At 70.4% G+C, this 54380-nt stretch carries 61 protein-coding genes (2 of these 61 cut by a window edge); 30 read left to right on the forward strand and 31 right to left on the reverse strand.

What is annotated here, in order from left to right; genetic code table 11:
* The 6 genes from ACFOWZ_RS04840 to ACFOWZ_RS04865 form a co-directional block, all read right to left on the reverse strand.
* On the reverse strand, positions 1 to 389 hold the 5' portion of the coding sequence (locus ACFOWZ_RS04840; RefSeq protein ID WP_382369314.1) for a universal stress protein. The gene continues 67 nt to the left of window position 1, outside the view; 389 of the gene's 456 nt are visible here — the first part of the coding sequence; the start codon lies at positions 387 to 389; its stop codon lies off the left edge, out of view.
* The gene (locus ACFOWZ_RS04845; RefSeq protein WP_382369317.1) at positions 386 to 2980 is read right to left on the reverse strand and encodes a bifunctional acetate--CoA ligase family protein/GNAT family N-acetyltransferase; all 2595 of its coding nucleotides are present in this window, start codon (positions 2978 to 2980) and stop codon (positions 386 to 388) included. The genes ACFOWZ_RS04840 and ACFOWZ_RS04845 overlap by 4 nt, the downstream gene beginning before the upstream one ends.
* A gap of 12 nt (positions 2981 to 2992) precedes the next feature.
* Entirely contained in the window at positions 2993 to 5254 is a 2262-nt protein-coding gene (locus tag ACFOWZ_RS04850; protein ID WP_382369320.1) for a heavy metal translocating P-type ATPase, read from the reverse strand.
* Positions 5251 to 5757 (reverse strand): universal stress protein, encoded by a 507-nt coding sequence (locus ACFOWZ_RS04855; RefSeq protein WP_382369323.1) that lies wholly within the window; start codon positions 5755 to 5757, stop codon positions 5251 to 5253. Before ACFOWZ_RS04855 ends, ACFOWZ_RS04850 begins: the two co-directional genes overlap by 4 nt.
* A 71-nt stretch (positions 5758 to 5828) precedes the next feature.
* The gene (locus ACFOWZ_RS04860; RefSeq protein ID WP_382369326.1) at positions 5829 to 7034 is read right to left on the reverse strand and encodes an MgtC/SapB family protein; all 1206 of its coding nucleotides are present in this window, start codon (positions 7032 to 7034) and stop codon (positions 5829 to 5831) included.
* Positions 7035 to 7038: 4 nt separating this feature from the next.
* A complete protein-coding gene (locus ACFOWZ_RS04865; protein WP_030469857.1) occupies positions 7039 to 7230 on the reverse strand; it encodes a DUF1918 domain-containing protein in 192 nt (63 codons plus the stop codon).
* A gap of 147 nt (positions 7231 to 7377) precedes the next feature.
* On the opposite strand from ACFOWZ_RS04865, the gene ACFOWZ_RS04870 reads away from it, so the two are divergent.
* Entirely contained in the window at positions 7378 to 7827 is a 450-nt protein-coding gene (locus ACFOWZ_RS04870) for a universal stress protein (protein WP_382369330.1), read from the forward strand.
* A gap of 71 nt (positions 7828 to 7898) precedes the next feature.
* Here ACFOWZ_RS04870 and ACFOWZ_RS04875 read toward each other — a convergent pair whose 3' ends face one another.
* Genes ACFOWZ_RS04875 through ACFOWZ_RS04885 form a run of 3 tightly spaced genes read right to left on the reverse strand, consistent with a single transcriptional unit; the run spans position 7899 to position 10005 of the window.
* Positions 7899 to 8777 (reverse strand): universal stress protein, encoded by an 879-nt coding sequence (locus ACFOWZ_RS04875; protein ID WP_382369332.1) that lies wholly within the window; start codon positions 8775 to 8777, stop codon positions 7899 to 7901.
* Positions 8774 to 9346, reverse strand: a complete 573-nt coding sequence (locus ACFOWZ_RS04880; protein WP_382369335.1) for a CBS domain-containing protein — start codon at positions 9344 to 9346, stop codon at positions 8774 to 8776. The genes ACFOWZ_RS04875 and ACFOWZ_RS04880 overlap by 4 nt, the downstream gene beginning before the upstream one ends.
* Entirely contained in the window at positions 9325 to 10005 is a 681-nt protein-coding gene (locus tag ACFOWZ_RS04885; protein WP_382369338.1) for a hypothetical protein, read from the reverse strand. The genes ACFOWZ_RS04880 and ACFOWZ_RS04885 overlap by 22 nt, the downstream gene beginning before the upstream one ends.
* A 127-nt stretch (positions 10006 to 10132) precedes the next feature.
* Here ACFOWZ_RS04885 and ACFOWZ_RS04890 point away from each other — a divergent pair, with 127 nt between their 5' ends.
* The 3 genes from ACFOWZ_RS04890 to ACFOWZ_RS04900 all read left to right on the forward strand — a co-directional run bounded on the left by ACFOWZ_RS04890 (position 10133) and on the right by ACFOWZ_RS04900 (position 11365).
* On the forward strand, positions 10133 to 10402 hold the full coding sequence (locus ACFOWZ_RS04890) for a DUF1876 domain-containing protein (protein ID WP_382369341.1): 270 nt from the start codon (positions 10133 to 10135) through the stop codon (positions 10400 to 10402).
* A 10-nt stretch (positions 10403 to 10412) separates the two neighbouring features.
* On the forward strand, positions 10413 to 10631 hold the full coding sequence (locus ACFOWZ_RS04895; RefSeq protein ID WP_382369344.1) for an SHOCT domain-containing protein: 219 nt from the start codon (positions 10413 to 10415) through the stop codon (positions 10629 to 10631).
* An 80-nt stretch (positions 10632 to 10711) separates the two neighbouring features.
* Positions 10712 to 11365 carry a response regulator gene (locus tag ACFOWZ_RS04900; protein WP_382369347.1) on the forward strand — a complete coding sequence of 218 codons (654 nt, stop codon included), beginning with the start codon at positions 10712 to 10714 and terminating at the stop codon, positions 11363 to 11365.
* Positions 11366 to 11510: 145 nt separating this feature from the next.
* On the opposite strand, the gene ACFOWZ_RS04905 is transcribed toward ACFOWZ_RS04900, so the two are convergent.
* Positions 11511 to 13190, reverse strand: a complete 1680-nt coding sequence (locus ACFOWZ_RS04905) for a GAF domain-containing sensor histidine kinase (protein ID WP_382369350.1) — start codon at positions 13188 to 13190, stop codon at positions 11511 to 11513.
* A 139-nt stretch (positions 13191 to 13329) separates the two neighbouring features.
* Between ACFOWZ_RS04905 and ACFOWZ_RS04910 the strand changes: the two genes are divergently transcribed.
* The gene (locus tag ACFOWZ_RS04910; protein WP_382369353.1) at positions 13330 to 14334 is read left to right on the forward strand and encodes an Acg family FMN-binding oxidoreductase; all 1005 of its coding nucleotides are present in this window, start codon (positions 13330 to 13332) and stop codon (positions 14332 to 14334) included.
* A 5-nt stretch (positions 14335 to 14339) separates the two neighbouring features.
* Here ACFOWZ_RS04910 and ACFOWZ_RS04915 read toward each other — a convergent pair whose 3' ends face one another.
* Positions 14340 to 15713, reverse strand: a complete 1374-nt coding sequence (locus ACFOWZ_RS04915) for an MBL fold metallo-hydrolase RNA specificity domain-containing protein (protein ID WP_382369356.1) — start codon at positions 15711 to 15713, stop codon at positions 14340 to 14342.
* A gap of 153 nt (positions 15714 to 15866) precedes the next feature.
* Here ACFOWZ_RS04915 and ACFOWZ_RS04920 point away from each other — a divergent pair, with 153 nt between their 5' ends.
* Genes ACFOWZ_RS04920 through ACFOWZ_RS04935 form a run of 4 tightly spaced genes read left to right on the forward strand, consistent with a single transcriptional unit; the run spans position 15867 to position 18777 of the window.
* Positions 15867 to 16559, forward strand: a complete 693-nt coding sequence (locus ACFOWZ_RS04920) for a universal stress protein (RefSeq protein WP_382369359.1) — start codon at positions 15867 to 15869, stop codon at positions 16557 to 16559.
* The gene (locus tag ACFOWZ_RS04925) at positions 16507 to 17100 is read left to right on the forward strand and encodes a hypothetical protein (RefSeq protein ID WP_382369362.1); all 594 of its coding nucleotides are present in this window, start codon (positions 16507 to 16509) and stop codon (positions 17098 to 17100) included. The genes ACFOWZ_RS04920 and ACFOWZ_RS04925 overlap by 53 nt, the downstream gene beginning before the upstream one ends.
* Positions 17097 to 17987, forward strand: coding sequence for an ABC transporter ATP-binding protein (locus ACFOWZ_RS04930; protein ID WP_382369365.1), 891 nt, complete (start codon positions 17097 to 17099; stop codon positions 17985 to 17987). The genes ACFOWZ_RS04925 and ACFOWZ_RS04930 overlap by 4 nt, the downstream gene beginning before the upstream one ends.
* The gene (locus ACFOWZ_RS04935; RefSeq protein ID WP_382369368.1) at positions 17977 to 18777 is read left to right on the forward strand and encodes an ABC transporter permease subunit; all 801 of its coding nucleotides are present in this window, start codon (positions 17977 to 17979) and stop codon (positions 18775 to 18777) included. Before ACFOWZ_RS04930 ends, ACFOWZ_RS04935 begins: the two co-directional genes overlap by 11 nt.
* Before the next feature lie 207 nt (positions 18778 to 18984).
* Here the strand turns inward: ACFOWZ_RS04935 and ACFOWZ_RS04940 are convergent, their stop codons facing one another.
* The 5 genes from ACFOWZ_RS04940 to acsA are packed head-to-tail and all read right to left on the reverse strand — an operon-like array spanning position 18985 to position 24289.
* Positions 18985 to 19227, reverse strand: a complete 243-nt coding sequence (locus tag ACFOWZ_RS04940; RefSeq protein WP_382369371.1) for a phosphopantetheine-binding protein — start codon at positions 19225 to 19227, stop codon at positions 18985 to 18987.
* Positions 19224 to 20633 carry a dihydrolipoamide acetyltransferase family protein gene (locus tag ACFOWZ_RS04945; protein ID WP_382369374.1) on the reverse strand — a complete coding sequence of 470 codons (1410 nt, stop codon included), beginning with the start codon at positions 20631 to 20633 and terminating at the stop codon, positions 19224 to 19226. The genes ACFOWZ_RS04940 and ACFOWZ_RS04945 overlap by 4 nt, the downstream gene beginning before the upstream one ends.
* The gene (locus ACFOWZ_RS04950; protein WP_382369377.1) at positions 20626 to 21603 is read right to left on the reverse strand and encodes an alpha-ketoacid dehydrogenase subunit beta; all 978 of its coding nucleotides are present in this window, start codon (positions 21601 to 21603) and stop codon (positions 20626 to 20628) included. Before ACFOWZ_RS04950 ends, ACFOWZ_RS04945 begins: the two co-directional genes overlap by 8 nt.
* On the reverse strand, positions 21600 to 22553 hold the full coding sequence (pdhA, locus tag ACFOWZ_RS04955) for a pyruvate dehydrogenase (acetyl-transferring) E1 component subunit alpha (protein WP_382369380.1): 954 nt from the start codon (positions 22551 to 22553) through the stop codon (positions 21600 to 21602). Before pdhA ends, ACFOWZ_RS04950 begins: the two co-directional genes overlap by 4 nt.
* Positions 22550 to 24289: an acetate--CoA ligase gene (acsA, locus tag ACFOWZ_RS04960; protein WP_382369383.1), complete on the reverse strand. Its 1740-nt coding sequence runs from the start codon at positions 24287 to 24289 to the stop codon at positions 22550 to 22552. Before acsA ends, pdhA begins: the two co-directional genes overlap by 4 nt.
* Positions 24290 to 24489: 200 nt before the next feature.
* Between acsA and ACFOWZ_RS04965 the strand changes: the two genes are divergently transcribed.
* Positions 24490 to 25371 (forward strand): AMIN-like domain-containing (lipo)protein, encoded by an 882-nt coding sequence (locus tag ACFOWZ_RS04965; RefSeq protein WP_382369386.1) that lies wholly within the window; start codon positions 24490 to 24492, stop codon positions 25369 to 25371.
* Between the two features lie 2 nt (positions 25372 to 25373).
* On the opposite strand, the gene ACFOWZ_RS04970 is transcribed toward ACFOWZ_RS04965, so the two are convergent.
* Positions 25374 to 25511: a hypothetical protein gene (locus ACFOWZ_RS04970; RefSeq protein WP_382369389.1), complete on the reverse strand. Its 138-nt coding sequence runs from the start codon at positions 25509 to 25511 to the stop codon at positions 25374 to 25376.
* Between the two features lie 26 nt (positions 25512 to 25537).
* A complete protein-coding gene (locus tag ACFOWZ_RS04975) occupies positions 25538 to 28105 on the reverse strand; it encodes a cation-translocating P-type ATPase (protein ID WP_382369392.1) in 2568 nt (855 codons plus the stop codon).
* A gap of 152 nt (positions 28106 to 28257) precedes the next feature.
* Between ACFOWZ_RS04975 and ACFOWZ_RS04980 the strand changes: the two genes are divergently transcribed.
* On the forward strand, positions 28258 to 28737 hold the full coding sequence (locus ACFOWZ_RS04980; RefSeq protein ID WP_382369395.1) for an adenosine-specific kinase: 480 nt from the start codon (positions 28258 to 28260) through the stop codon (positions 28735 to 28737).
* Positions 28738 to 29021: 284 nt separating this feature from the next.
* On the opposite strand, the gene ACFOWZ_RS04985 is transcribed toward ACFOWZ_RS04980, so the two are convergent.
* On the reverse strand, positions 29022 to 29207 hold the full coding sequence (locus ACFOWZ_RS04985) for a hypothetical protein (protein ID WP_382369398.1): 186 nt from the start codon (positions 29205 to 29207) through the stop codon (positions 29022 to 29024).
* A gap of 95 nt (positions 29208 to 29302) precedes the next feature.
* Between ACFOWZ_RS04985 and ACFOWZ_RS04990 the strand changes: the two genes are divergently transcribed.
* From ACFOWZ_RS04990 to hypE (ACFOWZ_RS05015), 6 genes are all read left to right on the forward strand, one after another.
* Complete coding sequence (locus ACFOWZ_RS04990) at positions 29303 to 29728, forward strand: hypothetical protein (protein ID WP_382369401.1); 426 nt, start codon at positions 29303 to 29305, stop codon at positions 29726 to 29728.
* Positions 29729 to 29737: 9 nt separating this feature from the next.
* Complete coding sequence (locus tag ACFOWZ_RS04995) at positions 29738 to 29971, forward strand: hypothetical protein (RefSeq protein ID WP_382369404.1); 234 nt, start codon at positions 29738 to 29740, stop codon at positions 29969 to 29971.
* A 64-nt stretch (positions 29972 to 30035) separates the two neighbouring features.
* The gene (gene hypF / locus ACFOWZ_RS05000) at positions 30036 to 32228 is read left to right on the forward strand and encodes a carbamoyltransferase HypF (RefSeq protein ID WP_382369406.1); all 2193 of its coding nucleotides are present in this window, start codon (positions 30036 to 30038) and stop codon (positions 32226 to 32228) included.
* Entirely contained in the window at positions 32228 to 32473 is a 246-nt protein-coding gene (locus ACFOWZ_RS05005; RefSeq protein WP_030474213.1) for a HypC/HybG/HupF family hydrogenase formation chaperone, read from the forward strand. The genes hypF (ACFOWZ_RS05000) and ACFOWZ_RS05005 overlap by 1 nt, the downstream gene beginning before the upstream one ends.
* Positions 32470 to 33567 carry a hydrogenase formation protein HypD gene (gene hypD / locus ACFOWZ_RS05010; RefSeq protein WP_382369410.1) on the forward strand — a complete coding sequence of 366 codons (1098 nt, stop codon included), beginning with the start codon at positions 32470 to 32472 and terminating at the stop codon, positions 33565 to 33567. Before ACFOWZ_RS05005 ends, hypD (ACFOWZ_RS05010) begins: the two co-directional genes overlap by 4 nt.
* 23 nt (positions 33568 to 33590) lie before the next feature.
* A complete protein-coding gene (gene hypE, locus ACFOWZ_RS05015) occupies positions 33591 to 34589 on the forward strand; it encodes a hydrogenase expression/formation protein HypE (protein ID WP_382369413.1) in 999 nt (332 codons plus the stop codon).
* A 60-nt stretch (positions 34590 to 34649) separates the two neighbouring features.
* Here the strand turns inward: hypE (ACFOWZ_RS05015) and ACFOWZ_RS05020 are convergent, their stop codons facing one another.
* The gene (locus ACFOWZ_RS05020; RefSeq protein WP_382369416.1) at positions 34650 to 35060 is read right to left on the reverse strand and encodes an Hsp20/alpha crystallin family protein; all 411 of its coding nucleotides are present in this window, start codon (positions 35058 to 35060) and stop codon (positions 34650 to 34652) included.
* Between the two features lie 152 nt (positions 35061 to 35212).
* Here ACFOWZ_RS05020 and ACFOWZ_RS05025 point away from each other — a divergent pair, with 152 nt between their 5' ends.
* The 7 genes from ACFOWZ_RS05025 (at position 35213) to ACFOWZ_RS05055 (ending at position 41199) form a co-directional block, all read left to right on the forward strand.
* Positions 35213 to 36271: a 4Fe-4S dicluster domain-containing protein gene (locus ACFOWZ_RS05025; protein WP_382369419.1), complete on the forward strand. Its 1059-nt coding sequence runs from the start codon at positions 35213 to 35215 to the stop codon at positions 36269 to 36271.
* Entirely contained in the window at positions 36268 to 36729 is a 462-nt protein-coding gene (locus ACFOWZ_RS05030; protein ID WP_382369422.1) for a Crp/Fnr family transcriptional regulator, read from the forward strand. The genes ACFOWZ_RS05025 and ACFOWZ_RS05030 overlap by 4 nt, the downstream gene beginning before the upstream one ends.
* Complete coding sequence (locus ACFOWZ_RS05035; RefSeq protein WP_382369425.1) at positions 36726 to 37511, forward strand: FAD/NAD(P)-binding protein; 786 nt, start codon at positions 36726 to 36728, stop codon at positions 37509 to 37511. Before ACFOWZ_RS05030 ends, ACFOWZ_RS05035 begins: the two co-directional genes overlap by 4 nt.
* Positions 37511 to 38248: an NADH-quinone oxidoreductase subunit B family protein gene (locus ACFOWZ_RS05040; RefSeq protein ID WP_382369428.1), complete on the forward strand. Its 738-nt coding sequence runs from the start codon at positions 37511 to 37513 to the stop codon at positions 38246 to 38248. The genes ACFOWZ_RS05035 and ACFOWZ_RS05040 overlap by 1 nt, the downstream gene beginning before the upstream one ends.
* Complete coding sequence (locus ACFOWZ_RS05045; protein ID WP_382369431.1) at positions 38245 to 39540, forward strand: Ni/Fe hydrogenase subunit alpha; 1296 nt, start codon at positions 38245 to 38247, stop codon at positions 39538 to 39540. The genes ACFOWZ_RS05040 and ACFOWZ_RS05045 overlap by 4 nt, the downstream gene beginning before the upstream one ends.
* The gene (locus ACFOWZ_RS05050; RefSeq protein WP_382369434.1) at positions 39537 to 39986 is read left to right on the forward strand and encodes a hydrogenase maturation protease; all 450 of its coding nucleotides are present in this window, start codon (positions 39537 to 39539) and stop codon (positions 39984 to 39986) included. Before ACFOWZ_RS05045 ends, ACFOWZ_RS05050 begins: the two co-directional genes overlap by 4 nt.
* 208 nt (positions 39987 to 40194) lie before the next feature.
* Positions 40195 to 41199 (forward strand): anti-sigma factor RsbA family regulatory protein, encoded by a 1005-nt coding sequence (locus tag ACFOWZ_RS05055; RefSeq protein WP_382369437.1) that lies wholly within the window; start codon positions 40195 to 40197, stop codon positions 41197 to 41199.
* A gap of 4 nt (positions 41200 to 41203) precedes the next feature.
* Here ACFOWZ_RS05055 and hypB read toward each other — a convergent pair whose 3' ends face one another.
* From hypB to ACFOWZ_RS05110, 11 genes are all read right to left on the reverse strand, one after another.
* Positions 41204 to 41881, reverse strand: a complete 678-nt coding sequence (gene hypB, locus ACFOWZ_RS05060) for a hydrogenase nickel incorporation protein HypB (protein ID WP_382369440.1) — start codon at positions 41879 to 41881, stop codon at positions 41204 to 41206.
* Positions 41845 to 42216, reverse strand: coding sequence for a hydrogenase maturation nickel metallochaperone HypA (gene hypA, locus ACFOWZ_RS05065; protein ID WP_382369443.1), 372 nt, complete (start codon positions 42214 to 42216; stop codon positions 41845 to 41847). The genes hypB and hypA overlap by 37 nt, the downstream gene beginning before the upstream one ends.
* Positions 42217 to 43293, reverse strand: coding sequence for a hydrogenase expression/formation protein HypE (gene hypE, locus ACFOWZ_RS05070; RefSeq protein ID WP_382369446.1), 1077 nt, complete (start codon positions 43291 to 43293; stop codon positions 42217 to 42219). It abuts the gene before it with no gap.
* The gene (gene hypD / locus ACFOWZ_RS05075; protein ID WP_382369449.1) at positions 43290 to 44417 is read right to left on the reverse strand and encodes a hydrogenase formation protein HypD; all 1128 of its coding nucleotides are present in this window, start codon (positions 44415 to 44417) and stop codon (positions 43290 to 43292) included. The genes hypE (ACFOWZ_RS05070) and hypD (ACFOWZ_RS05075) overlap by 4 nt, the downstream gene beginning before the upstream one ends.
* Positions 44418 to 44600: 183 nt before the next feature.
* Positions 44601 to 44873: a HypC/HybG/HupF family hydrogenase formation chaperone gene (locus ACFOWZ_RS05080; protein ID WP_382369452.1), complete on the reverse strand. Its 273-nt coding sequence runs from the start codon at positions 44871 to 44873 to the stop codon at positions 44601 to 44603.
* Positions 44874 to 44877: 4 nt separating this feature from the next.
* A complete protein-coding gene (locus ACFOWZ_RS05085; protein WP_382369455.1) occupies positions 44878 to 45345 on the reverse strand; it encodes a hydrogenase maturation protease in 468 nt (155 codons plus the stop codon).
* Positions 45342 to 46682, reverse strand: a complete 1341-nt coding sequence (locus ACFOWZ_RS05090; protein WP_382369458.1) for a hypothetical protein — start codon at positions 46680 to 46682, stop codon at positions 45342 to 45344. Before ACFOWZ_RS05090 ends, ACFOWZ_RS05085 begins: the two co-directional genes overlap by 4 nt.
* Entirely contained in the window at positions 46679 to 47299 is a 621-nt protein-coding gene (locus ACFOWZ_RS05095; protein WP_382369461.1) for a D-sedoheptulose-7-phosphate isomerase, read from the reverse strand. Before ACFOWZ_RS05095 ends, ACFOWZ_RS05090 begins: the two co-directional genes overlap by 4 nt.
* Entirely contained in the window at positions 47296 to 47514 is a 219-nt protein-coding gene (locus tag ACFOWZ_RS05100) for a HypC/HybG/HupF family hydrogenase formation chaperone (RefSeq protein ID WP_382369464.1), read from the reverse strand. Before ACFOWZ_RS05100 ends, ACFOWZ_RS05095 begins: the two co-directional genes overlap by 4 nt.
* Positions 47511 to 48101 (reverse strand): D-sedoheptulose-7-phosphate isomerase, encoded by a 591-nt coding sequence (locus tag ACFOWZ_RS05105; protein ID WP_382369467.1) that lies wholly within the window; start codon positions 48099 to 48101, stop codon positions 47511 to 47513. Before ACFOWZ_RS05105 ends, ACFOWZ_RS05100 begins: the two co-directional genes overlap by 4 nt.
* 135 nt (positions 48102 to 48236) lie before the next feature.
* Entirely contained in the window at positions 48237 to 48767 is a 531-nt protein-coding gene (locus ACFOWZ_RS05110; RefSeq protein WP_382369471.1) for a helix-turn-helix domain-containing protein, read from the reverse strand.
* 181 nt (positions 48768 to 48948) lie between these two features.
* Between ACFOWZ_RS05110 and ACFOWZ_RS05115 the strand changes: the two genes are divergently transcribed.
* The 6 genes in view from ACFOWZ_RS05115 to hypF (ACFOWZ_RS05140) are tightly spaced (each overlapping or abutting the next) and all read left to right on the forward strand, a layout consistent with a single transcriptional unit that may run on beyond the window.
* Entirely contained in the window at positions 48949 to 49980 is a 1032-nt protein-coding gene (locus tag ACFOWZ_RS05115; RefSeq protein ID WP_382369474.1) for an NADH-quinone oxidoreductase subunit B family protein, read from the forward strand.
* Positions 49977 to 51740 carry a nickel-dependent hydrogenase large subunit gene (locus tag ACFOWZ_RS05120; protein ID WP_382369477.1) on the forward strand — a complete coding sequence of 588 codons (1764 nt, stop codon included), beginning with the start codon at positions 49977 to 49979 and terminating at the stop codon, positions 51738 to 51740. The genes ACFOWZ_RS05115 and ACFOWZ_RS05120 overlap by 4 nt, the downstream gene beginning before the upstream one ends.
* Entirely contained in the window at positions 51737 to 52219 is a 483-nt protein-coding gene (locus ACFOWZ_RS05125; RefSeq protein WP_382369480.1) for a NifU family protein, read from the forward strand. The genes ACFOWZ_RS05120 and ACFOWZ_RS05125 overlap by 4 nt, the downstream gene beginning before the upstream one ends.
* Positions 52216 to 52842: a DUF5947 family protein gene (locus ACFOWZ_RS05130; RefSeq protein WP_382369483.1), complete on the forward strand. Its 627-nt coding sequence runs from the start codon at positions 52216 to 52218 to the stop codon at positions 52840 to 52842. Before ACFOWZ_RS05125 ends, ACFOWZ_RS05130 begins: the two co-directional genes overlap by 4 nt.
* The gene (locus ACFOWZ_RS05135; protein ID WP_382369486.1) at positions 52839 to 53480 is read left to right on the forward strand and encodes a DUF6084 family protein; all 642 of its coding nucleotides are present in this window, start codon (positions 52839 to 52841) and stop codon (positions 53478 to 53480) included. Before ACFOWZ_RS05130 ends, ACFOWZ_RS05135 begins: the two co-directional genes overlap by 4 nt.
* On the forward strand, positions 53477 to 54380 hold the 5' end (the start) of the coding sequence (gene hypF, locus ACFOWZ_RS05140; protein WP_382369489.1) for a carbamoyltransferase HypF. 1298 nt of this gene lie beyond the right edge of the window; only the first 904 of its 2202 coding nucleotides appear in the window; its start codon is at positions 53477 to 53479; the stop codon falls past the right edge of the window. The genes ACFOWZ_RS05135 and hypF (ACFOWZ_RS05140) overlap by 4 nt, the downstream gene beginning before the upstream one ends.

A 54380-nucleotide genomic window follows, 5' to 3' on the forward strand; every position in this document is an offset into this window, starting at 1 on the left:
CGCACCACGTGCATGCTCGTCGAACCCAGCACGATCTGACGCATCCAGTGGCCGGTGTGCGAGGCGACGACCAGGAGTGCGGCGCCCTCCGACGCCTTCTCGAGCACCTCCGCCGCGTAGCCCCGCAGGCTGCGCCGGACGATCTCGGGCAGCTCGGTGAGTCCCTCCGACGCCGCACGCACCGCCTCGTCGATCAGGGCCTCCGACTCGGCCTCGGCCTGCTGCACGGTGTTCTCCCGCCAGTCGGCCATGGGCTCGTAGTTCCAGGCGTTGACGACGTGCAGCGGGCAGCCGCGCACGACCGCCTCGTCCATCGCCCACCGGAGTGCGTTGTTCGACGCCGGGGTTCCGTCCACTCCCACCACGACGGGGTTTGTTGTCGTGCTCATGTCGTCCTCCTCAGTTGCCGCAGAAACGGGTCGGTCGGTCGTGCGGGGGCGACGCGAACCCTGGCGTCGACCACCACGCAGCCGGTGCTCGTCACGACGAGCGGGTTGATGTCGAGCTCGGTGATCTCGGGCAGTGCAGCCGCGAGATCCGCCACGCGCAGCAGCACGTCTCGCACTGCGGCTTCATCGGTCTCCGCGAGCACCGCTCCGGCGGCTCGGTAGCCGCGCATCAGGTCATCAGCGTCCGCAGTCGACAGTGGAGCGAGCGCGGCGGCACGGTCGTCGATCAGGTCGGTTTCGACGCCACCCAGCCCGGTGACGACGAGCGGACCGAACTTGTCGTCGGTGACGACTCCGACGAGGAGTTCCCGCTCACCCGCCGCCATCGGCTGCACGAACACACCGCGCAGACGGTCGCCGAAGCGGTCCTGGAAGGCGCGGAACACCTCCGCCACCGAGGCCTCGCCGTCGACGCCGAGCACCACTCCGCCGCCTTTGCTCTTGTGCAGCAGGTCGTCCGCCACCGCTTTCATCGCAACCGGGCCGTCGTAGGCGCGTTGTGCTGCCACCGCGTGCTCCTCCGTGGTCGTCAGGGTTCCGCCCAGCACGGGCAGCCCGAACGCCTTGAGCAGGCGCACGACCTCGTCCGGTGGCAGCCAGCCCTCCTGGTTGCGGGCGACGACGCCCTGCGCGGTCTGCAGGTCGGCATCGCCGGCTCGCGTGAACTCCTGCGGCCGGTCGAGCCACTCGGCGCGGTCCGCCAGGCGGGCCAGCGCGGCGGCGGCGCGGGCAGGTTCGGCGTAACAGGGCACGTCGTCCGCGAGCCGTTCGGTCTGACCGGTGCGCACGGCGAGCACCGGCTTGCCGGTGAGCCTGTGCACGCCACCGGTGGGGTCGCCGAGCGCGGTCGGCACGGTCACGGTGATCACCGCTCCGACGGCGGGGTCGGCGCCGACCACGTCGAGGCAGCGGGCGAACGTCTCCTCGTCCACGACCGCGGTCGTGTCGACCGGGTTGTGCGTGCTCGCCACCGCTGGGAGCAAGCGCCTCAACAAGTCCGTGGTCGCAGGGGACAGCTCGGCCATCCGCAGACCGTTGCGGACGCACGCGTCCGCGGCCAGCACACCGAGGCCGCCCGCGTTGCTCAGCACGGCGACCGACCTGCCGCCCGGTACGGGTTGCCGCAACGCCAGCACGACGTCGACCAGTTCCGGCACGCCGTCGACCGTGATCACGCCCGCCTGCCGGAACAACGCGTCCCTGGTGACCGAGGGCGTCGCCGTCGACGCGGTGTGCGAGGCGGCGGCCCGTTGCCCGGCCTCGCTGCTCGCCGCCCGAATCGCGATCACCGGCTTGTCCTGCGCGAGCTCCCGTGCCAGCCGGGAGAACTTGCGCGGGTTGCCGAACGACTCCAGGTACAGCGCGACGACCCGCGTCTCCGGGTCCTTCTTCCACCACATCAGCAGGTCGTTGCTGCTGATGTCGAGCTTGTCGCCGGTGGAGACCAGTCCGGACAATCCGAGGCCGAGCCTGCGCAGCTCCTCCTGGACGGCGATCGCGACACCGCCGGACTGGGTGACCAGCCCGATGTCGCCCGCGAGCGTGTCGTGCGCGGCGAACGTGGCGTTCATCCGCACTGCGGGCGAGCTCGTCGACACACCGAGGCAGTTCGGACCCACGAGACGCATCCCATGTGCGCGAACGGGTTTCATGAGCTCCTCGGCGTCGACTCCGGACGAGATGACGACCAATGCGCGGACGCCTCGGCGACCACACTCCTCAGCGACACCGGGCACGGCCTTCGCCGGCACGCAGAGCACCGCGAGCTCCGGGGTCTCCGGCAGAGCGGTCACCGAGCTGTAGCAGTCCACGTGCGCGACCGAACTGGCATGCGGGTTGACCGCGTACAGGTCTCCGGTGAAGTTGCCGTCGACGAGGTTGCGCAGCACGGCGTGGCCCACCGAGTCCGGTGACCGGCTCGCTCCCACCACGGCGATCGACCCCGGCCGCAGGACGTGGGTCAGGCTCGCCACGTCCGCCTTCGCCTCGCGTTCGGCGACCGCGTCGAGGTAGCGCTCGCAGGGTTCGAGGCCGAGGTCGACGTGGACGACGTCGCCGTCCGGAACGACCGTCCACACCAGACCCATGTCGGTGAACACCCTCAGCATCCGGAAGTTCATCGTGAGCACCTCGGCCGTGAACCGCCGGACGCCGCGACCTCGAGCCAGTGAAGCCAGGTGTTCGAGCAGCAGCGTGCCGACCCCGTGCGCCTGCTCGGCGTGCGACACGACCAGCGCGACCTCGGCAGACTCGGGATCGTCCGTCACCACGTAACTGGCCGCCCCGAGCAGTCGCCCCTCTCGCAACGCCCCCAGCACCACGTGCTGCGGCTCGTCGGGGGACACCATCCGCTGCACGAAGTCCTCGAGCTGCCGCGGCGAGGTGCTGAAGAACCTGAGGTACTTGTCCTCCGTCGGGAGCGACTGGTGCAGGTCCAGCAACGTCGTCACGTCACCCGGTCCGAGCTCGCGCACCTCGACGATCGAGCCGTCCGTGAGAAGCGCCCGAACTGGCGCCAGTTGCCGGTCCACGTCGATCCTTCCTCAGCGCGGGTCCGCGAGCACGAAGTAGCTTTCTTCTTCCTGCGCGAAGTGCAGGCGCAGCACGGCGTCCAGGCCGTAGAGGGTGGCGCGCAGATCGTCCACCTGGTCGGCGGTCATGCCGTCCTGCTCGGCGAGATGACGCCCGAGCCGGCGCGTCAGTCGTTCGATCTCGGCGTGGCCGCGGCTCATGGGGACCGTCGCGTGCTGATCGCGGAACTCCTCCGACAACGCCGGGTAGAGCTCGTGTTCTTCGGCGCGTTCGTGAGGCAGGAGCCGCTCGGTGACCAGCTGGTGAGCGTGCCGCGCGGCCTGTGCCGCCTCCGGCGTCATACCGCCGTGCAGCCCGTCCGCGGCCACGCGGACCGCGTCCCGCACGTCCTGCAGCACCGCGTGCTCCGCGTCGAACCGGGCCAGCAGCCTGGTCGTCTCCGGTCGCATCCTCCTGCGCCGCAACGGAAGAAGTGCGCGCAGCGAGTAGAGGATCACCGCGACGTCGATCCCCTCCTGAACGAACGCACCACCGACCGCGGGCAGGAACCCGAAGGCGGCGAACCCCATCGCGACGAGCGCCAGACCCATGCCGGCCGCCGCGCTCTGCAGGGCGATTCGCTTGGCGTGTGCGGCGATCTCCACTCCGTCGGCGAGCCGGTCGATGCGGTCGTCCAGGATGATCGCGTCCGCTGCCTGAGCCGCCGCCGCGCTACCGCGGTTTCCCAACGCCACTCCGACATCGGCGGCGGCGAGCGCTGGTGCGTCGTTGATGCCGTCACCGACCATCACGGTGACGCCGCCGGACCGTTCCTCCCGGACCCGCGCGACCTTGTCCTCGGGGGTGCACCGCGCCACCACGTCGTCGAGCCCGAGCATCCCGGAGACGTCGTGGGCGACTGCCGGACGGTCTCCCGTCAGCATGACCACTCGGCGCAGACCGGCCGCCCGCAGCCGTCGCACAGTCCTGCCGGCCTCGCGGCGCAACGGATCGCGGAGCAGCAGTGCGCCGACGAACTCGCCGTCGGCCTTCACCCACACCGGCGTCGCCGCATCCAGCCGGGCCTTCGCGGCGACCGCGCGTTCCCAGTCCTCGGCGGGTTCCTCGTCCCGAGCGCCGACGAAGACCGCCGACAGCCCGACGCGCCCGCCGACACCGTGACCGGGCCACTCGTGCACGTCCCGCGCCGGCTCCACGGGCAGTCCGGCCGTCCTCGCGGCCTCGACCACGGCCGATGCCAGGGCGTGGGCGGAGAGTTGCTCGACGGAGGCCGCGATGCCCAGAACCCCGGGGGCCGTCCAGCCGGGGGCCGGAACGACGTCCACCACCACGGGCCGGCCGACCGTCACGGTGCCGGTCTTGTCGAGCACCGCCACCTGCGCGCTGCCCAACGCCTCCAGCGCCTGGCCGTCCCGCAGCACGACACCGACGCGTGCGGCGCGCGACATGCCCGCGGTGATCGCGACCGGCACGGCGAGCAGCAACGGGCACGGGGTCGCGGTCACCAGCACCGCCACCGCCCGCGTCAGATCGCCGGTCAGGACGGTGGCCAGCCCGGCCACCAGCACGGCGACGGGCAGGAACACCGCGGCGATGCGGTCCGCGACCCGCACGACGGGCGCGCTCATGGCCGCCGCTTCCTCGGCCAGCCTGACGACTCCCGCGTAGGTGCTCTCCTGTGCGGTCGCGGTGGCCCGCACGTCGACCGCGGCTCCGACGACCAGAACGCCGCTGCGCACCCGTTCTCCGCGCAGCCGGTTGACCGGATCCGGCTCACCGGTCAGCGCGGACTCGTCGAACGTGGCGTCACCGAGCAGGACCCCGTCCACGGGCACGACCTCGCCGGGCCGCACCACGACCTCGTCGCCGGGCACGACTTCGTCCACCTCGACGGCACGCAGCCCGTCGAGCTGCCGCACGTGGGTCTGCCTCGGCGCCCGCTCCAGGAGCGCGCTCAGGTCGCGGCGAGCCCTGCGCCGCGCGTAATCGTCCAGCGCGTGCCCGGTCCCGACCATGACGGCCACGACCGCGCCCGCGAGGTACTCGCCGACCACGAGCGTGCCGACGAGAGCGAGGACCGCGAGCACGTCGGCGCCGAACCGCTTGGCGCGCAGGTCCTCGACGACCCACCACACGGCGGGCACGACGGCCGCCGCGGTCGCGACGGCCCACCAGATCCGCGCGCTCTGCGGATCCTGAAGCCACACCAGCCCGCCCGCGACGGCGGCGAGCACCACCGCGGTCAGGAAGATGTGGCCGGCTCGTGCTTTCACAGCAACGGGCCGGGGGTCAGCGGCACGGCGGCTTCGGCGGCAGGACGCTCTTCCTGCTCCGTTTCGGGCGCGCGGATCACGACCACCGGGCAGGAGGCGTGGTGCACGCAGTACGAACTGACCGAGCCGAGGATCGCCTCGACGATCGTGCTGTGGCCGCGGTTGCCGACCACGAGCAGCTCAGCGTCTTTCGAAGCCTCGACCAGCGCGGTTCGCGGATCGGCCTCGACGAGGACCGGGCGGACCTCGACGCCTTCGAAGCCTTCCACCGCCTGGTCCAGCCCGGCCTGGGCCGCCGCACGCATCGCCTCCGGCGACATCGAGATGACCACCTCGGCCGACACCGCACCGATGACGAACCCGTAGTCCGGGTGCCACGCGGTGACCGCGTCGACCCGGCACCCACGCCGCCGAGCGTCCTCCACGGCCCATTCCAACGCCGCCCGCGCGGCGGCCGATCCGTCCACGCCGACCACCACGGGCCGGGATTCGTTCTCGCTCATGCACTTGAGCCTCCCGGCCGGCGTGATCAGCAGTGAGTGGCCCGAGTCCCGTGCGGTGCGGGACCTTCGTCCTACCAGGCGACGCCGAGTGCCACTGCGACGACGACCGGCGCCAGCCACGCGGCGAGCTTCACCGCGAACCCCGGTCCACCGGCCACCGCGGCGAGCACGAGCTTCACGACCGTGTTCGTGGCGAGCGCGGCACCACAGGCCAGCACCGCCGTGTGCACGGGAATGGCCTGCGGCGCGAGGGACGCGGCGGCGATGGCAGCAGCGTCCGCCAGCCCGCCGAGCGCGCCTGCGGCCACCACTCCCCCGCCACCCAACCATTCGGCCGCCGCGCGGGTGATCACCAGGAACAACACCAGGATCCCGGCCAGCGTCAACGCCGCCCTGATCGACATCGGTCTGCTGACCACCGGTTCGTCGTCGGCTTCCGCAGGCTTGGTGCGCCACACGAGCCAGGCCACCTCCACCAGCAGCACCACTGCGCCGGCGCCGACCGCGGGCAGCAGCCGCAGGGCGACCGGCGGGCTCGCCACCGCCGTCACCGCGACGATCTGCGCGAGCGTGGCCAGGTTCACCGCCACGGCACCGGGAAACGCCGCCGCGCCGACGGCCCGGTACTTGCGGCCCATCACCGCCGTCGTCGCCGACCCGGACACGAAGCCCCCGGCGAACCCGGTGACCAGGAGGCCCCAGCGCTGCCCGAACGCCCGCGCGGACACGTACCCGGCCCAGCCGATCACCGTGACGGCGATGACGAGCCACCACACCCTCGTCGGGTTCAGCACGCCGTACGGCCCCAGCGGCCGATCCGGCAGCAACGGCAGCACCACGAACGCGACGACGAACAGGATCATCGCGTCGCGGACGTCCTGGTCGCTCACGACCTTGCGGGCGAAGCGGTGCAACGGCCGTTTCGCCGCGAGCAGCGCGGCCACCACCACACCGACAGGTACGGCGAGCTCGGGCCGCTGCCAGGCCAGCGCGCCCAGGAGAAAGGTCGTGATGGCCGCGATCTCGGTCGTCGCGCCGGGTTCCGCGGTCCGCAGGTACCAGGCGATCACCAGCGCGGCGACGGCCACGAGCGCGACGCCCAGGAGGACCGGTGACACCGCGGCGCTCACCGCACCGGCCAGGGCGATCAGCGGGAACGTCCGCGAGCCCGCCGGTCGCACCGAGTCGCGCGCGTTGTCGTGCTCGCGTTCGACACCCAGCAGGAGGCCGATCGCGAGTGCCGTCGCGAGGTGCCCCAGCGCGACCGCCGTGTTCACGGGCTCAGCCCGCGGCCTTCACGACGTGCGCGTCCGGTCCCGGGAAGACCAGGGTCTCGTGCTCGGAGTCCAGCCACCGCACCAGGTACGGCGGCGTGCCGTCCTCGTGCCTGACCTCCGTGATCAGCCCACGCCGACCGCCGTGGTCGATCACCGGTCCCTCCACGACCAGCCAGTCACCGGCTTCGGCCTTCATGGCCCACCTCCTACTCGAGTTCCTTCGAGGGTTCGCCACGGCCGAGCGCACGAGCAGGGCGAATGGGCTCGCCCGAGTCATGACGTTGGTCCCTGCCAGCCGCCGTGGAGGGACGGTCACGCTCGTGATGAGCGATGGGAGGAGACGATGAGGACACCGGTGATCGTGGTCGGCGTGGACGGTTCCGGCCAGTCGAACGCCGCGCTGCGGTGGGCGCTGGAGGAGTCGGCGCGCCGCGGCGCCAGGGTGGAGGCGGTGCTGACCTACTTCCACGAGCCGGTGTTCGTGCCGGCGACCTTGATGGGTCTGAACCCGTACGGCGAAAGGCCGCAACGCCACCCCGCACAGGAACTGCACGCCAACGTGGAGCTCGTGCGCGCGTCGCTGCCCGACGCACCAACCGTCACCGAAGTCGTCGAGGTGGGCGACGCGGCGGACCACCTGATCGAGGCCTCCCGGCACGCCGACCTGCTCGTGATCGGGACCCGCGGCCACGGCAGGGTCGCCGGAGCGGTGCTGGGCGGGGTAGCCCAGAAGTGCCTGCACGGCGCTGAATGCCCGGTGGTGGTAATCCCACCGCGTGCCGCCACGAAATGAGGTCGATGAAGGGAACCTTCATCCACCTGAGGTGGAAGAAGGTTCCCTTCATCGACGTTGGGGCGTTGCTCTCACTCAGCGGGCCGGACGATGGCCAACGGGCAGGGCGCGTGGTACACGAGCGCCTGGCTCGTCGACCCGAGCAGCATGCCGGCGAACCCGCCGTGCCCGTGGCTGCCCACGACCACGAGCTGCGCCTCCGCGCCGTACCGCAGGAGAGCCCGCACCGGACGGTCCCGCAGCACCACGCGGTGAACGGCGACGTCCGGGTACTTCTCCTGCCACCCGGCCAGCCGTTGAGCCAGCAGCCGCTGTTCCTCGCCCTCGACCTGGCCCCAGTCCACCGTGAACCGCGACGCGCTGTACGCGCTCTCCACCATGAAGTCCTGCCAGCACATGATCGCGGTCAACGGGCAGCCGCGCATCGAGGCCGCCTCGAACGCGAACGCCAGCGCGGCCTCGCTCGTCGGCGAACCGTCCACACCGACCACCACCGGACCGTCCGGCACCGAGGTGCCGCGGACGACGACTGTCGGGCACTTCCCGTGCGCGGCGAGTGCCAGCGCGGTCGAGCCCACCAGCAGGCCGGTGACGTTGCCGAGGCCCTGGGAACCCAGCACCACCAGCCGGGCGTCGCGCGACTCCTGGATCAGCAGATGCGTCCCGCTGTCGTTGAGGACCTCGGTCGTCACCTCGACGTCCGGTGCGGCGGCGCGGGCTGCGGCGACCGCTTCGGCGAGCCAGCCCTGCGACTGGTCCTCGATGGCCTTCCGGATCTCGTTGCCGGTCATGATGATCTCCGGGTATCCCCTGACCGGCAGGGAGTACCCGTGCACGAGCCTCAGCGGCACGTGGTGGCGGGCGCATTCGTCGGCAGCCCACTTCACCGCCGCCAGCGCCGACGACGAGCCGTCGACACCGACCACGACGGGCGCGTCGGGTCCCTTCATCGCTTTCCCTCCGTCAGCACGCGTACACGCAGCACTCCGGGAACCGACCCGGCGAGTGCGCTGATCACGCGTTCGGTCTCGTCGTCGGCGGCTTCTCCGCCGACCACCGCTTCGCCGTCCTGCACCACTACCGTCCACTTGCGACTACCGCCGCTGTAGAGGTCCAGCATCCGCTGGGCTTCGGCCGACACGGTCGTGTCCGTGCGGGCGAGGACCCGCACGAGGTCGCGCCGGGTGACCACGCCGACGACCTGTGAGCCGTCGACGATCGGCACGCAGCGGATGCGGTCGTCCACGAACACGCGGGCGATCACGGCGCCCTGCGCGCCGGCGTCCATCGCGACGGCGGGAGAGGTCATCACCTCGCCCACCGTCTTGCCGCTCGCCTCGTCGACGTAGCCGTTGCGCAGCAGGTCCGCCTCGGTGACGATCCCGACGAGCCGCTTGTCGTCGTCGACCACCGGCAGAGCGGTGAACCCGTGCGACACGAGCAGCGCCGCGGCGCCGCGCACGGGCACGTCCGGTGTCACCGTGATGGCCGGACTGGTCATGATGTCGCTAGCACGCATGGCGCTTCTTCCTTCCGGTCCTTGGCACCCACGAGCAGCAACGCCTGGGGGAAGCCCGCCAGCTCGTGACGTTCGATCAGCCCGGCCCGCCACTCCTGCCGGTGCATCAGGTGGATCACCGGGCGGACCCGCAGTCCCGCGGACCGCGCCGCGAGAACCGCCGCCTGCAACGCGGCACCACCTCGCACGTGGTCCGGCCGACCGTCGCCGACCGTCACGACGACGAGGGTGTCGTCGTCGACCGGGTGCAGCTCGGTCCCCGCCCAGTGGTTGGCGGACACGAGATTCCTTGCTTCACCGTCCCCGGTGCCGTCGGACAGCCGTGTCGCCTGGTGCTGGGCGAGCTCACGGGGATCCGGCGGTTGCCGCCGGTCGGCCTTCACGACCGCGATCAGATCGGGGTTCGCGTGGTCGGACGGGAACACCACCTTGGCGTGCCAGCCGGCGGCCCGGACGGCGAGCACGATGTGCTCCAGCGCCGCGCCGCAGGTGAGCAACCTGTCCATGCCGAGCGGGTCGTGCGAGGACCTGTGCCGGACCTCGTAGAGGTACACCGACCGGTTGTGCAGCTCGAGCACCCAGGGTTTGCCCGGGCTGTACACGGGCGCACTCCTGGCCGCATCCACGATTTCCGCCGCCTCCGCGGCACTCCAGCGCATGCTTCGACGATCCGGTGCACGGCGGTGCGCCGGACAGAGCGGAGGGTCTCGCCCGGTGCGGGACGTTGGACTCTGCGAGCGGGTGCGGGCCGCGTTCCAAGCTGGGATCCCCGGACGAGGAGGTTCCATGAGCACCGCCAAGAAGTGGTCCGTCGAGATCCACATCGACGAGCACGAGTCGCGCACCAGGGCGGAGGCACGCCTGCACACCGCGGACAAGACGCACCTGGTCGGCACCGGACTGGCCCGGCTCAACCCCGCGGACCACGACGTTCCGGAGATCGGTGACGAGCTCGCGGCGTCGCGCGCGCTCTCCGACCTCGCGCACCAGCTGCTGGACGCGGCCGCGAACGACATCGAGGGCGTCACCCGCACCCCGGCACAGCTGAGCGAGTGAGGAGCGGACGATGTACTACGGCACCCCGATGGGCTGGGGCGGCTTCGTGGTGATGGCGCTGGGCATGGTCGTGTTCTGGAGCGTGCTGCTCACTGTCGTCGTGCTGCTGGTCCGCCGTCGTGACGAGCACGGTGGCTCGGCGCTGCGGATACTCGAGGATCGGCTGGCCAGAGGTGAGATCGACACCGACGAGTTCGACCGCGTCCGCAAGGCGCTGCGTTCTCGTTGATCAGAGTCTTTGGTCCCTGTGTCGGTTCGCTCGCGGAGAGGATCGTTCCATTCGACGTCGTTGAGCGAGAGGTGGTAGCGGTGGTCGCGCGTGTCTTCCTGGTGGACGACCACGAGGTGGTCCGCGTCGGCATCAGAGAACTGCTCAGCGCCTCGGAGGACCTCGATGTCGTCGGCGAGGCCTCCTCGGTCACCGAGGCGCTCACCAGGGTGCCCGCGGTGGCGCCCGATGTCGCCGTGCTCGACGTGCGGCTGCCGGACGGCAACGGCATCGAGCTGTGCCGGGAGCTGATGTCCCGGCTGCCCGACCTCAAGTGCCTGATGCTCACCTCGTTCACCGACGACGAGGCGTTGTTCGACGCGATCATGGCGGGCGCGTCCGGGTTCGTCCTCAAGCGGATCGTCGGCTCCGACCTGACCAACGCGGTCAAGACGGTCGCCGCCGGGCAGTCGTTGCTCGACGCGAGGTCGACCTCGGCCCTGCTGAACCGGATCCGCCGCGAACGCGAGAGCGGCGACCCGGTCCGGATGCTCACCGAACAGGAGCGCACGGTGCTCGACCTGATCGGCGAGGGTCTCACGAACAAGCAGATCGCGGACAAGATGTTCCTCGCCGAGAAGACGGTCAAGAACTACGTGTCACACCTGCTCGCCAAGCTCGGGCTGGAACGCCGCACCCAGGCCGCCGTGCTCGCGTCGAAGCTCGTCAAGCCCGCGCCGACCGAAGAGGGCTAGGTCCTGTGTCGTGAATCAACCGCCAAAGTCGTGTCCTGTTGTTTTGGCGCGAAAAGCACGTTCGGGCCGCTAGATGGCCCGAACGTGCTTTTCGCGCCAAAAAATATGTCCGGTATGTCTGACCCGCTTGGCTTCGATACAGGCGCTAGTCCAGCGGCACCCGCCACGTCACCCGCGTGCCGCCGCCGGGTTCGTCCGCGACGGTGCAGGAGCCGCCGCAGCCGACCGCACGCTGCTCGAGGTTGCGCAGACCGCTGCGGGCGACCTGCGGCGGCATGCCGACACCGTTGTCCACCATGCTGATGACCAACGCGTCACCAGCCTCGACGGTGAGGGTCAGGTCCGTCGCCCGCGAATGGCGCAGCGCGTTGCTGACCAGCTCCCTCACCACGGCTTCCGCGTGGTCACCGATGTGGTCCGGCACGAGGTTGTCGATCGTGCCGCTCATCCTCACGGCAGGCGTCAGCGCGGCACCCTCGGTCAGCTCGGCCACGATGTCGAGCAACCGCCGACGCAGCCCCAGGTCGTCGTCAGCGGCCTGCAGGTCGAAGATCGACGTGCGGATCTCCAACACCGTCTCGTCGAGGCTGTTGACGGCTTTCTGCACCCGCCGCCTGACCTCGGGGTGTGTCGCCCAGGTCAGTGAGCCCTGCAAGCTCATGCCGGTGGCGAACAGCCGTTGGATCACGTGGTCGTGCAGGTCGCGAGCGATCCGGTCGCGGTCCTCCAGCACGTCCACCAGACGTCTCGCCTTCTGGTTCTCCCCGAACTCCAGTGCCACCACCGTCTGGTCAGCCAGGGACGCGAGCAGCGGAACCAGGTCCGGTCCGAACGGCACCGCGCCCTTCTCCCGGACCGTCACCAGCAGGCCGGTCACCGCCGTGCCCGCGCGCATCGGGACGACCACACACGCGGCGAGCTCCGTGCCGGGCGAACCGAACAGCCCCTCGAGGTCCTCCACCAGCATCGGCGCACCCGAGGCGAGCACGTCGGCGAGAACCGTCTCCGAGGGATCGATCGCGCCCTCGACCAACGACGCCCCTGCCTGGGCAATGGCGCGCAGCCGCTGGTCAGGGCCGTCGGCGAGCAACACCGAGACGTTGTTCGCAGCCGCCAGCTCCAAGCACCGGTGGACGATGAGCTCAAGCGCGTCCTCGGCGGAGGCGCCGCCCAGCAGCAGCGAGTTGATCTCCGCGGTGGCTTCCAGCCACCGCTCGCGCAGCCGTGACCGTTCGAAGAGCCTGGCGTTCTCGACCGCAACGCCGGCAGCTGCCGCGAGTGCCTCCAGGACCACCTCGTCATCAGGGGTGAAGTCGGTTCCGTCGGTCTTCTCGGTCATGTAGAGGTTGCCGAACACCTCGTCGCGCACGCGCACCGGCACGCCGAGGAAGCTGTGCATCGGTGGGTGGTTGGGCGGGAAACCGACCGAGGCGGCGTGCTCGCTGAGGTCGTGCAGCCGGATCGCTCGCGGTTCCTTGATCAACAGGCCGAGCAGGCCCTTTCCCTCCGGCAGGTGGCCCATGTGAGCCCGCGTCTCCGGGTCGATGCCCACGTACACGAACTGGGAGAGGTTGTCCCGCTGGCCGAGCACGCCCAGCGCGCCGTAACGAGCCCCGACGAGCTCGACAGCAGCCTGGACGATGCGTTGCAGGGTCGAGTCGAGCTCCAGGCCGGCGCCGACCGCGAGCACCGCGTCGAGCAAGCCCTGCATCTTGTCCCGTGTCGAACCGATCTCGGCCAGCCGCTCGCGCATCTCGTCGAGCAGGTCGTCGAGCCTGAGCCCTCCCAGGAGGCTGCGTGACTGGTTCTCTGCTGCACCCGTCATGGGTCGAAGCCTGGCACGTGAGTTGTTGCGCCGCCAAGCATCCCTGCCAGGTAGGGACCTTCGGCGGTGGGGCCTGTTCGGCGATCGGGTGACAGTTGCGACACCGGGTTCAGCAAGCAGGGCAACGGGAGTGTGAGGAATGGTTCAGGTGATCGCGGCGTTGGGACTCGCACCGGAGCAGGTGGAGGCAGCGCTGCGATCCGCGTCGCTCGCCCCGTCCGTGCACAACAGCCAGCCGTGGCGGTTCCGGGTGCTGCCCGACCGCATCGAGCTGCACCCCGACCTCGGCCGCAGGCTTCCCGCCACGGATCCGGAGGATCGCGAGCTGCGCCTGTCCTGCGGCGCCGCGCTGTTCAACCTGCGACTTGCGCTGCAGGGATTCGGAGTGCGCCCGCTCGTCACGATCATGCCGGGCCACCCGGCGCCTGGCGCGCTGGCGATCGTCCGCCGCGTCGGTGGTCTCACACCCGACGACGAGATGCGGGCTCTGCTCAAGGCCGTTCCGCAGCGCCGCACCAACCGGCGGCCGTTCTTCGAGTCCGGGGTGGACGCGCGGCACGCGTACGCCATGGTGCGAGCGGCTCAACTCGAACGATCGTGGCTGCACATCGTCGGATCCCGCGAGGAGGTCGCCCGGATGAAGGACTTCGTGCGCCGCGCTCACCGGACCCAGCAGAACAACCCCGACGTGCAGGCCGAACTCGGCGCCTTCACCGGGCACAGGCCCGACGCCACCGACGGTGTGCCGCCCGCGTCGGCGGGCTTCCACCCCGAGGCGCAGGACGAGTGGGCGTTCCGCGACTTCCACCCCGGGCACAAGCACGAACGCCTGTCCGGAAAGGACTACGAGTCCAACCCTCTGGTCGCGGTCGTGTGCTCGCACCACGAAGGCCCGCTCGGCGAGATCCAGGCGGGCCAGGCGATGCAGCGGGTGCTGCTCACCGCCACCACGCTCGGCCTGTCCGCGTCCTTCATGTCCCAGCCGATCGAGGTCCGCACCGTGCGAGAGGAACTGCGCCGTGCGTTGGGCGGCGTGCTCGTGCCCCAGGCCGTGCTGCGCCTGGGCTTCAGCACGCCGGTCCCCGCCACGCCGCGACGACCGGTCGCTGAACTGCTGATGGAGCCGACGACCTCGACGAGCTGAGCGGGTCACACCAGGACCCGCTCACCGTCCTTCGGCACGACCGCGGTCCACCCGTGCTCGGTCTCCAGCCTGTCCGCCAGCAACGCGGCACTCTCCGGTTCGCCGTGCACGACGTAGGTGGTGGCCGGGGCGGGTCCGCTGGTCGCCCACGCCATCAGCTCGTCCGCGTCGGCGTGCGCGCTGAACGCGTCGAGCACCTGGACCTCGGCCTTCACCGGCACGTACCGGCCGTGGATCTTGATCTCGCGGGCGCCGTCGACCAGAGAGCGTGCCCGCGTGCCGACCGCCGCGTAGCCGACGATCAGGACCGTGTGCCTGGTGTTGGGCAACATGTGCTTCAGGTGGTGGAGCACCCGGCCGCCGGTGGCCATGCCGGACGCGGAGATGATGATCGACGGCTTCTTCGGGTCGTTGGCCTGCATCGACTGGGCCGCGGTGTGCAGCTCCGCGAGCTGACCGGGGTCGAAGGCGTCCTCGCCGTTCATCAGCTCGGGACGGATCTCCGGCCAGCTCTTCGCCACGGCCTGCCGGTAGACCCGCAGCGAGGCCAGGGCCATCGGGCTGTCCACGAACACGGGCAGGTCGGGAATCTCCCCCGCCCGCACCAGCTTGGCGAGCTCGATGAGGATCACCTCGGTGCGGTCCACCGCGAACGCGGGGATCAGCACGCTGCCACCGCGTGCGGCCGTGCGCCGGATGGTCTCCGCGAACAACGCCGTCGCCGCGGCGTCGTCGTGCGGGCGGTCGCCATAGGTCGACTCGATCAGCAACGCGTCGCAGGCCGGTCTGGGCTGCGGTGACCGCAGCACCCGGTGCGCGGGCCTGCCGAGGTCACCGCTCACGACCACGCTCCGGTCGCCCAGCGTCAGATGAGCCCACGCGGAGCCGAGGATGTGGCCGGCGCGGCCGAACTCCAGGTCGACGCCGTCGGCGATGGACCGGGGCGCTTCGAAGTCGATCGGCCGGAACAGCTTGGTGGCGCGCTCCGCGTCGGCCGCGTCGTACAACGGCAGTGCGGGCTTGTGCTTGGACCAACCGGACTCGTTGGCCTGGCGTGCTTCCTCCACCATCAGGTGCGCGCTGTCGGCCAGCACGATCGCGGCCAGGTCGGCGGTGCCCTCGGTGGTGAACACGGGTCCACGCCACCCGTGCCGCACCAGCACCGGCAGGTAGCCGCTGTGGTCCAGGTGAGCGTGGGTGAGCACGACCGCGTCGAGCCGATCGAGGTCCAGCGGAGGCTGCTGCCAGTTGCGGCGCCGCAACGGTGCCAGCCCCTGGAACAACCCGCAGTCCACCAGGACCTGCGACCTGCCGGTGTCGAACAGGAACTTGCTTCCGGTGACCGTGCCGGTGCCGCCGAGAAACGTCAGCGTGCTCATCGTCGTGCCTCCTCGTGCTGGAGACCACACGGTCCTTCCTGAGGGGGCGGTCCACACAGCGGCGCGAGGCCCGCCGACAAGAGGACTTTCGTCCCTCACAGATGGCCACCCTTCGCACTGGGAACGACTTTCGCGCAAGGCGACCGTGAAGGCATGGAACCTGTCGTGGTGATCGCAGACGGCTCCCCGTGGACCGAGGAAGCCGAGCAGTGGGCGGCCGCCCACGCGAAGCTCGTGGACGCCGAAGTCGAAACGCACCTGCCGGGGGACGAATTCCACGCTCAGCTCGTGGTGCTCGCTTACCAGGGCCGCACCGGCTCGGCGCTCGCGCTCGGAAGCCACGTGCTTCCCTTCGTGTGCGCCGTGGGCTGCGACGCGGTGGTGGTGCGAGGTACGACCGCCGCCCGGCGCGGGCTGCACGGGCGCGTCACGGCTCTCGTCAGCGGTGGACCCGACGACGCCGGCGTCCTCGCCCGCGCTGTGGTCTTCGCCAGGAGCCACTGCGCGACGCTCCGGGTTCTCCACGCCGCGCCGCTGCCTGTGCTGCGCCAGGACCTCGACGAAGATCACAGCTGGGTCCTGGACCGCGCGAACGAGCTGCTCGCCGGGTTCCCCCACACCTCCGTGCTCGTGCGCCGGCAGCCGCACGAGGCCATCAGTCGCTGCGCGGACACCGACCTGCTCGTCGTAGGCCCTGGCGAGACCCGTGTGTGCGGCGCCGTGACCAGGGCCGCGCTCCACCACGCCCCTTGCCCCGTGCTCGTGGTGCACCGATCCGTTCAGGAGGAACACCGTGGCGTCCCTTCCCTTCCCGCTCCTCGCCGACCAGTTCGCGCCGAGGTCTGAGTTCGGCCGCACCGACCACGTCGTGGTGGACGCCGATCCGGCCTCGACGTACAAGGCGGTGCACGACCTCGACCTGACCGACCTGCACGGCTTTCTCGTCACTGCTGCCGTGCGTCTGCGCGAGCTGCCCGAACGATGGCGTCAGGACCGCTCTCCCCGGCAGCGCACGCGGTTGACGATCCAGGACCTCGACGCGGGCACCGACTGGGTCGTGCTCGGCGAGAACCCCGGCCACGAGATCGTGTTCGGTGCGATCGGCAAGGCCTGGAAACCCGTCGTGCAGTGGGTGCCCGTCGAGGCGCGGGACTTCATGGACTTCAACGAACCCGGCTACGCCAAGGTCGTCTGCTCGATCTCCGTGCTCCCCTACGGTCAGCGCCGCACGCTCGTCACCGCCGAGATGCGGGTGGTCCTCACCGACCCGCGCGCGTGGCTGCGCTTCCGCCGCTACTGGCGGATCAGCACACCGTTCGTGGGCGTCATCAGCCGCGCGATCCTGCGCACCGTCAAACACTCCGCGGAAACAGGCGGTCTGCGATGAACGTCATCAGCACACGACAGTTGAGCAAGTCCTACGGCACGACCGTCGCGTTGCGGGACCTGGACCTCGAGGTGCGTCCCGGCGAGGTGTACGGGTTGCTCGGGCCCAACGGCGCCGGCAAGACCACCACGCTGCGCCTGCTGATCGACGTCATCAGGCCCACCCGCGGCAGCATCAGGCTCTTCGGCGCGCACATGTCGCCCCGCCTGCGTGGCCGGATCGGCTACCTGCCCGGCGATCTCGTGCTCTACGACCGGTTGACCGGCGCCGACTACCTGGGCTTCTGCGGAGCGTTGCGGGAGCACCCCGACCTCTCCGAGGCGTTGCGGCTGGCCAAGCGCCTCGACCTCGACCTCGACCGGCGCACGGACGAGCTCTCCAAGGGCAACCGGCAGAAGCTCGGGATCGTGCAGGCCTTCGCACACCGGCCAGAGCTCGTGATCCTCGACGAGCCCGCGAGCGGCCTCGACCCGTTGGCGCAGCGGGAGTTCCACACCTACCTGCGCGAGTACGTCGACGGCGGCGGCACGGTGCTGTTCTCCTCGCACGTGCTGTCGGAGGTCGAGCACGTGGCCGACCGCGTCGGCATCCTGCTCGCCGGAAGGCTCGTCGTCGAGGACACCGTCACGTCTTTGAAGGCCAACGCCGTGCGGGAACTCACGTTCACCTTCGGCGAGGAGGTCGCGGCAGCGTCCTTCAGCGGGATTCCCGGTGTGCAGGCGGCGGTTCAGGTCAGCGGCACCGAAATCCGCTGCCGCGTCACCGGCGCGGTCGGCGAACTGGTGCGCACCGCGGCCAGGTTCCCGCTTCTCAACGTCACGAGCCACGAACCCGACCTCGAGGACATCTTCGTCCACTACACCGAGGAGCACTCCGATGACGACTGAGCTCATGACGAAGTCGTTGCGGGACAACCGCGGCAGCACCATCGGCTGGGGCATCGCACTCGTGGCGAGCGTGCTGCTGCAGCTCGCCGTGTACCCCGCCGTGCGGGACGCCGCAGGTGAGTTCGAGAAACTGCTCGAGTCGTACCCGGAGTCGTTCAAGGCGCTCTTCAACGTCGAGCAGTCGCTCGCCAGCGGGGTGGGCTACCTGCAGGGCGAGGTGTTCGGGTTCCTCGCGCCGCTGGTGCTGCTCGGCGTCGCCATCGGCCAGGCCTCCAGAGCGACGGCGGGCGAGGAGAAGGCCCACACGATGGACCTGTTGCTGGCCAATCCGATCTCCCGCACCCGCCTGCTGCTGGACAAGGCGCTCGCGGTGTTCACCTCGACCGCGATCGTCACGGTGGCGTTCGGCGTTGTGCTCGTGGTGGGAAGCAGTGTGGCCGGTCTCGGAGTGCCTTGGCCAGACCTGGTGTGGGCGGTCACGGCGAGTGCGGTGGTGGCGCTGCCGTTCGGCGCTCTGGCCCTGCTCATCGGCGCGCTCATCGGCCGGCCGGGCCTCGCGGTCGCGATCCCGGTCGGGCTCGCTCTGCTGACCTACCTCCTCGACGCCCTCTCCCCGCTGTCAGAAGGGTTGCGGCCGTGGCGGGTGCTCTCGCCGTTCCACCACGCGGCGGTGAACGACGCTCTGACCGGTGACCCGAACTGGCTCGGCCTGGCCGGACTGGTCGTGCTCACCGCGGTTCTCGTCGCGGGTGCGGCGATGGCGTTCGAGCGGCGGGACATCAGGGTCTGAGCTGTTTCCACCCCATGGCCCCGGCAAAGTAACTCGGCCATCGACCATGAACGGCGCTTTTGTGCACCTGACGTGCACAAAAGCGCCGTTCATGGCCTGAGTGCAGCCTGTGGAGGTGTCACTCGCCCAGGACGCGCTCGTGAGGGACTCGAAGAACGCGGGCGGCGACGTGCTCGCGTTCTCGGCCCCCGGCCTGGCGCGCGCTGGTCAGCCGGCTCGGCTGAGGAACGTCACTCCCGCCGCGAGCGTGGTGAGCCTGCGCTGGTCGTCCTCGGTGACCGGCAGGCCGCTGCGCCTGCTCAGCTCGGCCGCGTAGGCCTGGAAGTCGATGGAGTCGAGGTCGAGCTCCTCGCGCAGGTCCGCGTCCGCGGCGACGTCGCCGAGCTCCGCGTCCGGCGCGACGGTCAGCAGGGCGGCCTGGATCATGTCGCGGGCTTCGTCGGGTGTCATGGCTCCTCCGGTGTGGTCAGCAGTTTCTCGACGAACTCCAGGTAGCGGGCGCCGGTGTGCCCGTCGGTGGCGCGGTGGTCGGCCGACAGCGTCACGGTGACCACGGGACGCACACCGAGCATTCCGTCGACGGCCCACGGGCGTTCGAGCACCTTGCCGACGCCGACGAGAGCGACCTGTGGTGGGTGGATCACGCCGAAGACCGACTCGACGCCCCGGTCGCCCAGGTTGGTGACCGTGATGGTCGCCTCGGCCAGCTCGCTGCCGCGCAGCCGTCCGCCGCGGGCGCGGGTGACGAGGTCGCGCACCCGGTCCATCATCTCGACCGGCCCGAGCGCCGTGGCGTCCGCGATCACCGGCACGATCAGCCCGCCGCCGCGCAGCGAGACCGCCATCCCGAGCCGCACGCCCTCGCCGGGCTCGAACCCTTCGCTGTTCCAGAACCCGTTGAGCTGCGGCACCTTCTCCGCCGCACGTGCGCAGGCCCGCAGCACCAGGGCGACCGGCAGCACGCGGCGTTCCACCGGCAGGTCGCGGTTCAGCTCGGCCAGCCGCGTCATCGCGGTCGTCATGTCGATCGTGGTGCTCAGGTAGTAGTGCGGGATCTCGCGCTTCGACCGTGCCATCAGCCTCGCCGTGGCCTGCCGCGTGGCCGCGGTTCGGTCGACGACGGGCGCGGCCGGCTTCTCGGCCCGCGGTCCGGGTTTCACCGCACGGACGTCGGCCGCGCGAACGGTGCCGTCGCGCGCCACGACCTGAGCGAGATCGACGCCGAGCTCCTTCGCGAGACGCCGTGCGTACGGCGTCACTCTGGTGCGCACGGGCGACTCGGTCACCGCTCGGGACCGGGCGGCCCGTTGCACGTCGGCGCGGGTGATCGCGCCACCCCTGCCGGTGCCGCGGACTCCGGCCAGGTCGACGCCCAGCTCCGCGGCCTGCTTGCGCACCAGTGGCCCGGCGACGGGAGGTCGCGGCCTCGGGGGCGGCGCAGGTGCAGACGGCACGGCCGGAGCGGGCGCGGACTGCGCGGGTGCAGACGCCGCGGGTGCGGGCGGTGCGGGCGCGGCCGGTACTGCCGGAGCGGGCGCGGGCGCGGGCGCCGCAGGTGCCGACGGCGCAGCCAGAGCGGGCGCCGACCGTTTCGCCGCCGCGGGCTTCGCTGCCGCGCCGTCCGCCGTCCCGATGGTGGCGAGCGGCGTGCCGACCGGCACCGCTTTGCCCGGCTGCACCAGGATGTCCTCGATCACGCCGCCCTCGAAGCACTCGACGTCGACCGCGGCCTTCGCGGTGTCCACGACTGCGACGACGTCACCTCGCGCCACGGTGTCCCCCGGCTTCACCAGCCACTCGATCACCGTGCCCTCGTCCATGTCGGCGCCGAGCGAGGGCATCCTGAACTCAGCCACCTCGCACCACCTCGCGCGCCGCGGCGGCGATCGACGCCGGTTGTGGCAGCGCCGCCTCCTCCAGGTGCTTCGCGTACGGGATCGGCACCTCCGCGCTGCACACCCGCCGGACCGGCGCGTCGAGTTCGTACAGCGCCTCCTCGGCGATGCGCGCGGCGATCTCGGCCGACAGGCTGCCGCTGCGCCATCCCTCGTCCACGACCACCGCGCGGTGCGTGCGCCGCACGGACTCCAGGAACGTGTCCGCGTCCAGCGGCCGCAGCGTGCGCAGGTCGATCACCTCGGCGTCGATGCCGTCCGCCGCGAGCTCGTCGGCCGCGGTCAGCGTCTTGGCGAGGCTGCCGCCGTAGGTGATGAGCGTGACGTCCCTGCCCGGCCTGCGCACCGCGGCACGGGTGAGGTCCACCGGGCCGGCGTCGTCGGCCAGCTCGCCGGAGAGGTTGTAGAGGGCGTTGTGCTCGAAGATCAGCACCGGGTCGGGGTCGCACAGCGCCGGCCACAGCATGCCGCGCGCGTCCTCCAGCGTCGCGGGTGCGAGCACCCGCAGGCCGGGGATGTGCGCGTACCAGCCTTCGAGGCTGTGGGAGTGCTGCGCGGCCAGCTGGCGGCCCGCGCCCGTGGTCATCCTGATCACCAGCGGCACCGGGAACTGGCCGCCCGACATGTGCAGCAGCGTCGCGGCGTTGTTGAGAATCTGGTCGAGCGCGAGCAGGCTGAAGTTGACCGTCATGACCTCGACGATCGGGCGCATCCCGTTGAGCGCCGCACCGATGCCCGCGCCGACGAACGCCGACTCCGACAGCGGGGTGTCGCGAATCCGTTCCGGACCGAACTCCTCCAGCAGACCGAGGCTGACGGCGTAGCAGCCGCCGTAGCTGCCGACGTCCTCGCCCATCAGGAACACGCGGTCGTCGCGGTTCATCGCGTCGCGGATCGCCTCCCGAAGGGCTTCGCGGTAGGTGGTCTTCACGTACTCACCTCCGAGGTGACGAACCGGGTGAGGTCGGTGACCGGCTCGAGGTCGGCGGCCTCGGCGGTGGCGACGGCGTGGTCGATCTCCACCGACACCTCTGCCTCGATGGCCCCCAGTTCGTCGTCGGTGAACTCCGGTCGCATCACCTCGACGAGCCGGTCGATCGGGTCGAGATGGCGCCACCGGGTCACTTCCGCCTTGTCCCGGTAACGCTCCGGGTCGTACATCGAGTGCGCGCGGAACCGGTACGTCCGCAGCTCCAGCAGGCACGGCCCGCCGCCCGCCCGGATCGACTCGGTGGCCCGACGGGCCGACTCCTTCACGGCGAGCACGTCCATGCCGTCCACCGACCAGGCCGCCAGCCCGTACGACGAAGCGCGCAGCGCGAGGTCACCGGCGGCGTGCTCCTTCGCGAACGCCGTGCCCATCGCGTACATGTTGTTCTCACAGCAGAACAACACCGGCAGCCGCCACAGCGCGGCGAGGTTCAGCACCTCGTGGAACTCACCCTCGGCCGCAGCTCCCTCGCCGAAGAAGCACGCGACGACCCGGGGCTCGCCCCGCAGCACGTGCGCCAGCGCGAGGCCGGCGGCCACGGGCAGTCCCCCGCCGACGATGGCGTTGCCGCCGAAGAACCGGTGGCTCGCGTCGAACAGGTGCATCGACCCGCCCCTGCCCCGGCTGCACCCGGTCACCTTGCCGAACATCTCGGCCATCACGGCGTCCATCGGCACGCCGCGGGCGAGCGCGTGCCCGTGGTCGCGGTAGGTGGACACGACCGCGTCCTGCGGGTCCAGCTCGGACACCACCCCGGCGGCGACCGCCTCCTCGCCCACGTACAGGTGCAGGAAACCGCGGATCTGCGCCGAGCTGTACAGCTCGGCACACCGCTCCTCGAACCGGCGGATGCGCACCATCTCGCGCAACAGGTCCAGGTGTTCTTTCACCGTCCCACCTCCAGTGTGGACGTGTCGCCTTCCGGCAGCCCCAGCTCGCGCGCCTTCAGCAGCCGGCGCATCACCTTTCCGCTGCGGGTGTGCGGCAGGTGCTGGTCGAACGCGATCTCCTTCGGTGCCACCGCACCCAGCCGCCTGCGACCGAACGCGATCAGCTCGGTGCGCAGCTCGTCGGTCGGTTCGTGACCGGGGCGCAGAGTCACGAACGCCTTCACGACCTCGCCGACGACCGGGTCCGGTTTGCCGATCACACCGGACTCCGCGACGGCAGGGTGCTCCATCAGCGCGCTCTCGACCTCGAACGGCCCGACCAGGTGGCCTGCGGACTTGATGACGTCGTCGGCCCGTCCGATGAACCAGTAGTAGCCGTCGGGGTCGCGCCGGGCCAGGTCACCGGTGAGGTACCAGCCGTTCAGGAAGGACTTCGCGTAGCGCGCGTCGTCGTGCAGGTACCCGCGGAACATCGACGGCCAGCCCGGCCGCAGCGCCAGCTCGCCGACCGCCTCCGGGTCGGTCACCTCCACCACGCGTTCGCCGTCGCCCATCACGATCCCGGCCTCGACACCGGGCATCGGCAGTCCCATGGAACCCGGCCGGATGTCCTCTGCCGCGTAGTTGCTGATCATGATCGCGCCGGTCTCGGTCTGCCACCAGTTGTCGTGCACGGGCAGGCCGAGCGCTTCCTGGCCCCACACCACGACTTCGGGGTTCAGCGGCTCACCGACGCTCGCGACGAACCGCAACGCCGAGAGGTCGTACCGCTTGGCCAGTTCGGCGCCGGAGCGCATCAGCATGCGCAGCGCGGTCGGAGCGGTGTACCAGACCGTGACGTGTTCGTCCTGCAGCACCTCGTACCAGCCGTGCGCGTCGAAGTCCGACGCGTCCACGATCATCGTCACGCCGTGGGTGAGCGGGGCGATGATGCCGTAGGACGTTCCGGTCACCCAGCCTGGATCTGCCGTGCACCAGTACACGTCGTCGGTGTGCAGGTCGAGTGCGTACGCGGCGGTGACGTGATGTGCCAGCACGGCGCCGTGCACGTGCACCGCGCCTTTGGGCTTTCCGGTGGTGCCGCTGGTGAAGTGCAGCAGCGCCATGTCGTCCGGTGACGTCGGCGGGATGGTGAACTCGTCGCTCGCCAGCGCCATCTCCGCGGCGAACGACCGCGTACCGGGAGGCGGGTCACCGATCACCAGCACGTGTTCCAGCGCGGGCAACGACTCCCGCAGCTGCTCGACCCGCTTGCGGTACAGCTGCGGCGTGGTCACCAGCACCCGCACGTCGCCCAGACGCAGGCGTTCCCGCACCGGCTCCGGCCCGAACGCCGAGAACAGCGGCGCGTACACGCTCGTGTTCTTCACCGTGCCGATGGCGGTGACGTACAGCTCCGGCACGCGGCCGAGCAACGTCGCCACGCGATCGCCCTTGCCGATCCCGAGGCTCCGCAGCACGTTCGCGAACCTGTTGGTGGCACGACGGAGGTCGTCGTAGGTCAGCTCGGTGGCGTGCCCGCCGCGATCGCGGCAACGCAACGCGACCTTGTCGCGCAACGGACCGGCGGCGTGCCGGTCCACTGCCTCGTGCGCGATGTTGAGCCCGCCGCCCGGCAACCCGGCGAGCTGCCGCCGGGCGCTGTCCCAGCTGAACTCCGCACGCGACCGCGGGTAGTCGGCCAGGTTCGGCCTGACCGCCCCGGTGTGTCGTTTCCTGATCGGCTCCCAACCCATGACTCCAGGCTGGAACGGCGGGGGCCGTCGCAGCAGGGACGAAGGTCCCCGGTGTGAGCGCCGTTGGCACGCGTCCGATCCAGGCAGGCGTCCCTGGATTCGGGTGGGCTCCGGTGCGCGAGGGGATTTGGCCCCTGTCTCCGGCCCGCTCCGACGAGCTAAGTGTGTTCGGTCCAAACGATTCGCGAGAGGGTACCCCGATGAGCAGAATCCGCACAGTTCTCGCGCTGATCGCCTGCGTGGTCGCGATCGGCGGTACGACTCCGGCGGCGGTGGCCGCGCAGCAGACCTCCACCCTGGTGGCCGTCAGGGCCGCCCACCACCCCGACTACGACCGGGTCGTGTTCGAGTTCACGGGACCGGTTCCCGCACAACGGGACGTCGGCTACGTCCCCGAGCTCATCGGTGATCCGTCCGGCCTTCCCGTGCCTGTGGCGGGAGACGCGATTCTGCAGGTCCGCATGACACCCGCACGAGGCCACGACGACAACGGCAACGTCACCTACGGGCCGACCCGCCGCACCTATGCGCTGCCCAACGTCATCCAGGTGGTCAACTCGGGTGACTTCGAGGGCGTGCTGACCTTCGGCATCGGGCTCGCCCAGCGCACCGGCGTCACGGTGTTCACGCTGACCAACCCCAGCCGGGTCGTCGTCGACATCGCGACGCCGTTCCGGACCGTGCCGGTGAACGTCCACTTCCTCGACCTCTACCGGTTCGAGCAGGGCGTCGAGCCCTACACCCGAGCCGTTTCCCGGCAGGTGATCCCGCCGGCCACCGCGCGCGGCGCGCTGCAGCGGCTGTTCGCGGGCCCGACCCAGGAGGAGATCGCGCAACGGCTCCGGTTCGTCAACTCCGACGCCATCGGGTTCACCGATCTGTCCATCGTCGATGGAGTGGCCAGGGTGCGGCTCACCGGTGGCTGCTCCAGCCACGGCTCGACGTTCACCGTCGCCGGCGAGATCTTCCCGACGCTCAAGCAGTTCAGCTCGGTGCGGTGGGTGAAGATCTACGACCCGCAGGGGCGCACCGAACAGCCCACCGGGCAGAGCGACTCGATCCCGGAGTGCCTGGAGCCCTGACCTCACTCCAGGCGCCCGCTCAGCGGTTCGTCCTTCTCGTCGGCGCCGGGCCGTCCGGTCTGGGCGGGCATCTCGCCGGGGCTCGACCAGGTGGCGTCGAGCTCCTCGGCGAGTGCGTCGAAGATCGGTGTACCCGTCATGCCAGCCACCATGTGGCATGCCGTCGTCACGAAGTAAGGGGCCGTTCTGGCCGTGTGAAGTGCATTTTGCGGACGAGAAACGCCTTTGCGACAGCATCGGCCACCACTACGACCGGCACCGCCGCCAGCGCCAGTCCCCAGCCGAGAGCTGAAGGCGCGGAACCACCGAGCAGGTGCGGAAGTGGTGGCACGAACAGGAAGACCGCCAGCACGGCGAGCTCGAACGCCACCGCCCACAGCAGCAACCTGTTGCCGCGCAACCCGACGCGCGGCACGGACCGGGTCGCGCTGCGGCACGCGTAGGCGTTCGCGAGCTGACCGAGGACGATCGCGGTGAACGCGGTGCCGGACGCGGTCGCGAGCAACGCCGCGTCCGGCGTTGCGCCGAGACGCCAGCCGCCGGCCAGCAGCACCACGAGGAACGCGAGCATCGACATCGCCGCCTCCGCCGGACCGAGCACGAGGAACACCCGGCGCAGCACTCCTCCGTCGACGAGCGACCCGGTGCGCAGGCGTCCGCGCATGGTGCGCTTGTTCGGTGGCTCCGCACCCAACGCGAGCGCGGGCAGCAGGTCGGTGCCGATGTCCAGCGCCAGCACCTGCAGGACGGTGATCGCGAGCGGGATCGAGCCGCCGGACAACGCCCACACCACGAACGGCGTCAGCTCCGCGACGTTGTCGGTGAGGTGGTAGGTCAGGAAGCGGCGGATGTTCGCGAACGTCGCACGGCCCAGCTCCACCGCGGCCACGATGGTGCCGAAGTGGTCGTCGAGGAGCACGAGGTCGGCGGCCTCGCGGGCCACGTCCGTGCCGGAGGCGCCCATCGCGACGCCGATGTCGGCCGCCCGCAGCGCTGGGCCGTCGTTGACGCCGTCACCCGTCATGGCGACCACATGTCCCTTGGCCTGCAACGCCGTTGCGATCCGAAGCTTGTCCTCGGGCGTCACGCGGGCGACCACGACGCCGTCCCGGTCGAGCAGCGTGCCCAGCTCGTCCTGCTCGGACGGCAGGTCCTCGCCCTCCAGCACGAGGCCGTCGGAACCCAGCAGTCCGACCTGCTCGGCGATGGCTCGCGCGGTGGCGGGGTGATCGCCCGTGATCATCGCGATGCGGATGCCCGCCGACCGGCACGACGCGATGGCCTCCGCCACGTCGTCGCGCGGCGGGTCCTGCAGACCCACCAGGCCGAGCAGTTCGAGGTCCCGTTCGGCTTCCTGCCAGGTCTGCCCGGCGCCCGCCCTGCGCGCCACCGCCAGCACCCGCAGCCCCCGCTGAGCCAGATCGGCCAGCGCCTCGCCGGCACCGGGCACGGTCCCGCACAGCGGGAGAACCGAGTCGGGTGCGCCGGTCACGTGCACGCCGTCGGAGTCCACGACGGACGATCGCCGCCGCCTCGGGTCGAACGGAAACCGCACGGAGTCCTCCGAGGGTCCGTCGACGCCCAGACGTGCGGCGAGGACGTGCAGTGCGACCTCCATCGGGTCACCGACGGGGAGCCACCTGTCGTCGTGGTGGCGTGCGTGGGCAGCAGGTGAACAACGCTTGGCGGTCGACGCCAGCGCACGCACCTGTTCGACCGCCTCGGGACCACCGTTCACCGTGCCGGTCGGCTCGTACCCGCTGCCGCGCACGGTCACCTCGCCACGAGGCGTCCACACGCGCACGACCGACATCTCGTTGCGGGTCAACGTGCCGGTCTTGTCCGTGCAGATGAACGTCGTGGCTCCGAGCGTCTCCACCGCGTCGAGCCTGCGCACCAACGCCTTGCTGGCCGCCATGCTCTGCGCCGCCCGTGCCAGCGACAGCGTGACCGTCGGCAGCAGCCCTTCCGGCACGAGCGCGACCGTCACGCCGATCGCGAACAGAAAACCCTCCGCGGCCGGCAGCCCCAGCAGCACCGCGACACCGAAGAAGGCAGCACCCACGACGACCGCCATCACAGCGACGACCATCACGACCCTGTGCAGCTGCCCGGCGAGCGGGCTGCGCGGCGGTTTCGCCTCCTGGGTCAACGCGGCGATGCCCGCGAGCTTCGTGTGCGTGCCCGTGGCCACCACCAGCACCGACGCTTCACCCTCAGCGACATAGGTGCCCGCGTAGACGTGTTGTCCCGCTTCAGGTCTGGCCGGAACGCTCTCACCGGTCAACATCGACTCGTCGACCGCGAGCCCGGCCTCGGTCAGCACCTCGCCATCAGCGCAGACGCGCGCACCGGCCTCCAGCACCAGCTCGTCGCCGACGACCAGCTCGGCGGCGTCGACCTGGCGGAGGTGACCGTCCCTGCGCACCGTGGCGCGCACCGGCATCAGGTCGCGCAACCGCTGCGCCGCGCGGTCGGCCCGGTATTCCTGAGCGAACGCGAAGACACCGTTCAGCACGACCACGACGACGATGGCCACCGCCAGCGCGGGCATTCCCGCGACCATTGCGAGCACGGCGGCCGCCCACAGCATCAGTGCGAAGAAGTGGACCAGCTGCTCCGCCAACAGCAGCAACGGATGCCGCCGTCGCGCGACCGGCAGCGCGTTGGGCCCGTCGTGGTGCAGTCGCCTCGCCGCCTCGGCCGAGGAGAGTCCCGTTGTCGCGACAGTCATGACTGCATCTCAGCGCGACCGGAGGAGGGCAACCCAGGGCGTGACGTCCCACCTGATCGAGGACGATGTACCTCTGGCGCCAGGCGCGAGGGATCGATTCTGAGGACCTTGGCCACTGAACCGGACGATCGAGAACGGACCAGACTCGGATCATGTCCATCATCGCGGTCAGGATCGAGAAGCCCGACGACCTCAACGTCATCATCGGGCAGGCGCACTTCATCAAGTCAGTCGACGACCTGCACAACGCTCTCGCCGGCGCGAGCCCGCACCTCCGGTTCGGACTGGCCTTCTGCGAGGCCTCCGGGCCTCGGCTCGTCCGCCACTCCGGCAACGACCAGGACCTCGTCGAGCTCGCCATCAAGAACGCCCACGCCGTCGGAGCCGGTCACTCGTTCATCGTGTTCCTGCGCGAGGGCTACCCGGTCAACGTCCTCAACGCCATCAAGCAGGTGCCCGAGGTGTGCACGATCTTCTGCGCCACCGCCAACCCCGTGGACCTGCTCCTCGCGGGCACCGCGCAGGGCCGGGGCATCATCGGCGTGGTCGACGGCGGCGGGCCGCTCGGCGTCGAGACGGCCGACGACCAGGCCTCGCGCGCCGACCTGCTGCACCGGATCGGCTACCGGTAATGGTGGCCAGTGCGCCGGGCTTCAGCCTGGTGGTGAAGGCCTGGGCGGGAGGCCGGTCGCGGCCGAGCGTGTCCTAAGCACCTGGCCAGCAGTCTTGTCCGACACCATGAGGCTCGTTGGTGCCGAGTGCGTCTGCAAGTACCACCAACTCTTGATCGAATCCAACTCTTGATCGAATCGCCGCTACCTGCACCCAACCCGCTCGTCGCCGGCCGTGCGCCACGGCCCTGTTGGTTGTAGGTAGGTGCCTGTTGATGTTGAGTTGGTGGTACTTGCAGACGCCATCAGAGCCGGAGGCATGGTCGCCAGGCCAGACCCGGCCGCGTGACGAAGCCGTCGGTGAGCACCGCGGTGTGCCCGTCACTCAGCAACACCGAGCTCGTGCCCAGGAACCACGCGGTCACGTCACCGGCCCCGGCCGTCTGCACCGGGTAGCGCCCGAGATCCGGACGGCTCAACCACCACCTCACCGGCGAATCATCCCTGACCGGACGGCCAAAGGCCCGCTGCGGGGCGGGACTCAGGGCCCTGTCCCCGCGCCACCGCCGACTCGACGCTGGAGGGCATGGACACCAACAGCTACATCGCCTTCCTCGTCATCAGCGCGCTGCTGGTGGTGATCGACGCTGTGGTCGTCACGATCAGCGGGCGCAAGTACCTCAGCGACGACGACCACCCCGGCAGAAGCGTGGCGGCCAGCTGGCTCACCACCACGTTGTTCTCACTGATCGTGCTGGGCCTCGTCGCAGTGATCTCCACGGTCGACCTGCCCGTGGACGGCTCGTTGCAGAAGCTCGTGACGAAGCTCGGCCTGGTGCTGCTCCTGCTGGCCGTGGCCCACGCGATCACCATGGCGGTCCTGACCCGCTACCGGGGCGAGGAACGCCAGGAGCACCTCGCCGAGGAGTACGCGGAGCAGAGCCGGGGGCACTCGAGAAAGCCCCAGGTGTCGCGATCGATCGAGCGCGACGAACCGTACTCGACGACGTAGGTGGTCGTGATGATCTCCCGACCACTCGGATCGGCCGCGGCGGGACTGCTGACCGTACTGCTGTGTCTCGGCACGTCCGCCGGTCCGGTGCAGGCCGGTGAACCGTCCTCGGTCCATTCCGCGGTCGCGCCGGCCGGCGTCCCGCGGCCCGCGTTGAGCGGCCTGCTCACGCTGCTCATCGGCACCGGCCTGGCCCTGGTCGCACGGCGGGATCCCAACGGTCCCGGCTCGGGCAGGACCTAGGCCCCTCACGACGGGACGGCGCCGATGCGACGTTCGTGGGACAGCACACCGTCGAGGGAGAGCCGTGATCACGACCGAGCGCATCGAGGTGCACGGCGCCGTGCAGGGTGTCGGGTTCCGGCCGCACGTCCTGCGGCTCGCGACCGAGCTCGGTGTCCGGGGCGACGTGCGCAACGTCGGCGGTCACGTCGTGATCACCGCGTGCGGGTCACCGGACACGCTCAGCGCGTTCCGACGCGCCCTGCACGAGCGGGCGCCGCGCCACGCCCGGATCGACGACATCACCGTCACCCCGCACGAGAACGTCGGGCACGCCGGGTTCGTCGTGCTGGGCAGCGGGTTCGCGGCCGGTCCGCGCTCGATCGTCCCCGACCTCGCGACCTGCGACGCCTGCGTGGCGGAGCTGTTCGACCCCGGTGACCGGCGCTACCGGTACCCGTTCATCAACTGCACCGACTGCGGGCCGCGCGCGACCATCGTGGAGTCGCTGCCCTACGACCGGTCGCGCACGTCGATGAGCGCGTTTCCCCTGTGCGCCTCGTGTTCGGCCGAGTACCACGATCCGTCCGACCGCCGCTTCCACGCGGAACCGGTGGCCTGTCCGGACTGCGGGCCCCGGCTGCGGTGGGGGAAGGTCCTGGGCGGCGAAGCCCTGCACGCGGCGACCGGGGTGATCGCGCACGGCGGGATCGTCGCGGTCAAGGGTGTCGGGGGCTACCAGCTGATCTGTGATGCCGCGGACTCCGACGCGGTCGCCCGGTTGCGCAAGCTCAAGCTCCGGCCGCGCAAACCGTTGGCGGTGATGGTCCGCGGCGTCGCGGAAGCTCGGCTGTTCTCCGACCTGGACGACGAGGCGGCTGAGCTCCTGACGTCCCCCGCCGCCCCCATCGTCGTATCGCCCTCGCGTCTCGGCGGGCTGGACGTCGGGCTCTTCCTCCCGTACAGCCCGTTGCACCACCTCCTGTTGCGCGATCTCGCCCGTCCTCTCGTGGTGACCAGCGGCAACCGGTCCGGTGAGCCGATCGCGATCTGCGACGAGGAAGCGGAGGCGAAGCTCGGACCGGTGGTGGACGGCGTCCTCGCGCACAACAGGCCGATCCTCGCGCGCTACGACGACTCGGTGGTGCGCGCCGGGAGGATGGTGCGCAGGGCACGGGGATTCGCCCCGGCCCCCTTGTCGTTGCCGGTGCCGTCACCGGTACCGGTGCTGGCGCTGGGCGCACAGCTCAAGCACACCACGGCACTCGCGGTCGGCGACCGCGCGCTCGTCGGTCCGCACACCGGTGATCTCGAGAACGCACAGACCTTCACCGCGTTCGAGCGCACGGTGGAGACCTTGTGCCGGTGGCAGGGCACCACGCCGGAGTACTGCGCGCACGACCTGCACCCCCGCTACCTGTCGACCCGGTACGCCGAGCGGTGGTCGCGCGAGCGCCGGATCCCGGTCCAGCACCACCACGCCCACGTCGCGGCGACCGCGGCGGAACACGGCGTCGAAGGCCAGTTCGTCGGTGTCGCGTACGACGGTCTCGGGCTGGGCGACGACGGCACGTTGTGGGGTGGCGAGATCTTCCTGGCCACCTACCGGGACTACCGGCGGGTCGGCCGGTTCGGCCGCGCACCGCTGCCCGGTGGCGAAGTCGCGGTGCGGCGGCCCTCGCGCATGGCTCTCGGCTACCTGTACGGGGCCGAGGACTTCGGCGCACCGTCCATTCCGGACATCGGGCGGACGACGGAAGCCGGTCTCGTGCGGCGGATGGTCGAGCGGCAGGTCAACAGCCCACTCGCGTCCAGCGCCGGCAGGTTGTTCGACGCGGCCGCCGCGTTGCTCGGCCTGTGCGAGGAGAACACCTACGAAGGCGAAGCGGCCGTTCTCCTGGAAGCCTCGGCAGGCGGCCACACCGGGCCGTCGTTCGAGTGGAAGCTCCACCAGCGGGACGGGATGTGGGTGTACGACCCCGTACCCACCCTGCGCGACCTCGTCACGTGCGGCGACCCGGTCGGCGTGGCGGCGGCACGGTTCCACACCACGATCTGCGAGGTGACGGCGGCACTGGTGCGCGAGGTCGCGGGCGAGGTGCGGACCGTGTGCCTGGGCGGTGGGGTGTTCCAGAACCGCAGGCTCGTCGACGCCGTGACCCGTGAGCTGGACGGTTTCCGGGTGCTCGTCGGCGAGCGCGTGCCGGTCAACGACGGCGGGATCAGCTACGGACAGGCCGCTGTGGCGGCGGCACTGCTGGCGGGAGGGGACTGCTGATGTGCCTGGGGATTCCGGGACGGATCGTGACGCTGGACGACGCCGAGCCCCGCTCGGGAACCGTCGACTTCGACGGGCTGCGCCGGCCGGTCTGCCTCGCCTACACACCGGAAGCCGAAGTCGGCGACTACGTGATCGTGCACGTCGGCTTCGCGATCACGCTCGTCGACGAGGAGGAAGCCGCCAGGACCCTCGCGGTGCTGCGCGCGATGCCGGACGCGATCGAGACGGAGCTCGGACCGTGAAGCACCTGCAGGAGTACCGCGATCCCGAGCTCGCCCGGCGTCTGCTGGCCGAGCTGCGAACCACCGCGACGGCGCCGTGGACGATCATGGAGGTCTGCGGCGGCCAGACGCACACCATCGTGCGGCAGGGCATCGACGAGCTGCTGCCCGCGGGCATCCGGATGATCCACGGCCCCGGCTGCCCGGTGTGCGTGACGCCGCTGGAGATCATCGACAGGGCACTCGCGATCGCCGCCAGGCCGGACGTGATCTTCACGAGCTACGGCGACATGCTGCGCGTGCCCGGCACGTCCGGCGACCTGCTCTCCCTCAAGGCCCGCGGTGCGGACGTGCGGGTCGTCTACACGCCGCTCGACGCCGTGCGCGTCGCCCAGGACAACCCCGGCCGCGAAGTCGTGTTCCTCGCCGTCGGTTTCGAGACGACCGCGCCCGCCAACGCGATGGCCGTGCTGCACGCCGCGTCGACCGGCGTCCCGAACTTCAGCGTGCTGGTGAGCCACGTGCTGGTACCTCCCGCGATCACCGCGCTGATGGACGACCCGGACACGCAGGTGCAGGCCTTTCTCGCTGCCGGTCACGTGTGCGCGGTCATGGGCTGGACCGAGTACGAGCCGATCGCCGAGAAGTACGGCGTTCCGGTCGTGGTGACCGGGTTCGAACCGCTCGACCTGCTCGAAGGCATCCTGACGGCGGTGCGGCAGCTCGAACAGGGCCGTGCGGAGGTCGAGAACCAGTACGCCCGCGCCGTGCGCCGGACCGGCAACACCGCCGCACAGGACGCGATGCGGCGCGTGTTCCAGGTCTCCGACCGGACGTGGCGCGGCATCGGCCCGATCAAGGCCAGCGGCCTCGCGCTCAGTCCCGAGTTCGCCCGCTACGACGCCGAAACCAGGTTCGCCGTCGGTGACCTCGTGACGCGCGAGTCGCCCGACTGCATCGCCGGCGACATCCTGCGCGGCACCCGTGTGCCGACCGACTGCGCCGCCTACGGGCGCACCTGCACCCCCAGAAACCCGTTGGGCGCACCGATGGTGTCCAGCGAAGGCACCTGCGCGGCGTTCTTCAACGCCGGCCGAACCCTGGAGCACCGATGACGCTCTCCTGTCCCGTCCCGCGCGTGGAAACCGAACGCGTCCTGCTCGGCCACGGCTCCGGCGGACAGCTCATGGCCGAGCTGCTCGCCGAGGTTATCAACCCCGAGCTGGGCGTCGACGGTCCGCTGGAGGACGCCGCCCTGATCGGTCTCGACCAGGTGTTCAGCACCGACAGCTACGTCGTGACACCGAGGTTCTTCCCCGGCGGTGACATCGGTTCGCTCGCCGTGCACGGCACCGTGAACGACCTCGCCATGCGCGGCGCTCGGCCGATCGCGCTCAGCCTCGCGTACATCATCGAGGAGGGCCTGCCGATCTCCGAGCTGCGCGACATCACGCACTCCGCCGCGGCCGCCGCCCGCGCCGTGGGCGTCCCGATCGTCACCGGCGACACGAAGGTGGTCGGACGAGGCGCCGCCGACGGCCTCTACATCACCACGACCGGGGTCGGCGTGCGGTTGCGCGACGCGTGGCCGTCGGCCGCGAGTGCCGCAGCCGGCGACATCGTGCTCGTGTCTGGCCCGATCGGCCGGCACGGCGTCTCGATCCTCAGTTCCCGCGAGGGCCTCGGATTCGAAGCGGACATCTCCTCCGACAGCCAGCCGCTTCACGAGCTCGTGGCCGCGATGATCGCGGCGGGCGGCGCGGACGTGCACGCGCTGCGGGACCCCACGCGCGGAGGGCTCGCGGGCTCGCTCAACGAGATCGCCGCGGCGTCGCAGGTGTGCGTGGAGATCGTCGAGTCGGCCGTACCGGTACCCGCGCCCGTCGCCGCTGCGTGCGACCTGCTCGGGCTCGATCCGTTCCACGTGGCCAACGAGGGCTGTCTGGTGGCGTTCGTGGCACCGGCTTCGACCGACGCCGTGCTGGAGGCGATGCGCGCACTGCCGGAGGGTGCCGAAACCACGATCATCGGCGAGGTCACGAACGGCGCGCCGGGCCGCGTCCTCGCCCACACCCTGGTCGGCTCCTCCCGCGTCGTCGACGTCCTGGTCGGCGAGCAACTCCCCCGCATCTGCTGACGATGAACGGCGCATTCGTTCACCTGAGGTGGACGAATGCGCCGTTCATCGTGATTCAGGTCAGTCCTGTTGGACGTCGATCTGAACCTTGTGCTCCTCCGGCGGTGCGGCGATCGGCACGCGGACCTCGAGGATGCCCTTCTTGTACTCGGCGGAGATCTTCGAGGTGTCCGCGCCCGAGGGCAGCGACACGGTCCGGGTGAACGAGCCGTAGCGGAACTCGGAACGGTGCTGTTCCTTCTTCGTCTCCTCCCGCTGGGCGGTGATGGTGAGGGTGCCGTCGGTCGCGCTCACGTCGATGTCCTTCGCGGCGTCCAGACCTGGCAGCTCCGCGCGGACGACGTAGGCGCCCTCCTCGACGAAGTCCTCGATGTGCATCGGGTGCCGGGTGCCGAACGGCCACGTGGCGTCGAACATCTCCCACAGGTCGGGCAGCAGCGAGCTTGCCGGACGGCGAGCCAGCGTACTCATGTCTTCTCCTTTCCTCTTGCCCTACAACACATCCAACTCCTGATGTGCCCAGTCGGACAGGGCATCAAGCGCCTCACCGGATGGGCCCTTGGTCACTGGGGGCGGGCCTGCCTGGCCGTGACGATGGGGAGACGACTCAGGAGGTGGCGGACATGCAGGTCGTGCTGGACCTCGACGGTCTCGACGCGCTCATCGGCGCGCTGAGGCAGGACGGCCGCGTGGTCGTCGGCCCGGTCCTGCGGGACGACGCGATCACGCTGGCCGAGCTGGGTTCCGCCGCGGACCTGCCGAGCGGGTGGGGCGTCGAAACAGGTCCCGGCCACTACCGGGTACGCCGTCGCCAGGACACCGCGGTCTTCGGCCATTCGGCCGGTCCCCAGTCGTGGAAGAGGTTCCTGCACCCACCCCGCCGAGCCTTGATCTCCAGTGACCGCAACGGATTCCACGCCGCCGAGGTCGACTCACCGGCCTACGCGTTCCTCGGGGTGCGGCCCTGCGACCTGGCCGCGATCGCCAAGCTGCGGCAGATCGTCGGAGGCAGAGCGCCTTTCGTGGTCGCCGCCCAGTGCACGGAGCCCGGTGAGGTGTGCTTCTGCACCTCGATGGGCTGCGGACCTGCCGCAGGTCCCCGCTACGACATCGCACTGACGGAACGGATCGACTCCGCCGGTCACCGGTTCCTCGCCACCTCCGGTACAGAAGAAGGCGCCGAGCTCCTCGCTCGTGTGCCCGCCCGTGCCGCGTCACCGGACGACGTCGCGCTCGCCGAGCAGGACGTCGGCGCCGCCGCGAACCGCACGGGCCGGGCGATGCCCGAACTGGACCTGCGCGACCTCCTCGCCCGCAACCGGGACTCCTCGCACTGGGAGGCAGTGGCCGAACGGTGCCTCACCTGCGGCAACTGCACGATGGTCTGCCCCACCTGCTTCTGCGTCTCCGTCGAGGACACCACCGATCTCGACGGGAACGCGGAACGCTCGCAGCGCTGGGCGTCGTGCTTCGAGATCGACTTCTCCTACCTCCACGGCGGCGCGGTGCGCACGTCCGGTGCCTCGCGCTACCGCCAGTGGATGACCCACAAACTCGGCACGTGGCACGACCAGTTCGGCACGTCCGGCTGCGTCGGCTGTGGACGGTGCATCGCGTGGTGCCCGGCCGGGATCGACATCACCGAGGAAGCAGCAGCTCTGGCGGCAGGTGAGCAACCATGACCACTCCCATGACCGATCTCGACGCACTTCCCCTGTTCACGCGGCTGTCGCACACCCAGCGCGCGGCGATCGCGGGAGTCAGCCGGATCGTGACCTACGAAGCCGGCACCCGGCTGTTCGACGAAGGAGGGCTCGCCGACCAGTGCTGGGTGGTGCTGACCGGGTGCGTCGTGATCGACTCGGTGGTGCCGCCGCGCGGCCGGGTGGCCCTGCAGAGCATCGGGCCCGGCGAGCTCCTCGGCTGGTCGTGGCTCGTGCCGCCGTACCGGTGGCACTTCGGTGCCACCGCCGTGACCTCGACGCGAGCCGCTGTCGTGGACACCGGGGCGTTGCGCGCGCTCGCCGACGAGGACCCCGCGCTGGGCTACCAGCTCTCCCTGATCCTGATCGACGCACTGCTGAACCGGTTGCAGGCCACCCGGATCCGGCTGCTCGACCTCTACCGGAACCCGGCATGACGACCTGGACGCCGACGCCCTACCAGGTCGTGACACGCACCGTGGAGACACACGACTCGGTGACCCTGGCGCTGCGGCCGGTCGCCGAGTCGTTGCCCGCGTTCAGGCCTGGCCAGTTCGCGATGCTCTACGCGCACGGCATCGGCGAGGTGCCCATCTCCATCAGCGGGATCCCGGGCGACGGCACGTTAGTGCACACGATCCGCGCTGTCGGTGCGGTCAGCCGGGCACTGCACGACGCCGAACCCGGCACGGTGATCGGGGTCCGAGGCCCGTTCGGCACGGCGTGGCAGCTCGACGGCGCGGAAGACCTGCTCGTCGTCGCGGGCGGCATCGGCCTCGCGCCACTGCGTCCCGTGCTCGGCCACCCGACCAAGCGAACGGTGCTCGTCGCGGGCGCACGAACCCGGCAGGACCTGCTGTACCAGGAGGAGATCGCGGGACTGTCCGATGTGGACGTGGTGCTCACCGTCGACCACGGAGACCACGACTGGCACGGCCGCGTCGGCTTCGTCACCGAACCGCTCGCGTCGATCCCGCTCGACCCCGACCGCACCACCGCGCTGTTGTGCGGCCCTGAGCCGATGATGCGGTTCTGCGCCAGGACGTTGCTCGGCCGGGGTGTGCGCGCCGAGCGGATCCAGGTGTCGTTGGAACGCAACATGCAGTGCGGCGTCGGACTGTGCGGGCACTGTCAGCTCGGCCCGCTGCTGCTGTGCCGCGACGGTCCGGTCACCGGTTACCCGACAGCCGAGCCGCTGCTGCTGGCGAAGGAGTTGTGATGCCGACCATCGCCGTCTGGAAGTTCACCTCGTGCGACGGCTGCCAGCTCACGCTGCTGGACTGCGAGGACGAGCTGCTGCCGCTGACCGAACGCGTGCGGATAGCACACTTCCTGGAGGCCACGAGCGTCAGCGAGCCCGGTCCCTACGACATCTCGATCGTCGAGGGATCCGTGACCACGCCGGACGAGGCCGAGAGGATCCGCTGGATCAGGGAGCAGTCGGCGGTGCTGGTCGTCGTCGGCGCGTGCGCGACTTCAGGCGGCATCCAGGCGTTGCGGAACTTCGCCGACGTCGACGAGTTCCGCTCGATCGTCTACGCCCGCCCCGAGCACATCGCGACGCTGGGCACCTCCACCCCCATCTCCGCGCACGTCACGGTGGACCACGAACTGCGCGGCTGTCCCATCGACAAGGGGCAACTGCTGGAGGTGCTCACTGCGTTGCTGGCCGGGAGAAAGCCGGATCTGCCCGACACGAGCGTGTGCACGGAGTGCAAGCGGCGTGGCCTCACCTGCGTGATGGTCGCGCACGGCACGCCGTGTCTCGGCCCCGTGACACACGCCGGCTGCGGCGCTCTGTGTCCGGCGGTCAACCGGGGCTGTTACGGCTGCTTCGGTCCGATGAACCAGCCCAACGTGCCCGCGCTCGTGCCGTTGCTGCGGCGCAGCGGCATGGGTGACGACGAGCTGCACCTCGTGTTCCGCACCTTCAACGCCAACGCGGAGTGGTCATGACCCATCGCGCGAACCGAACGTTGCAGGTCGCCGGCCTCGCCAGGGTCGAGGGCGAGGGCGCGCTGCACGTGCGCACCGTCGACGGTGAGGTCGACCGCGTCGAGCTGAACATCTACGAACCACCGCGGTTCTTCGAGGCGTTCCTGCGCGGCAGGGACTTCCGCGAACCTCCCGACATCACCGCGCGGATCTGCGGCATCTGCCCGGTGGCCTACCAGATGAGCGCGTGCCTCGCGATCGAGGACGTGTGCGGCGTGCGGGTCGACGGTCAGCTGCGAGCGCTGCGCAGGCTGCTGTACTGCGGTGAGTGGATCTCCAGCCACACCCTGCACATCTACCTGCTGCACGCGCCGGACTTCCTCGGCTTCCCGGACGGCATCGCCATGGCTGGCGCGCACCGGGCGATCGTCGAACGCGGGCTGGCGCTGAAGAAGGCAGGCAACCAGATCATGGACCTGGTCGGCGGGCGGGCGATCCACCCGGTCAACGTCCGCGTCGGCGGGTTCTACCGGGTGCCCACGCCCGAGGAGCTGCGGCCGCTCGCCAAGACGTTGCACCAGGCGCTGTACGACGCGCTGGGCACCCTGGAGTGGGTGGCCGGGTTCGACTTCCCCGACCTCGAGGTGCCGCACGACCTGCTGGCGTTGCGGGACGTCGAGGGCTACCCGCTCGACCGCGGCGAGCCCTGCGTCAGCACCGGACTCGCCTTCCCCGTCGCCGAGTTCGGCCGCCACGTCGTCGAACACCAGGTGGCGCACTCGACGGCACTGCACGCGCGGCTGGACGACCGGATGTTCCTCGTCGGCCCTCTCGCCAGGTACAGCCTCAACTCCGACCGCCTCTCCCCCGTCGCACGGGAGGCCGCCGAGGCCGCGGGCCTCGGTCCGGTGTGCCGCAACCCGTTCCGCAGCATCGTCGTGCGGGCCGTCGAGGTCGTGTACGCGGTCGAGGAAGCTCTGCGGATCATCGAGTCGTACGAGCGCCCGGACTCGCCCGCGGTCGAGGTGAACCCGCGTGCCGGCGTCGGGCACGGCATCACGGAGGCACCGCGCGGCCTGCTGTACCACCGGTACGAGCTCGATCAGGCGGGCCGGATCCTCAGCGCCGACATCGTGCCGCCCACGTCCCAGAACCAGTCCGCGATCGAGGCGGACGTGACCGAGGTGGTCCGCTCTCACCAGCACCTCGACGACCACGCGCTGCAGTCGTTGTGCGAACAGACGATCCGCAACTACGACCCGTGCATCTCCTGCTCCGCGCACTTCCTCGACTTCACCAGGGAGCGAACGTGAGCCTGGTGGTGATCGGGGTGGGCAACGAGTTCCGCCGCGACGACGGTGTGGGTCCTGCCGTGGCTCGCGCGCTGGCCGCGGCCGGGATCCCGGCGGAGATCAGCGACGGCGACCCGGTCCGGCTGATGGAGGCGTGGGACGGCGCCGAGGTCGTCGTGATCGTCGACGCCGTCCGCTGCACACCGTCGGTCCCCGGCCGCTGGCACCGCACCACCCTGCCGCACACCATTCCTGCCGCGAGCTCCCACGGCTTCGGCGTTCCCGAAGCCGTGGAGCTCGCGGAGGCCCTGGACCGCAGGCCGGAGCATTTGGTGATCTACGCGGTGGAAGTGGCGGACGTCGGTTTCGGAACGTCGCTGAGCCCTGCCGTGGAAGCCGCGGTGGTTCCGCTGACCGCGGCGGTGCTGGCCGAGGTGACAACCGAATTCCCAGTGCCAGGTCATTGATTTCCCGACATTGCCCGAGGCCGGGACAGATGTGTCCCACAACTCCCAGACTTGTCCGTTTGCGCTGGTCAAGGCAGCCACAAATGGGAGTTCCACGGTCGTTGCCAGAACGTTAGTATCCGGCCGACGCGTTTCCGTCCGCCGCCTGTGACACGCGTCGGATCAGTCGTCACCCGACTGAAACTCACGCCCGATCGACCGAGAGAGTGTGATCACGCTGAGGACCTCGGCGCACCCCGCCTTCCTCCACCAGGGCTGCATCTACGGCAGCGACGCGGAGTTTCTCGCGATGGCAGTCCCCTTCGTCCTGGGTGGACTGCGCAGCGACGAACCCGTGCTGGTGGCCACGACTCCGGCGAACCTGGAGCTCCTGCACGCCGAGATCGGGCAGGAGGCCGAGGTCGACTACGTGGAGCGGGAGCACCTCGGGCTGAGACCACCACAGCGGGCCACGGCCATCCACCGCTACTGGAGCCGCCACCACTCCCCGACCGCGTCCCGCGCGGTGCGCGTGCTGTCCGAGCCGGAGTGGACCGACAGGTCCGCCCGCGAGGTGTCGGCGTGGCAGCGCATGGAGGCGGCGCTCAACGTCGTGCTGGCCGACACCCAGATCTGGATGATCTGCCCTTACGACACGAGAACGATCAGCCCGCGCATCGTCGACGACGCCCGCCGGACCCATCCCGAATGCGTGGTGGGACATCGGGTCGAGCCCTCCTCACTGTTCGTGCGACCGGAGGAGTTCGCGCGGTCGCACGTGGAACCGATGCCGCCGGTGACCGCGGAGGGGCTCTTCCGGTTCGAGGGTGACCTGACCGCCGTGCGCCGGTACGCGCTCCGGGCAGCCGCCGGCCTGCTGGCGAACGACGACGCCGCCGCAGGCATGTTCTGCATCGCCGTGGGTGAGGCTGTCGAGTACCTCGACAGCCAGGGGGTCGAGCGGGCCGCGGTGTGGCTGCGGCCCGCCGCGGGCCGCATCGTGTGCACGCTGCACAGCGACGAGCCGCTCGCCTGCGTGCCGCCCTTCCTCGGCTACCGGCCGCCCGACGTGGTGCGCGAGCCGGGTGACGGCCTGTGGCTCACCAACCAGATCTGCGAGTGGCTCGACGTGACCTCGGACGCGTCCGGCTGCACCATCGAGCTCGCCATGCCCGGTGACTCGGGCGGCGAGATGAAGCGCGCCGAGAGGCAGCGGCTCGCGTTCGGCGCCTGAGCGGTCACGGAACCCAGCAGCGGACGAGGTCTGTCCACACCTCGAACCCGGTGCCCCCGGTGGCGGACAACCGGATCAGCCCCGCACGCGGGTTGACCCGGTCCAAGTGCCCGGCGAAGGCGTCCAGGTCGAAGTCCAGGTGCGGCAACAGATCTGTCTTGTTGAGCACGACCACGTCCGCCGCGGCGAACATGTGCGGGTACTTCAGCGGTTTGTCCTCGCCCTCGGTGACCGACGCGACCACCACGCGGTGCCGCTCGCCCAGGTCGAACAGCGCCGGGCACACCAGGTTGCCGACGTTCTCGACGAAGACCACCGAGTGCGCCGGTGGTGCCAGGTCGTCCAGTGCGGCGGCCACCGCGCCCGCGTCGAGGTGGCAGCCCGCGCCGGTGTTCACCTGGACCGCCCGGCACCCGGTCGCGCGGATCCGTTCGGCGTCGAAGGCAGTCTCCTGGTCGCCTTCGACCACCGACACGACCGGATTCCCGCCGAGGTCGCGGATCGTGCGCTCCAGCAGGGTCGTCTTGCCGGAGCCCGGTGAGCTCATCAGGTTCACCGCGAGGACGTCCCGCCGCGCGAGCCACTCCCGGTTGCGGTGGGCGAGGTCGTCGTTGCGGGCCAGCACCCGTTGCTCCAACGGGATGGTCACCGAGTTCGCGGAGCAGCCGCAGGTTCCGCACACGGAACGCTCACCTCCACCGATCTGATGCGCAGTTCGTTGCCGGACAGGACTTCCGCGTACGCGCTGCCGCACGCGGGACACAGGACGATCAGGGAGTCGGCCTCGTACTCGCCCGCGCAGTCGCGGCACAGGACGCGGCCGGGCGGTTCCGCGATCTCGAGCCGCGCACCTGCCACCGTCGTGCCCTCGGCCACCAGGTCGAAGCAGAACCGGACCGCGTCGGCGACCACGCCGGAGAGCTTGCCGATCTCCAGCCGCACCACGGTGACCCTGCGGTCCCCCAGGCGTTCGGCGATCGTCGCGACGACCTCCTGGGTGATCGACACCTCGTGCATTCAGCAGATCCTCGGCAGCGGGTCGCCTACCAGCACGTCGCAGATCCTGGTGCCGCCGAACCCGGTCCGCAGCAGCACCAGGCCTGGCGGATCGGCGGCGACGCGTCCGATCACCGCCGCGCCCGCACCGAGTGGATGGCCCCGCAGCGCGGCGAGAGCGCGATCCGTCTCGGCCCCGTCCACGACGGCGACGAACCGGCCCTCACAGGCGACGTACAACGGGTCGATGCCCAGCAGCTCGGCCGCTCCCCGCACCTCCGGCCGGACGGGAACCGCGTCCTCGTCCACGACCACCGCGACCTCCGCCGCCCTGGCGATCTCGTTCAGCACGGTCGCGACACCGCCGCGCGTGGCGTCGCGCATCATCCGCACACCGGGACTGGCCGTCAGCAACGCGTCCACGACGCCGTGCAGCGGCGCGGTGTCGGAGACCAGACCTTCCGCCTCGATGCCGAGATCGCCGCGCGCCAGCATGATCGTGACGCCGTGGTCGCCGATCGGCCCGGACACGATCACCGCGTCACCCGGCCGCACACCGGACGTGCCCAGGCGCCAGGGGTGCTCGACCACCCCCACCCCGGCGGTGTTGATGTAGCAGCCGTCGCCCTTGCCGCGCTCGACGACCTTCGTGTCGCCGGCGACGACGAGCACACCGGCGGCCTCGGCGGCGGCCGCCATCGAGGCGGCGATCCGTTCGAGGTCGGCGACCGGCAGGCCTTCCTCCAGGATGAAACCCGCCGTCAGGTAGAGCGGCCGGGCACCGGAGACGGCGAGGTCGTTCACCGTGCCGTTCACCGCCAGGTCGCCGATGTCACCGCCGGGGAAGAACAACGGGGTGACCACGAACGAGTCGGTGCTCAGCGCCAGCCGGGAGCACCCGATCTCCAGCTCGGCCGCGTCGGTCAGCGGTTCGAGCCTCGGGTTGCGGAACTCCTCCAGGAAGACGGCGTCGATCAGCGTGCTCGTCGCCTTGCCGCCCGCGCCGTGGGCAAGGGTGATCCGTTCCTCCTTGACCCCGGCCCGGCGTCTGCGGGCCCGCTCGATGCGGTCCAGCACCTGTTGTTCCCTGTCGTTCATCGCACGCTCGCTTCCCGCACGCGGGCTCGGGTGAACCGGCCGAAGTTGTAGTAGGCGGCGCAGGCACCCTCCGGCGACACCATGCACGTGCCGATCGGGGTCTCCGGGGTGCAGGCGGTGCCGAACACCTTGCACTCCCACGGTTTCAGCACACCTTTGAGCACCTCACCGCACTGGCAGGACTTCGGGTCCGCCACCCGCACACCGGGCAGGTCGAACAACCGCTCCGCGTCGAAGCGGGCGTACTCCTCGCGCAGCCGCAGGGCGGAGTGCGAGATGAACCCGAGCCCGCGCCACTCGAAGTACGGCCGCAGCTCCATCACCTCGGTGATCACCTCGAGCGCCGTCGGGTTCCCCTGCCACGGAACGACTCTGGCGTACTGGTTCTCGACCTCGGCGCGCCGGTCGCGCACCTGGAGCATCAGCTGGTAGATCGACTGCAGCACGTCCAACGGCTCGAAGCCCGCCACCACGAGCGGCTTCCCGTAGTCCCGCACGATGAACCGGTACGGCTCGCAACCGATCACCGTGGACACGTGTCCCGGCCCCAGGAAACCGTCCAGCCGCTGGTCCGGCGAGTCCAGGATCGCCTTGATCGCCGGGAGGATCGTGACGTGGTTGCAGAAGACCGAGAAGTTCTCCAGCCCCTCCTTCGCCGCCCTCAGCACGGTCATCGCCGTGGACGGGGCGGTGGTCTCGAACCCGATCGCCATGAACACGACCCGCACGTCCGGCCGTTCCCGCGCGATCTTCAGCGCGTCCAGCGGCGAGTAGACCATCCGGATGTTCGTGCCCTCGGCGTTGGAGTCGAAGAAGTTCCCGCCGCTGCCGGGAACCCGCATCATGTCGCCGAACGACGTCATCAGCACACCGGGCCGACGCGCGATGTGGATGGCGTCGTCCACGCGTCCCATCGGGATCACGCAGACGGGACAGCCGGGACCGTGCACCAGCGTGATGTTCTCCGGCAGGTAGTCCTCGATGCCGTGCTTGTAGATGGTGTGCGTGTGGCCGCCGCAGACCTCCATGAACTTGTACTCGCGGCCCGGCTCGCACAGGCGGGCGATCTCCGCCGCCAGCGCCCTGGCCTTGTCCGCGTCGCGATATTCGTCGACGAACCGCATGTCGCACCTTCCCAGCACCTGGTCAGAAGTTCACTCCGCGACGCGACTCTGTCCGGCCCGGCCTGGCCGCACTTCGTCGATGAAGGTTCCCTTCATCGACCACCACCGGGCGCATTTCCGGACCTTGATCGAATCGCGCGGTTCCTCGCTCGCCGAACCAGGACTTCTGGCCACGTCGCACCTCTAGTCGATTCGGGAGTCCCGCAGCGCGTCCATCTCGTCCTGGTACGCCTTGCCGAGGGTCTCCAGGAACTCGAGCGCCGACCGGGCCTCCTCCTCGTCGATCTTCGACATCGCGAAGCCGACGTGGATGAGCACCCAGTCACCGCAGCGGACGCCCTCGTCGGCGAGCAGCCCGATGTTGATCGTGCGCCGGACGCCGCTGACGTCCACCTTCGCGAGGTCCGGGTGGTCTTCCTGGATCTCGACGACCTCTCCCGGTATGCCCAGGCACATCTGGTCACCTGCCGTGGTTCGTGACGAGGTCGACCACCGCGCCGGCCGCGGTGCCGACGGCCCGCTCGACCGCCGGGCTCAGCCCCATCCGGTGGTCGAGCACCTCGGGTTCGCAGCCGACCAGCAGCACCCTGCGCGGCTCGTTGCCGAGCCACGCCACCAGGTTCAGCACCACGTCCGGTTGCATCCCGTGCGCGTCCAGGCAGGGCTTTCCGCGGACTGACGTGTCGAGCTCGACCACGTGCACGGTGCCTGCCTCGTCTCCGCGTTCGGTGGCGTCCACCAGGATCGTCAGCTCGTGGTCGGCACCGGCCAGGTCGTAGGCGAGGTGCAGCCCGCGCACGCCGTAGTCGGTGACCCGCACCCAGTCAGGCAGCGGCACACCGGCCAGACGCCTGACCACCTCGACACCGAAGCCGTCGTCGCCGAGGAACACGTTGCCGATCCCGGCCACCAGCACCCGCTCGGTCACAGCGGTTCCACCTCCTCCGGGGCGAAGTAGCGGTAGAGGCCGCACTCGGCCAGCAGGTCGGCGGCCTCGTCGTCGTCGAGTGTCACGGCCAGGTGCCAGGCGCCGTCCACATCGGACAGGACCCGGCGGACCTCGGCGACGCGGCCGGTGAGGAACATGTCCTGGGCGTCGGCGGCGCGGGACGGGCGCAGGCGGACCTTGGAGCCCTTGCCGACCTTGGTTCCGCCGACGAGCACGTGGTCGGGGACCGAGCTGCCGGGGCCTTCGCTGTCACAGTCCGCGGTCGGGTTTGCCGGCTCGACGAGCGACGAGGGCACAGCGCCCGCCTCCGGCACCGCCCCTTCCGGAAGCTCCGCCGCGGACGACGGCGCCCCCACACCCGGATCCTCCCGGCGCAGAGTGCCGTGCAACGCCTCCAGCGACGACGCGGGCAACCCCTCCACCCGGTCCAGCAGCTCGGCCGCTCGCGCGTCCGTCGCCCGCACCTGCCGCTTCTCCTCGTCGGTCAGCGTCATCGTGCGCAGGGTCAGCAGCTCGTCGATCTCCGTGCCGTCGAACAGGTCGCCGTGGCTCTGCGCGGCGATCTGCGGGTGGTCGTAGAGGATGATCGGCGCGCACAGCACGGTGTCGGTGCGGCCCGGACCGCCCATCAGCACCGGCCAGGTGCGCTCGTTGTGGCAGTCCGCCACCGCCTGCGCCGCCCACTCCGGTGGGTCGAAGAGCGAGATGAACGACCCGTCGGACACCGAGAGCAGCGTGTGCGCGGCGATCAACGCGTGGTGCACGGCGGCGCCGCGGTCCGCGTCCGGCTGCGACCACGGGGAGGTGTTCACGACGTCCAGCCGCAGCCGCACCAGGCCTGGCGGCACGACGTCCGCGTGCACGGTCAGCGAGCCCGAGAGCGTGGATCGGCGGCGCACCAGCCGGATTCCGCCGGCGATCGGCTCGGCGTCCTGGCCACCGGCGATCTCGAACGGGAAGCAACCAGCGCTGCCGAGCGGCAGCTCCACGTCGACCTCGCGCTCCACCGCCTCGTCCCAGGTCGTGTACTCGCGTCCCGCCACCACCGCCGACGGCACCGGCCGGTCGTCGACCTCCACGACACGGGCCTGCAGTTGCAGGAACCTCAGGCGAATCTGCAACACGGCGTCCTGGCCGGGTATCACGAGCAGCTCGGCGTGTGAGTCCGGGTGCTCGCCGCCGGTGGTGAACGACGGGGGCATCAGCACGCCCCACTGCCACCGCAGCCGGTTCTTCGGCGCGGACGCACGGTACGGGTAGAGCAGGTAGCCCTCGTACAGCACGGCGTCCGCGATCGCCTTCGCCAGGTCTCTCACAGCAGCTCCAGGGTGAGCTCCCACAGCACGTGGTAGAGCGTCGTCTGCGTCTCCTGGATCCGGTGCACCGACGACGAAGGCACGACGAAGAGGTGGTCGATGTCGCGCGAAGCCGCCATCGCGCCGCCGTCACCACCCGCGAACCCGATGGTCAGCAGGCCGCGCCGGCGGGCCTCGGCGAAGGCGGGGCCCAGGTTGGCGGAGCTGCCGCTGGTCGACAGGCCGACCGCGATGTCGCCGGTGCGGCCGAACGTCGCGATCTGCCGGGAGAACACCACGTCGAACCCGACGTCGTTGGACAACGCGGTGATCACGGCGATGTCGTTGGTCAGCCCGATCGCGGGCAGCGGGTGCGTCGCGCTCACGAACAGGCTCGCGAGGTCCTGGGCGTCCGTCGAGCTGCCGCCGTTGCCGAACGCGAGCAGCCTGCCACCGCGGGCGAACCGCTCCGCCATCGCCTCGGCGCAGTCCGCGAGCCGAGCGGAGTCCGCGTCGAACACCCTTTCCCGCAGGGCGATCGCGTCCCTGATCTTCTCCCTGGTGGACTCGGCCACCTGAGCGAGGGTGTCCACTTCGGACCGCCGGGCGGACAGGAACGGGTACAGCTCCTCCGTCATCGGGACACCACCGCGATCGCCTCACCGGCGTGCAGCAGCACCACGTCGCCGACCTGTGCGGGCACCAATGCGACGCTCACCTCCTGGAAACAGCCGTTCTCCGCCCAGACCACCGCCATGTCCTCGTCGAGCAACCGCACCACCGTGCCCGGTGCGGCGAGGTCCGCGCACGTGATGCAGACGTCCTCGCGGCACACAGGTCTCTCGTCGTTCACACCGCACCTTCCAGGAACACGTGCGTCAGCTCCCACAGCAGGTGGTAGGCGGTCACGTGGATCTCCTTGACCACCAACGGATCCGTCGACGCGGTCGCCAGCACGTGGTCGGCCTCCAGCCGGCCTCCGCCTCCACCGGCCAGCGCGACGGTCAGCAGGCCGCGCTCGCGTGCCACCGCCAGCCCGCGCCGGACGTTCTCGCACTCGCCGTCCACGGACAGGCCCAGTGCGATGTCGGAGGATTCACCGAGGCAGCGGATCTGGTGCGCGAAGGTTTCGGCGAACCCCTCACGCACGGCCACGCCGGTGAGCGTGGCGACGTCAGAGGTGAGGGAAACGGCGGGCAGCGCGCGTTTGCCCACGATCACCGGGTGCACGAACTCCACGGCGACGTGCTGGGCGTCGGTGCTCGGGCCGCCGTTGCCGAAGACGACGAGCTTGCCGCCCGCCCGGAACCGCTCGGCCATCCGCTGGCAGATGCGCGCGATCTCCTCGGCGTGCCCGGCGAGATCTTCCAATGGGACCGCGCGCCGCCGTGACAATTCGTAGAAGCGGTCGGAACGGTCAGTAGCCGGAGCTTTTGCCACGTGCTCTTCTTCACCTCGAAACAGATTTTCCGCAATCCAGGCCGGTTGTTTACTTCACGTCCGGCACCACGCGCAAGGGCGGCGATTCCTGGCGACGGAGAAAACTCACCGGTCTGGCCGAATCGAATTCGGCGGTCAGCGAAACGGCATGTCGCCGAACTGGTCCTGAACGCGCCGCAGCTCGCGCAGGCGGGGCTCGGTCTCGCCGCCGGCCCAGCGGCTCACGGTCTTCACCGAGACGCCGAGCTGCCTCGCCGCGGCCTCCCGCGTGAGCCCCTCGCGGCGCAGCACCTCCGTGATCCACTCGGCGAAGCTGGACGGCAGTGCGACCGGATCCTGCGAAACGGACACTTCTGACCTGGCCGAAGTCGACTCCTCCGGGTGACGGCCAACCGGGTGAAGGAGCTCGGCCGACCCCGGCAGCACGTCGAACTCGACCTTGTCGGGGTAGGTCCGGCAGGAAACCTGGAGCTTCCCCGCCGGTCCCGCGGCGGCCAGCAGGACGCCCATGATCGTCCGGTTCAGCTCACGGGCGTCGTCGTCGGGCAGCGGCACGTCCGCCATGCAGCCGCGGATGAACCCCTGTATTTCCGGAACGGCGGAGGGCCGCGCGGCGAACACCCTCGTGAGCACCACGACGGGAAAGATCTCGATCGACTCAGGCACGCAAACCGCCCTTCAGCGACCGCAATGCTAACGCCGCGACAGCATTGTCCGGTGCACCGACAGTTCAGTCTTGCGACAGGAACGAGGAAAGGTCTAGCGTTGCGGCTCCCCGACCGCCCCGAAGCACGAAAAATCAACCTTCGCGCGTTCCGGGCACTATTTCACCAGGAGGTGTCCGGCGATGACCAGGGCCGAGCAACCGCCCGGCACCCCGGCACAGGCCCAGGTCGAACCCGAACCCGTGGTGCACGTCCTCTGGATGAACGGCGGCCTCGGCTGCGACGGAGACTCGGTCGCCCTCACCGCCGCCACGCAGCCCAGCATCGAGGAGATCGTCCTCGGCGGCCTGCCAGGACTCCCCCGCGTCGCCATGCACTGGCCGCTGCTCGACTTCGAGTGCGGCCCGAGCGGCGGAGCGGACAGCTTCATCGAGTGGTGGCACCGGGCCGATCGCGGTGAGCTCGAGCCCTTCGTGCTGGTCGTCGAGGGATCGGTGCCGGACGAGCGGAACAAGGAAACCGGGTTCTGGTGCGGCTTCGGCACCGATCCCGCGACCGGCCAGCCCATCACCACCACCGAGTGGCTGGACCGGCTGGCGCCCAAGGCGACCGCGGTCCTCGCCGTCGGCACGTGCGCGGGCTACGGCGGCATCCACGCCATGGCGGGCAACCCGACCGGGGCGATGGGCGTGCCCGATTACCTCGGCTGGGACTGGAAGTCCAAGGACGGCATCCCGATCGTGGTCGTGCCGGGCTGTCCGGTGCAGCCGGACAACCTCTCCGAGACCATCCTGCACCTGCTCTACCAGGTCGCGGGCAACGCGCCGATGATCGGCCTCGACGAGGCGCTGCGACCCAGGTGGCTGTTCGAGACCACCGTGCACGAGGGCTGCGACCGGGCCGGCTACTACGAGCAGGACGACTTCGCCCAGCGGCCCGGCTCGCCGAAGTGCCTCGTGAAGCTCGGGTGCTGGGGTCAGGTGGTCCGGTGCAACGTGCCCAAGCGCGGCTGGATCAACGGCATCGGCGGTTGTCCCAACGTGGGCGGCATCTGCATCGCCTGCACCATGCCCGGTTTCCCCGACAAGTTCATGCCGTTCATGGAGCACCCGCTCGGCGGCACCACCCCCGCGCCGGCCAGAACCCTGACCGGCACCGCCATCCGCGTCCTGCGGGACGTCAGAACGAAGGCAGTGAACCCGGTACCGCGATGACCGCCAAGAACCACGATCTCGTCGAGATGACCTGGGACCCGATCACCAGGATCGTCGGAAGTCTCGGCATCCACACCAGGATCGACTGGGCAGCGCGGCGGGTGGTCGAGTGCTACAGCACCTCCTCGATCTTCCGCGGCTACAGCGTCTTCATGAAGGGCAAGGATCCTCGCGACGCGCACTTCATCACCAGCCGCATCTGCGGCATCTGCGGGGACAACCACGCGACGTGTTCGGTCTACGCGCAGAACATGGCGTACGGTGCCAAGCCGCCCCACCTCGCGGAGTGGATCATCAACCTGGGCGAGTCCGCCGAGTACCTCTTCGACCACAACATCTTCCAGGAGAACCTGGTCGGTGTGGACTACTGCGAGAAGATGGTCCGCGAGACCAACCCCGGGGTGCTCGACCTGGCGAACCGCACCGAGGCGCCGCACGCCGGTGTGCACGGCTACCGCACCATCGGCGACATCATGCGCTCGCTCAACCCGCTCGAGGGCGAGTTCTACCGCGAGGCGCTGCAGATCTCCCGGCAGGCCAGGGAGATGTTCTGCCTGATGGAGGGCAGGCACGTGCATCCGTCCACTCTGTACCCCGGCGGGGTCGGCACGGTGGCCACGCTGCAGCTGTTCACCGACTACCTCACCCGGCTGATGCGGTACGTGGAGTTCATGAAGAAGGTCGTGCCGATGCACGACGACCTGTTCGACTTCGTCTACACCGCCCTGCCCGGCTACGAGGAGGTCGGCAGGCGGCGGGTCCTGCTCGCCTGCTGGGGTGGTCTCAACGACCCGGAGCACTGCGACTTCACCTACCGCAACATGGCCTCGTGGGGCCGGAAGATGTTCATCACGCCGGGAATCGTCGTCGACGGGAAGCTCGTCACGACCGACCTCGTGGACATCAACCTCGGCATGCGGATCCTGCTCGGCTCGTCGTTCTACGACGACTGGGAGGGCATGGACAAGTTCGTGACGCACGACGAACTCGGCAACCCGGTCGACGCGCGGCACCCGTGGAACCAGCACACGATTCCCAGGCCCGGCAAGCGGGACTTCGGCGACAGGTACTCGTGGACGATGTCGCCGCGGTGGTTCGACGGCGAACGGCACCTCCCGCTCGACACCGGTGGCGGACCGCTCGCGAGGCTGTGGACGACCGCGCTCGCCGGCCTCGTGCGCACCGACCACGTCGAGGCGACCGGCCACAGCGTGCGCATCACGTTGCCGCGCACCATGACCCGGCCTGAGGCGACGTTCGAGTGGCGGATCCCCCGCTGGAGCAACGCCATCGAGCGCAACCGCGCTCGCACCTACTTCCAGGCCTACATCGCGGCACTGGCGCTGCACTTCTGCGACCGCGCGCTGGCCGAGGTCCGCGGCGGGCGCACGGACACCTGGTCGGAGTTCACGGTGCCCGACGACGCGTTCAGCTGCGGGTTCACCGAGGCGGTGCGCGGCGGGCTCTCCCACCACATGGTGATCCGCGACGGCCGGATCGCGAACTACCAGCCGTATCCGCCGACACCGTGGAACGCGAGCGTGCGGGACAGCTTCGGCACACCCGGACCGTTCGAGGACGCGGTGCAGAACACCCCGATCTTCGAGGAGAACACCAGGGAGAACTTCAAGGGCATCGACATCATGCGGGCGGTGCGCAGCTTCGACCCGTGCATGCCCTGCGGCGTCCACATGTCCATCGGCGCCGGGACGACGCTGACCAAGATCCACACGCCGCACGCGTTCGGTGGTGCGCCGTGACGGACGACGTGGAGAGCGCGGGCGACGAGGTCGAGAAGCTGCTCGCCGCCCTGCGCTCGGGTGAGGACCGGGAAGTCGCGGAAGACCTCGTGCGGGTGCTGATGGACCTGTACGGCGACGGCCTCGCGCGCATCGTCGCGGTGCTGCGCGAGCACGACGCGTCGTTGCTCAGGACGATCGCCGCGGACGATCTCGTGGCGAGCCTGCTCGTGCTGCACGACCTGCACCCGGACGACCCGGACAGCCGGATCCGCCGCGCGCTCGTTCCGTTCGACACGGTCGAGTACCTCGGCATCGACGACAGCGGGGTCGTGCGGTTGCGACTGCGTGGTGGTTGTCGTTCCACCGCACAGGCGGCCCTGGCCGAAAGGGCGGTGCTCGACGCCGCGCCCGAGGTCGTCTCGGTCGCGATCACCACCGCCGGCCCGCTCCTGCAGATCGGGATGGAGCCGCCGCCGGGGTGGAGCGTGGCGTCGTGAGCCCTCACCGCCTGCGCCGTTTCACCGGCACACCGCACTTCCTGCGCGAACAGCGCGCCGCACGGATGGAACAACTGGAGCGGTGCGAGCTGTGCGGCACCCCGGTCGCCTCGCGGCACGGGCACGTGGTCGACGTCCAGCGCCGCGCGCTCATGTGCTCCTGCCGCGCGTGTTTCCTCTTGTTCACCAGGCACAAGGACCACCGGACGCGCTATCGCGCCGTGCCCGAACGCTACCTGCGGGACCCGGAACACCCGGTGACCCCTGCGCAGTGGGAGGTGCTGGACATCCCGGTGGGCACCGCGTTCCTGCTCCGCACGAGCACCGGCGTCACCGTGTTCCACCCCAGTCCCGCGGGTGCCACCGAACGCCCGCTCGACACCGGCGTGTGGAACCGGCTGGCCGTGGCGCACCCGCTGCTGACGATGGCCGAGCCGGACGTGGAGGCGATCCTGTTCCGCCGCACCGAGAAGGGCGCCGAGTGCTTCCTGGTGCCGGTCGACGTGTGCTACCGGCTGGTCGGCACGATCCGGCTGTACTGGACCGGCCTCGACGGCGGCGAACAGCTGCACGAGCACATCGAGGCGCTGTTCGCGGAGATCAGGGACAAGGCACGACCATGAACTCACTGCACTTCGAATGCGTTGACGCACAGGCCAACCCGTACGCCGCCGTGCCCGCCATCACGCTGCGCCTGCGGATCAGCCAGGGCGGCGACGAACCGGTCGACGCCGTGGCGTTGCGCTGCCAGATCCGCATCGAGCCGCACCGCAGGCGCTACTCCGCGGACGAGGCCCGGCGCCTGGTCGACCTGTTCGGCGACACCGGCCGGTGGGCGCGCACGCTCAAGCCGGTGTCGTTGGCGACGGTGCCGGCGATGGTGCCGGGCTTCACCGGCAGCACTGTCGTCGATCTCGACGTGCCGTGCACCTACGACCTCGAGGTCGCGTCCACGAAGTACTTCAACGCACTGGACCAGGGCTCGATCCCGCTGCTGTTGTTGTTCAGCGGCACGGTGTTCGGCCGTCACGACGGCAGGCTGCGCGTCCGGCAGGTGCCGTGGAGCAACGAGGAGTCGTTCGCACTCCCGGTGGACGTGTGGCGCAGAACCGTCGACTTCCACTTCCCCGGCAGCGCGTGGCTGCGGCTGCGTCAGGACACGATGGACGAGCTTCAGCGCTTCCGGTCCGAGCACGCGTTCACGACCTGGGACGACACCGTGGCCGCATTGCTCGCCCAGGAGCGGGCGCAGGACCGGTGAGCGCTCGCGTCGGCAGGAAGCTCCGCGTCGCCGGTGTCGTGCAGGGCGTCGGGTTCCGCCCGTTCGTGCACCGGCTGGCCTCCCGGCTGCGGCTGAGCGGGCAGGTCGGCAACGACGTCGAAGGCGTGTTCATCGAGATCGAGGGCACGCAGGAGAACGTGGCGGAGTTCCTGACCGCCCTGTGCAGGGACGCTCCCCCGCGGGCCCGGATCGACCGCGTGCAGGTGTCCGAACGCCCCGCCCGCGGCACGACGGGCTTCCGGATCAGCACCAGCCGGGCGGGCACGCGGCCGGCCGCGCTCGTGCCCGCGGACGTCGGCACGTGCGCGGACTGCCTGCGCGAGCTGTTCGACCCGGCCGACCGCCGCTACCGGTACCCGTTCGTCAACTGCGCCCACTGCGGCCCGCGGTACACCATCGTGCGCGCCGTGCCGTACGACCGGGCGCGGACGACCATGGCGCGCTTCCCGATGTGCGCGGCCTGCCGGGCGGAGTACACCGACGCGACGAACCGGCGCTTCCACGCCGAACCGACCTGCTGCTCCGGCTGCGGTCCGCGTCTCGTGCTCGGTGACAGCCCGGATCCACTCGGTGAGGCCGTCGCACGGCTCGCCGAGGGACAGGTGCTGGCGGTCAAGGGACTCGGCGGCTTCCACCTCGCCGTGCTCGCCGCGCATCCCGCGGCCGCGGCCGTGCTGCGCGCCCGCAAACGCCGCCCGGACAAGCCGTTCGCGGTGATGGTCGCCGATCTGCGCCAGGCCGCCGAGCTGTGCGAGGTCGACGACGCCGAGGCTCTCAGCGATCCGCGCGGCCCGATCGTGCTGCTGCCCCGCCGGGCAGGCGCACCGGTGTCCGAGGCGGTCGCTCCCGGGACGAACGAACTGGGTCTGCTGCTGCCGT

Origin of the sequence: Lentzea rhizosphaerae (assembly GCF_042649515.1) — a bacterium.
GTDB lineage: Bacteria > Actinomycetota > Actinomycetes > Mycobacteriales > Pseudonocardiaceae > Lentzea > Lentzea aerocolonigenes.

What these genes read in the sequence shown, in the direction of transcription:
- ACFOWZ_RS05035 (WP_382369425.1), top strand. Translation starts at nt 36,726, where the DNA reads ATGACGACCTGGACGCCGACGCCCTACCAGGTCGTGACACGCACCGTG.
- ACFOWZ_RS05115 (WP_382369474.1), top strand. Translation starts at nt 48,949, where the DNA reads ATGACCAGGGCCGAGCAACCGCCCGGCACCCCGGCACAGGCCCAGGTC.
- ACFOWZ_RS05020 (WP_382369416.1), bottom strand. Translation starts at nt 35,060, where the DNA reads ATGAGTACGCTGGCTCGCCGTCCGGCAAGCTCGCTGCTGCCCGACCTG.
- ACFOWZ_RS05080 (WP_382369452.1), bottom strand. Translation starts at nt 44,873, where the DNA reads ATGTGCCTGGGCATACCGGGAGAGGTCGTCGAGATCCAGGAAGACCAC.
- ACFOWZ_RS04935 (WP_382369368.1), top strand. Translation starts at nt 17,977, where the DNA reads ATGACGACTGAGCTCATGACGAAGTCGTTGCGGGACAACCGCGGCAGC.
- acsA (WP_382369383.1), bottom strand. Translation starts at nt 24,289, where the DNA reads ATGGGTTGGGAGCCGATCAGGAAACGACACACCGGGGCGGTCAGGCCG.
- ACFOWZ_RS04980 (WP_382369395.1), top strand. Translation starts at nt 28,258, where the DNA reads ATGTCCATCATCGCGGTCAGGATCGAGAAGCCCGACGACCTCAACGTC.
- ACFOWZ_RS04990 (WP_382369401.1), top strand. Translation starts at nt 29,303, where the DNA reads ATGGACACCAACAGCTACATCGCCTTCCTCGTCATCAGCGCGCTGCTG.
- ACFOWZ_RS05095 (WP_382369461.1), bottom strand. Translation starts at nt 47,299, where the DNA reads ATGACGGAGGAGCTGTACCCGTTCCTGTCCGCCCGGCGGTCCGAAGTG.
- ACFOWZ_RS04910 (WP_382369353.1), top strand. Translation starts at nt 13,330, where the DNA reads ATGGTTCAGGTGATCGCGGCGTTGGGACTCGCACCGGAGCAGGTGGAG.
- ACFOWZ_RS04885 (WP_382369338.1), bottom strand. Translation starts at nt 10,005, where the DNA reads ATGCGCTGGAGTGCCGCGGAGGCGGCGGAAATCGTGGATGCGGCCAGG.
- ACFOWZ_RS04940 (WP_382369371.1), bottom strand. Translation starts at nt 19,227, where the DNA reads ATGACACCCGACGAAGCCCGCGACATGATCCAGGCCGCCCTGCTGACC.
- hypE (WP_382369446.1), bottom strand. Translation starts at nt 43,293, where the DNA reads ATGAACGACAGGGAACAACAGGTGCTGGACCGCATCGAGCGGGCCCGC.
- ACFOWZ_RS05030 (WP_382369422.1), top strand. Translation starts at nt 36,268, where the DNA reads ATGACCACTCCCATGACCGATCTCGACGCACTTCCCCTGTTCACGCGG.
- ACFOWZ_RS05005 (WP_030474213.1), top strand. Translation starts at nt 32,228, where the DNA reads ATGTGCCTGGGGATTCCGGGACGGATCGTGACGCTGGACGACGCCGAG.
- ACFOWZ_RS04890 (WP_382369341.1), top strand. Translation starts at nt 10,133, where the DNA reads ATGAGCACCGCCAAGAAGTGGTCCGTCGAGATCCACATCGACGAGCAC.
- hypA (WP_382369443.1), bottom strand. Translation starts at nt 42,216, where the DNA reads ATGCACGAGGTGTCGATCACCCAGGAGGTCGTCGCGACGATCGCCGAA.
- ACFOWZ_RS04870 (WP_382369330.1), top strand. Translation starts at nt 7,378, where the DNA reads ATGAGGACACCGGTGATCGTGGTCGGCGTGGACGGTTCCGGCCAGTCG.
- ACFOWZ_RS04895 (WP_382369344.1), top strand. Translation starts at nt 10,413, where the DNA reads ATGTACTACGGCACCCCGATGGGCTGGGGCGGCTTCGTGGTGATGGCG.
- ACFOWZ_RS05120 (WP_382369477.1), top strand. Translation starts at nt 49,977, where the DNA reads ATGACCGCCAAGAACCACGATCTCGTCGAGATGACCTGGGACCCGATC.
- ACFOWZ_RS04865 (WP_030469857.1), bottom strand. Translation starts at nt 7,230, where the DNA reads ATGAAGGCCGAAGCCGGTGACTGGCTGGTCGTGGAGGGACCGGTGATC.
- ACFOWZ_RS05135 (WP_382369486.1), top strand. Translation starts at nt 52,839, where the DNA reads ATGAACTCACTGCACTTCGAATGCGTTGACGCACAGGCCAACCCGTAC.
- ACFOWZ_RS04970 (WP_382369389.1), bottom strand. Translation starts at nt 25,511, where the DNA reads ATGACGGGTACACCGATCTTCGACGCACTCGCCGAGGAGCTCGACGCC.
- ACFOWZ_RS04975 (WP_382369392.1), bottom strand. Translation starts at nt 28,105, where the DNA reads ATGACTGTCGCGACAACGGGACTCTCCTCGGCCGAGGCGGCGAGGCGA.
- hypD (WP_382369449.1), bottom strand. Translation starts at nt 44,417, where the DNA reads ATGCGGTTCGTCGACGAATATCGCGACGCGGACAAGGCCAGGGCGCTG.
- ACFOWZ_RS04855 (WP_382369323.1), bottom strand. Translation starts at nt 5,757, where the DNA reads ATGAGCGAGAACGAATCCCGGCCCGTGGTGGTCGGCGTGGACGGATCG.
- ACFOWZ_RS04995 (WP_382369404.1), top strand. Translation starts at nt 29,738, where the DNA reads ATGATCTCCCGACCACTCGGATCGGCCGCGGCGGGACTGCTGACCGTA.
- ACFOWZ_RS05025 (WP_382369419.1), top strand. Translation starts at nt 35,213, where the DNA reads ATGCAGGTCGTGCTGGACCTCGACGGTCTCGACGCGCTCATCGGCGCG.
- ACFOWZ_RS05040 (WP_382369428.1), top strand. Translation starts at nt 37,511, where the DNA reads ATGCCGACCATCGCCGTCTGGAAGTTCACCTCGTGCGACGGCTGCCAG.
- ACFOWZ_RS04880 (WP_382369335.1), bottom strand. Translation starts at nt 9,346, where the DNA reads ATGCGTGCTAGCGACATCATGACCAGTCCGGCCATCACGGTGACACCG.
- ACFOWZ_RS04920 (WP_382369359.1), top strand. Translation starts at nt 15,867, where the DNA reads ATGGAACCTGTCGTGGTGATCGCAGACGGCTCCCCGTGGACCGAGGAA.
- ACFOWZ_RS04915 (WP_382369356.1), bottom strand. Translation starts at nt 15,713, where the DNA reads ATGAGCACGCTGACGTTTCTCGGCGGCACCGGCACGGTCACCGGAAGC.
- ACFOWZ_RS04905 (WP_382369350.1), bottom strand. Translation starts at nt 13,190, where the DNA reads ATGACGGGTGCAGCAGAGAACCAGTCACGCAGCCTCCTGGGAGGGCTC.
- ACFOWZ_RS04965 (WP_382369386.1), top strand. Translation starts at nt 24,490, where the DNA reads ATGAGCAGAATCCGCACAGTTCTCGCGCTGATCGCCTGCGTGGTCGCG.
- ACFOWZ_RS04875 (WP_382369332.1), bottom strand. Translation starts at nt 8,777, where the DNA reads ATGAAGGGACCCGACGCGCCCGTCGTGGTCGGTGTCGACGGCTCGTCG.
- ACFOWZ_RS04930 (WP_382369365.1), top strand. Translation starts at nt 17,097, where the DNA reads ATGAACGTCATCAGCACACGACAGTTGAGCAAGTCCTACGGCACGACC.
- ACFOWZ_RS05045 (WP_382369431.1), top strand. Translation starts at nt 38,245, where the DNA reads ATGACCCATCGCGCGAACCGAACGTTGCAGGTCGCCGGCCTCGCCAGG.